This window comes from Jiella soli, from assembly GCF_020615385.1.
GTDB lineage: Bacteria > Pseudomonadota > Alphaproteobacteria > Rhizobiales > Rhizobiaceae > VKMB-3413.
Genome location: NZ_JAJAVB010000013.1, coordinates 1 through 53,908 on the forward strand (window position 1 = coordinate 1; position 53,908 = coordinate 53,908).

Genomic DNA, 53,908 nt, shown 5'->3' on the forward strand with positions numbered 1-53,908 from the left:
CGATCCATCCGCACATGGATTCAGCGATCGGCCCCGTTGGCAAGGGGGTGGGTAATTACACAAGCGACGTAACAAAACCGATCTTCTTGTTGATGGTCGCAACCTTGTATCGACCTTCGTCGAAGAGGCTGTCTCGAAATCGGACTACATGATGACGCTGAACGGAGTTGACGTCGGTCACGCCAGCGTGACGCGTAAACCGCTCCACTGTCTTCCGCATATCGGCCACGAGGTGCGGATCAACCTTCTTTTTTAGCCGCTCGCGTTCCTTTTCCCACTCGGCAATGCAGTCGTCCAGCGATCGTGATGAACGGGCCGCGGAGACTGGGGTTCGCCGCACGGGCGACACGACGCTCGCCAGATCGCTCAGAGCCTCGGGATCCTTAGGCTGAATCGCGCGACGTCTCCACGGCCCATCGATCGTGTCGGGATGAGGATGGTCGATACGCTCGCCCGCTTCCCGCTTAAAGATCGCTTCGAGACATTCGACTTCGGCCTTGAGAGCCGCACTCATGAATTCCTCTCGGTATGATTTCGAATTTGGAAGAGGCACACCGATCGCGAACAGCATCCGACGGATGATAAGTGCGCGATCGGCCTCGTACTCCGAGACAGTCATACCCTTCAGCTTTCGGTGAAGATCGATCGCAGTGCGGAGGCTCCTGTCATCAAGCCAGAGCCGGTGTCCGCGGCAATCTTCCGAAAAGTGCTCGCCGGTTGCTTTGCGCAGGCGCTCGTGCAGGTCGTCGCGAAGCCATCGCGCCACCAGATATTCGACGACCTTTTCCCATTCGACCCAAGTCCATTCAGCTGTCGGCAGGAGTGTGGCCTCCAGACCAGCGCGCCGACGCGCCGCATCAAACTCCTGTTCGATCTCACGGTCGATGGCGGCCGCGCGATGTCGGGCCTCGCCGGGAAGACGGGTTCGCAATGACCGCTGGATCCGCGGCGCGGAGAACTGGTCGGCAAGGTCTTCAGGGATCCGCCGGACGTACTGATAGACCCCATTCCTCATGGTTACGTAGGCAGGCAGAGACATCGAATCGTCGTCCATGTTATGCACGATGTTATGCACTCCGGCCTTTGTCCAGTCCGAAATGGCGACGACGCTTCAGTGTTTTCAAGAGTTTGCAAGGAAGGTGGTGGGCCCGGAGGGACTCGAACCCCCAACCAAGCGGTTATGAGCCGCCGGCTCTAACCAATTGAGCTACAGGCCCCACGACGACTCGCCTATAGCAAAGCCGGGCTCCCCTCAAGCGGGACTTTCCGAGGCGGGGCGGCAAGAGCGAGAGCGCTTCGCCGGGCCCGTCGGCAGAGCGGCCTCCGCGCCTCCATCGGCCTCTCGCCCTCGTGCCGGAACGGTCCCTGCCCGTGGAAAGACCGGGGGGCAGGCGGCAGCCCGCGATAGCCGGGATCGGCGTCGCGGCTTTCGCTTGGCGCGAAGCCCGTCACCACATTGCAGCCGCGGTCTTCTTCGACAAGACCGCAATCAGATCCAGCCCGTGAGTCTTGCCATGCCCCGTTCGATCCCCGTCCTCGTCGCCGCCATCGTCCTGTCCTTGAGCCTTCAGGCCGCGGCCGAGACCGGGGCCAGCCGCGAGGATCACGATCCGCGGGTCATCGTGGTCAGCGGCTCCGGCGAGGCGAGCGCCAAGCCCGACGTCGCGACGTTGAACTTCACGGTCCTGCGGTCCGGCGAGACGGCGAGAACCGCGCTCGATGCGGCCAATGCCGCCATGCAGCGCGTCATCAACGGCATGCGCAAGCTCGGCGCGGCGGACAAGGATCTCCAGACTTCCGGCTTTTCCATCAACCCGCAATATCGCGCGGACAACCGCAGCGACGGATCGCAGAACCCGCCGGAGATCGTCGGCTACGACGTCCGCAACAGCCTGACTGTCACGGTGCATGACATGGCCGGGGTGGGCGAGTATCTCGACCGGGCGGTGAGCCTCGGCGTCAACCAGGGTGGCGACATCAGCTTCGGCGTCGACGATCCGCAGGCGGTGAGGGACGAGGCACGCCGCGAGGCGATTGCGAAGGCCCGGTCCAGCGCTGCAGTGCTGGCCGAGGCCGCCGGGGTGAGGCTCGGCCGGATCCTGTCGATCAGCCAGCCTTCGGCCGGCAATCCGCCGATGCCCTATCAGCGGTCGATGAAGATGATGGCGGCGGAAGCGGCGAGCAGCGTTCCGGTCGAAGCGGGAGAGAACCGCTTCAGCGAAACCGTGCAGATGGTCTTCGAGATCCAGGATTGACCTTACGGCGGAGAGGGCGGGAGGCGAACTGTCTGCCCCTGCCAGATGCAACGAGGGCAGAGGTTGCGGGGCGGATGACACTCTGACCCGGATCCCGCTGCGAGGCGCGAGGCGCAACGCTCGGTGGAATGTCGAGAGAAAGTCCCGGTCTCGGGCCGGCTCTCGTCTCTGCGCCGCTTAATCGGCGGCGGCCGATCCGCCGCCCGGCGGCAGATCGGGTAGGGACCGACCGCCGGGGCTTTCCGGAAATCCGCCTTAGCGGCGGAAGCCGAGCACGGGGCAGCCGGGGACGCGGGCGAAGCGCACGACTGCATGGCCGCGATGGTGGAACCGGCCGGCGACGGCGATGACGCGGCGGTTGACCCGGCGGATATGCGTCCGGCGAAGGCCGAGGCGGTGCGCCTTGTGAACCGCCTGGCGCGGCGAGCAGGCCGGGCCGCGGACATGGTCGCGCCTATGATGGCGATGGCCGGCAAGATGGATATCGCCGGTGATCTCAATGGTCGGGCCGGCAGCGGCGGCGGGCGCGGCCGTGGCGGCAACGCCGCCGGTGGCGAGTGCTGCGACGATCAGCAGGGTCTTGGCGAAGCGATCGAACATGTCGGGTTCTCCTGTGACAGGCCGGCGCATCGGCCGGCGACGGAGAACACCATGGTCTCTTCGAGCTGAACCCATCCGGAAACGGGCATTCATTCGAGGTTCAGGCGGCCCCTGCCGCAGGGTAGGCAGTCTGGCGCGTGTCGCGCGGTGCAGGTCGGCGCCTTCGCGTCCGATCTTTGGTCGCTGGACGGGAGCCAGCTCGCGGCGCCGGCCGTCGGTGCTCAGTCGATCCGGCGCAGCCAGAACTGCATCAGCTTCTCGGTTTCGCTCTCCTCGCCAATGTCGCGCCAGCGCATCGGCGCACGCAGGCCTGCGACCGGCTCGTAGCCGCGCGCCTGCCAGAACGGATCGAGCGGCCGATAATCGTCCGGCCGCAAGGGGTGGTCGGCGGGCCGGACCACGGCACAGAAGGCGGCGGTGCTGAAACCCTGCATGCGGCCGGCGGACTCCCGCAGGTCGAAGAAGCGATGGCCGATCCCTCTGCCGCGATAGGCGGGATCGAGCACGGATTCGCCGAGATAGAAGATGTCCGCCGGGTCTTCCCCGTGACGTCCGAAGGCCTCGGCAAGCTGCGGCTGGTGGTCGCCGAGGGGCGCTGCCGTCGTCGCACCGACGATGGGGCCCTCGGGGGTCACCGCAATCCCGACGACCGCTCCGGGCGAGGCGGCATAGATCTCCAGATAGCGCGCCTCATAGGCGGGATCGCCCTCGTAGAGATAGGGAAACGACCGGAAGACCGAAATCCGCAGCGCGGCGAGATCGTCGAGCACGCCGGCGATCTCGCCGCCGGAGAGGGTTTCGAGCCGGACCGATTCTTGCGTCCCCGTCATCGTCCCGAGACCGCGGCGATCCAGGATTTGAGGTTGTAATAGGTGGTGATGCGGCTGATCCGGCCGTCATCGATCGCGAAGAACTGTCCGGCGGTGATGGAATAGCGTTGACCGTCTGCCTCCGGCAGACCCTCGGCGGTCGCGAGATATTCGCCGTGGACGGTGAATTCGGCGGCTGCGCGGGTGCCGTCCGCACTTGCCATGATCACCATGTCCGTCAGTGTCTCCCGGTAGTGCCGCGCCATCGTGGCCAGGAAGTCGCGGAACGCCTCGCGCCCGATCTCGCGGCCGCCCTCGTTGAGGTCGTGCGCGACGTCCTCGTCGAGACAGGCGAGCATCCCGCCCCAGTCGCTTGCGTTGAAGGCGGCCAGATACCGCCCGACCAGCGCCTCGGTCTCATCGCGCGAGGTCATGTCTCGTCCTCCATCTTCGCCGCAGGGCCGGGAAGCGGCCGCCGCGGCCGCTGCATCGTCTCTTCAAGAAAGACTTGCGCCGGCTCGAGGCCGGCACGGCGGCAGGCTCTGCGGGCCGTCTCAGTTCGTGACGCCGAACACCTCGGCGCAGCGCGACAGGCTGAAACCTTCGCCGTCGGTATCTCGGCTCGCCCGGATCGCGGTGATCACGCCAGCCGGATTGGTGGTGATCTGCGCCTCGCAGCCGAGCTGCTCCGTCCGCGCCTGCGAGACCAGGACCTGCCCCGGAGGCGCACGGTCCATGCTCATGTCGCCGCCGATATTGATGATCGTCCGCGGCCCCTTCTTCTCCAGCTCCAGTTCCTGCTTGGTCGTCGGGCGATACTGGGCGGGAATGTTGCGGTCGGTCTCGCCGCCGCGCCAGGTGTAGATCGTGCCGCCGCCATTCAGCGGGAACTGGCTCGCCGGCGGGCCATATTGCGAGAAGAAGGCATCGCTCGACTGGCCGATCCAGCGGCCCTGAATGGCCTGGTTGGCTTCTTCCGTGGTCGTGCATCCAGCCATGCCCGCGGCAAGACACGCCGCCAGGCCGGCAATCGACAGACGCAGCTTCATTCTGGATTGTCTCCCATACGAATCGGTATTCCTCGCCAGCTGGCGTGCGCATGGCAGAAGATCGCAACGTGCCGTTTCGTCAAGCCTTTGTCATGCCGGCCGGGTGCGCCCGCTCAGCCGCCGCGAAGCGGACGGCCGACCCGGGTGCGGATCTGCGAGAACACCTGGTCGGGCACGAAGAAATCGGCAACCGGCTCGCCGCCCTCTGGCCCATAGGCGGAGAAGTCTTCGACGCCTTCCTCCATCAGCACGAGCTCGTCGATGAAGAAATTGCCGGTCGCCTGGCGGGAAGGCCGGGTGAGGATGGCATGGGCCGCGTCGGCGACGATGTCGGGCTTCCGGCTCATCCGCGCGACCGCGTGGCCGCCGAGGAGATTGCGCACGGCGGCGGTGTCGATCGCCGTCGCCGGCCAGAGCGAATTGGCCGCGATCCCGTCTGCTCTGAGTTCCTCCGCGAGCCCGAGCGTGACCATCGACATGCCGAACTTCGCCATGGAATAGGCAAGGTGCGGCGCGAACCATTTTGCACTCATGTCGAGCGGCGGCGAAAGCGTCAGGATGTGCGGGTTCTGCGCCGATTTCAGATGCGGGATCGTGGCTCGGGAGACGAGGAACGTCCCGCGCGCATTGACCTGATGCATCAGGTCGAAGCGCTTCATCTCGGTGTCGAGCGTACCGGTCAGCTGGATCGCGGAGGCGTTGTTCACGGTGATGTCGATGCCGCCGAACCGATCGACCGCGGCGGCCACGGCCCGGTTCACCTGATCCTCGTCGCGGATGTCGCAGGTGACGGCGAGGCCCTTGCCGCCGGCGGCCTCGATCGCGTCGACGGCCGTGTGGATTGTTCCGGGGAGTTTCGGATGCGGCTCGTCGGTCTTCGCCGCGACGACGACATTGGCGCCATCGCGAGCGGCCCTCAGCGCGATCGCAAGGCCAATGCCGCGAGAGCCGCCCGAGACGAACAGGGTCTTGCCGCGCAGCGAGCGATTGTCGGTCATGGCCGCCCTCAACGGTTATATCCGAGAGGCAGATGGCGCGGGGGTGCGGCGCTTCAATCCCGGTTTTTTGCGCGCAGCCCATGCTGCGGTCGCTACCGCCTACGGCTTGCGCGCGGCCTCGGCCTCGCGGACGGCCTCCTGATGGTACCAGCAATCGTCGATGATCACGGGTGCTGGTGACGCTTGACGAGGGGCGTTGGATCCGTTGCGCGACCTTGCATCGGGCCTGGGCCGGAACTGCAGGATCTTGGCGCTGGGTCGGTTGGTCTGTTCGGACATGGTCTTGGTCTCACTTGGCGCCGGGCTGACATCTCGGTCTTTTTCCGGCCGTTTCTTCCCTAGGTGTGTATGCATATCACAGATGCAATCTGCTCAAAATAAAATCATCAAACGGCTAAATAATAGGCAGGTCGTAATCTGCCGTCTCGCGCCTCGCCGGGCAGGCGCGGGCTCGTCTTCGACTTTGGGCGAAGCGACTGCGGCAGTGTCGATTGCGGCGATCCGCTTCCACTCAACGCGCGGGGCGCGGAAAAGTGCCCGGTAACGCGGAAGCGAAGGGGCGTCGTCGTCGCAGGGAGCGAAATATCGCCGTAGGCGGCGCGGATTTGGCACGCGACATGCATCGTTTCATCCGGTCGCCGGCCGCGCCTGATCGCCTGCCGCGATCGGCCGGGGCGGTTCGTGTTTCGCACCACCCGCATCGCAACGACGAGAAAAGCAAATGACGAAGTACAAGCTCGAATATATCTGGCTGGACGGCTACACACCGGTCCCCAATCTGCGCGGGAAGACGCAGATCAAGGAATTTCCCGAGTTTCCGACGCTGGAGCAGCTGCCGCTCTGGGGCTTTGACGGCTCCTCCACGATGCAGGCCGAGGGCCACAGCTCCGATTGCGTCCTGAAGCCGGTCGCCTGCTATCCCGATCCCGACCGCACCAATGGCGTGCTCGTCATGTGCGAAGTGATGATGCCCGACGGCGAGACGCCGCATGCGTCGAACAGCCGCGCGACGATCCTCGACGATGACGACGCCTGGTTCGGCTTCGAGCAGGAATATTTCTTCTACAAGGACGGCCGCCCGCTCGGTTTCCCGACGCAAGGCTATCCCGAGCCGCAGGGCAAGTACTACACCGGCGTCGGCTATAGTGCCGTCGGTGCCGTCGCCCGCGAGATCGTCGAGAAGCATCTCGACCAGTGCCTGGCCGCAGGCATCAACCACGAGGGCATCAACGCCGAGGTCGCCAAGGGCCAGTGGGAGTTCCAGATCTTCGGCAAGGGCTCCAAGAAGGCCGCCGACCAGATGTGGATCGCCCGCTATTTGCTCCAGCGGCTGACCGAGAAATACGGCATCGACATCGAGTATCACTGCAAGCCGCTCGGCGACACCGACTGGAACGGCTCGGGCATGCATTGCAACTTCTCGACCAAGTACATGCGCGAAGTCGGCGGGAAGGACTATTTCGAACAGCTGATGGCGCAGTTCGAGACGAACCTCCATGACCATATCGCCGTCTACGGCCCGGACAATCACCTTCGCCTGACCGGCAAGCACGAGACCGCGCCGTGGAACAAGTTCTCCTACGGCATCGCCGATCGGGGTGCGTCGGTTCGCGTGCCGCATTCCTTCGTGAAGAACGGCTACAAGGGCTATCTCGAGGATCGCCGCCCGAACTCGCAGGGCGACCCCTATGCCATCGCCTCGCAGGTGCTGAAGACGATCTCGGAAGTCCCGCTCGGCGCCGAGAAGTCCGCGGCGGCCTGAGCCTGACGGCAGGACGATCTTCCATGAGGCGGCCGGCTCCTTCGGGGGGCGGCCGCTTTTCGTTTCCGGTCTTGCGCTTCGGGGCGTCTATGTCCCGGAAGAGGGGTGCGGCGCGCCGTAGCGCAGCCCGTCCATGATCAGCGACACCAGCCGGCGCGAGCGCTCGTGCCAGTCCGGGCCGTCGGAGGCGGAATAGATGCTCGACAAGGCATGCAGCACGTCGGCGCTGTCGGCATCGGGCCGGATCGTGCCGGCTGCCACCGCCTTCTCCATCAGGCCCCGGAAGGTTCGCGGCACGAGGCCGTGGGTTTCGGCGAAGAGCGGGGAGTTGGATTCGAGCAGCAGCTTGAGGCTGTCCCGCATGCCCCGCTTGGTGGCGATGTAGTCGACATAGCGCTGCATCCATTCGGCGAGCGCGGCATCGGCGCTTCGGCTCTGCGACAGCTCGTCCGCCGCGGCGACCAGCCCCTCAACCTCGTGCCGATAGACCGCCTCGATCAGCGCCTCGCGGGTCGGGAAGTGGCGGTAGAGCGTGCCGGTGCCGACGTCCGCCTCGCGCGCGATCGCCTCCAGCGACGCATCGACGCCTGACCGCGCGAAGGCCTTCGCCGCGATCGCGACGAGTTTTTCGCGGTTGCGCCTCGCGTCGGCGCGCATCGGCCGGCCTGCCGCCGGTCCGTCGTCTCTGTCTGTCATGCATGATCGCGACACGACCCGATCCCATCTCGGTGAACATTTTTTCGGGCCGGACTTGAACCTGTGCAAGCAGGCATTACCTCGGCGCTAACCGGAGGCTCCTCCGGTTAATGCGGAGCGCCCCGATCACCTTATCGCACCCGATTGCCGGCCTGTCACCGCCGGCTGGCGGCGCGAGGCGGTGGGTCGCCGCGCGCGTATCCGATTGAATCCCGTGCGGAGCGCGATCGCTTTGCCGTCCGATCCCACTGTTGTGACACAATCTTTCCCGATGGCCGGATCCCCATTCGCATCCGGATCGCGCGCTGACGGGACGCCTTTCGCCTCTCGAAGGAGACAGCTCATGGCGAGCCTGAGATCGATGGAACTCAACATCAACGGCGTGCTCCATGCCGTCACGCTGGAGCCGCGGGTGACGCTGCTCGACGCGCTGCGTGAGCATCTGGGCCTCACCGGGACCAAGAAGGGCTGCGATCAAGGCCAGTGCGGCGCCTGCACCGTGCATGTCGACGGCGAGCGCGTGCTCGCCTGCCTCACTCTGGCGGTCCAGGCGGAGGGCCGGGAGGTGACGACGATCGAAGGGTTGTCGGGCGAGGACGGCACGCTCGATGTCGTGCAGCAGGCCTTCCTGGAGGAGGACGCCTTCCAGTGCGGCTATTGCACGCCGGGCCAGGTCATGTCGGCCGTCGCCTGCATCCGCGAGGGCCACGCCGGCACGGACGCGGAAATCCGGGAGTTCATGGCCGGCAATCTGTGCCGCTGCGGTGCCTATAACGGCATCGTCGCGGCCGTGCGCAAGGCGGCGCAGAGCGTGGAAGGAGCCACGGCGTGATCGACTTCGACTATACCCGCGCGAAGAGCCTCGACGAGGCAGCGAGCTTGGCGGCCGATCCAGGCGCGGCGCTCCTCGCCGGCGGAACCACGCTGATCGACCTTGCCAAATGCGGCGTAGCCAAGCCGCGAACCGTGGTCGACATCACCCGGCTGCCGGATCTCCCGGCGATCGCGCACAACGAGGACGGCGCGACGATCGGCGCGCTCGCCACGATGAGCCGCGTCGCCGCCGATGCCGGAGTCCAGGCGCGCTTTCCGGCGGTCTCGCAGTCGCTGCTCCTCGCCGCTTCCGCGCAGCTGCGCAACATGGCGACGATCGGCGGCAATCTCCTGCAGCGCACGCGCTGTTCTTATTTTCGCGATCCCGCCGGCTATCCCGCCTGCAACAAGCGCCGGCCCGGCTCGGGCTGCTCGGCGCTGGAGAACGTGACCCGCGACCACGCGATCCTCGGGACCAGCGACCAGTGCATCGCGCTCTATCCGGGCGATCTCGCCGTCGCCCTCACGGCCTTCGACGCGACCATCCGCACGGACCGGCGCGAGATCCCGATCGCGGACTTCTTCCTCGAACCGGACGGTGCGCCGGAGCGCGAGACGGTACTGGACCCCGGCGAGATCGTCACCGCGGTGCATGTACCGGCGTCGGCGGCGGCCGCAAATTCCACCTATCTGAAGGTCCGCGACCGCGCCTCCTACGAGTTCGCGGCTGCGAGCGCCGCCGTCGGCCTCGAACTCGAGCCGGACGGGAAGACGATCCGCGACATCCGCGTCGCGCTCGGCGGCGTCGCGACAAGGCCCTGGCGGGCGGAGGCGGTCGAGGCCGCGCTGACGGGCAGGGTGCTCGACGAAGCGAGTGTCCGCGAGGCAAGCCGCTCGGCGGTCGAGGGCGCCAAGTCCTGGCCGGGCAATCGCTACAAGATCGAACTTCTCCCACGCGTCGTCGCACGCGCGATCCTCAAGGTCGGAGGAATCCGATGAGCCTCACGGACACTCAAACCAAATTCGGCCGTGCTGCCGACAGCGAAGCGAACGGTCCGCTCGGGCGGGTGAGCGTGCGGGGAGACGGCGCGCCGAAGGTCCGGGGCGCTGCGACCTATGCGCTGGAACAGCCGGTCGAAAACGTCCTCCATTGCGTCCTCGTCCAGGCGACAATCGGGGCGGGCCGCGTCGTGGCGATTGACAAGGGCGCGGCCGAGGCGGCGCCAGGCGTGCGGCTGGTGCTCGACACTGAGAATTCGCTGAAGCTCAAGCCGATGCCGGACTTCTTCGGCAACACCCCGCCGGGCGATACCTATGTGCCCTTCGCCCGCGAGGTGCGCTTCAACGGGGAGCTCGTCGCGGCGGTCGTCGCCGATACGCTGGAAGAGGCCCGTGCCGCCGCTGATCTCCTCGACATCGCCTACGAGGAAGCACCGAGCGTGCCGACCTTCGCCGACGCGCGGGCCGGCGAGGGGCGCTCTACGGATGCCCTTGCCAAGGAGTGGGGCGAGCCGGAGGTCGCCTATCGCGATGCGCCCGTCCGCTTCGAAGGAACTTACGAGACGCCGCGCGAATACAATGTGCCGATCGAGCCGCATGGGCTGATCGCGCATTGGGAGGAAGACGACCGGCTGACGATCTACGAGCCGACGCAATGGGTCGACGGCACCGCGCGGAATTATGCCGGCTGGTTCGGCCTTGCCTTCGAGAATGTCCGGATCGTCTCGCCCTATATCGGCGGCGGCTTCGGCTCGAAGGCGCAGGGCCTGCCGCATTCGGCGGCCGCGGCGATTGCCGCGAAGATGCTCGGCCGGCCGGTGAAGCTGGCGGTGACGCGGCCCCAGACCTTCACCGCCTATGGCGGCCGCCCGGCTACGCGCCAGACGCTGAAGCTTTCGGCGACGCCGGATGGCAAGCTCGTCTCACTCGACCACGACGCCGCCAGCGAAACCTCGGTCTACGGCAATTTCGCCGAGACGCTCGGCGTCGTCACCAAGATGATGTACGCCGTGCCGAATTTCCGCTCGCGCCAGCGGGTCGTGCCGGTCAATACGGTGCTGCCGGGCCCGTTCCGCGCGCCGGGCAAGAACCCCAGCGCCTTCGCCCTGGAATGCGCGATGGACGAGCTTGCGGTCGAGCTCGGTATCGATCCGGTGGAACTGCGTCGGCGGAACGAGCCGGACCACGACTACGAGAACGGTAAGCCCTGGTCATCGCGGCGGCTCTTGCAATGCTACGACGTTGCGGGCGAGGCCTTCGGCTGGGCAGGGCGGAACCCCGAGCCGCGATCGATGCGCGACGGCCGCGAGCTGATCGGCTGGGGCATGGCCGTCGGCACGCATCCGGTCTACGCCGCGCCGGGCGAGGCGACGGTGCGGGTGCTTTCCGACGGATCGGTCGAGGTGCTGTCGAGCGCCATCGACATGGGGACCGGGACCTACACCATCCTCGCCCAGACTGCGGCGGACGTCCTCGGCGTTCCCGTCGAATCCGTCTCGGTGAAGCTCGGCGATTCCCGGCTCGGCCGCGCGCCGGTCGCCGGCGGCTCGCAGCTCGCCAATCTGATGACGGCGGCGGTCCACAAGACGGCGCTTGCGGCGCGGGACGAACTGGTTACCCTCGGCCTCACCGATCCCCGTTCGCCGCTGCGCGACCAGGCGAACACGCTGACCGTCAAGGACGGACGAATCGGTGCCCCGCGCGGGGCGGCCATCCCGGTCGGAGAGCTCCTGTCGGCGACAGGGCGCGACCATCTCCAGGTCACGCGTGACACGCTGCCGCCGGGCGAGCGTTCGGTCGAGGAGCGCCAGCGTATGTTCTCGACGCTGGCGGGCCGCGGATCGCTGCCCGAAGCGCCCGTGTCGAAGCACTCCTTCTGCGCCCACTTCATCGAGGTTCGTGTCGACGAGGACTTCGGCACGGTCCGCGTCTCGCGCGTCGTCACGGCGCTCGATGCCGGCCGGCTCTACAATCCCAAGCTCGCCGAGAGCCAGTTCAAGGGCGGCATCGTGATGGGTATCGGCATGGCGCTGCTCGAAGAGGGCGTCACCGACCCGCGCAACGGCCGCATCCTCTCATCGAACCTTGCCGATTACCGCATCGCGACGAATGCCGATGTCCCGGACATCGAGACGATCTCCGTGGGCGAGCCAGACTATGACGCGACGCCGCTCGGCGGCAAGGCGGTTGGCGAGCTCGCCATCGTCGGCGTCGCCCCGGCAATCGCCAACGCGGTCTGCCACGCGACCGGCAAGCGTGTGCGCAGTTTGCCGATTACGCTGGAGAGTTTGCTGTAACGTCCGGCTGGCTGGCGTGGGCTGAACAAAGCGCGCCGGGGCGCAAGCCTCGCGGGGCTGCGCCGCGGCCGCTTTCGTTAGTCGGAGCTTGCAGGGCGGGCACCTGACCGGACGGCTCCCGAAAAGGGACCGATCCGGCGAAGGCAGACTTACCGCGCCAGCGCGCTCTGGCGCATGTCGCCGGTGCGCTTGAGGCTCATGCCGATCACCGGGACGAGCTGCGAGGCGACGCGCACCGAGACCGTGATCGCCAAGGCGTCGTCGCCGTCGAGACGGGCGATCATTGCGCCCTTCAGCTGCTTGCGGTCGAGGCCGACGACGATCCTGTCGCCGTCGACATTGCCGGAGACGATGTCGAGGCCGCGGCCCTTGGCGCCGTCCTGGAAGGCGCCGCGATAGCCGTTGCCAGCGCGCGTGACTTCGGCGCGCATCGGCTGCGAGAACAGGCCGACGCGGCAGGAGCCGTCGAGCGCGACGCCGACAGTCTTGGAGGGACGGGCGCCGTCGAAGGTGCAGACGAATTTCGTGCCCTTGTATTTGCCGGCGACGACTTCGCCCGGGCCGGACCAGCTACCCTGAACCCTCTGGAAAAAGGCTTCGTCGGAATCGGCGAATGCAGGTGTCGCCACGACCGAGCCGGCGATGGCGAGGGCGAGACCGGCAGCGGCGGGACGCAACATGGACAAACCTTCCTGACTTGAAAAACCAAGCGTTTACCCTGTCAGTATCGCTGCGAACGGTTAATCAAGCCTTGCGCCGGTCGGTCCCTTCACGCGCTCGTGTCCCGTCTGCGCATCGCCCGTTCGGCGAGCGAGTTGCTGCCGCCGATCACCGAGAGTTCGCCCAGCATGTCCGAGATCGTCGGCCGGCGCTCGCGAAGGAAGGGCAGGGGACGGCAGAGATCCATGGCGGCGAGGCCGACCCGGGCGGTCAGGAGGCCATTGACCACGCCCTCGCCGAGCCGCGAGGAAAGCCGTGCGGCGACGCCATGGCCGAGCAGCTGCTGGACGACGCCGTCGCCGATCGCGATGGAGCCGGTGACCGCGAGATGGGCGACGACGTTGCGCGTCAGGCGGATCAGGCCGAGCGTTCCCGGCCGTGCGCCATAGAGTTCGGACATGCGACGGATCAGCTTAACCGTCTCGAACAGGACGTAGGAAACGTCGACCAGCGCCTTGGGGCTGACCGCCGTCACCACGGAGACCCGCTTGGCCGAGGCGAGGACCAGGGCCCGCGCCTCGATGTCGAGCGGCACGAGGAGCTCGCGTTCGGCCAGCGCTACGAGGTCGGCGGGATCAATGACGTCGTCGGCCACGGCGGCGAGGCGCGCGCGTCCCTCGGCCGTCTGCGGCCGGCCGCTGATCAGCGTGGTCAAGGCTGCAACGGCGGACCGCGCCTCGGGTAGCGAATCCGATTGATAGGCGGCGAGGCCCTTCTGGCGCTCGCGGTCGATCGCGCCGAGCCGCATCAGGCCGATCGCCTCACGCGCCGCGACGCCGATGGCCCCGATCACGAAGAGGGCGGCGACGGCGAGTGCCGTCCAGCCGAGCCATTCGTTGCGCTCGAAGAGCTGGCGGACGATGTCGTCGACGGCAAGACCGACGGCAAAGGAGACGAGAATGCCGAAGGCGGTGACGAACAGCTTTCCGAAGGAAAAGCCCCGCCGGATCGGCGAAGCCGGCTCGACCTCCAGCCCCTCCAGCACATCCTGGTCGACCGCCTCGTCCGGATCGATCTCCAGCCGGGCGAGATCCTCGAAGGCGCGCGGCGGCCGTTGCGCGACTTCCGGCGCGGCCCGCTGTTCTTCCGCCTCGCGCTCGGCGCCAGGCAGCCGGTAGGCGCCCGGCCGGCGGCGCGGTCTGTTCGGGTCGTCGCTCATGTCAGGCGGTCTCCGATGAGGAATTCCAGAGCCCGGTCGAGCCGGATATGCGGCAGCGACAGGGTGACGCCCTCGGCCGAGCGTTCCAGCCGCGGCGGCCGGAAGCGGACGAACTGGATGGCACCGGCCGCAAGCTCGCCGTCCGCCTTGAACAGCGCTGCCGGATCGGCCGGAAGATCGCCGGGAAAGATGCCGGTCTCGCTCTTGCCGTCGAAGCTTTCGTCGCCGATCCGCTCGCCGGCGGCAGGCGTGCCGACGATGAGCGGCAGCGTCTCGCCATTCTCCTCGACGCTCGCCTCGCGCGTGGCGCGGACGGCGGCCATGGCGAGGACCTCGGTGCGGGCTCCGGAGAACCGCGCCCGCTTGGTCGCGTCGTCGACGAGGCGCCTGACGATCGCTTCCAGCCGGCGGTGGCTGTCGCGATGAAGGTGGTCGGCCTTGGTCGCGGCGACGAGGATCTTGTCGATCCGCCGGGTGAGGAAGGAGGCGAGCCAGGAACTGCGGCCGGGCCGGAAACAGGCGAGAATGTCGGTCAGCGCGGTCTCGAGATCGGCGACCGCTTCCGGCCCGGCATTGATCGCCTGAAGCGCGTCGACGAGCAGGATCTGCCGGTCGAGCCGTGCGAAATGTTCCCGGAAGAACGGCTTCACCACCACCGATTTGTAGGCCTCGTAGCGCCGCGCCATCAAAGCCGCGAGCGAGCCTTTCGGATAGTTCTTGCCCTTTTCGACCGGCAGCGGCGCGAAGGAGAGGGCGGGCGAGCCTTCGAGATCGCCCGGCATCAGGAAGCGCCCGGGCGGCAGGGTCGACAGCGCCGTACGATCCTGGCGGCAGGCCTGGAGATAGCCGGCGAAGGCCGCCTTCAGCGCCTGCACCGTCGGCTCGTCGGCCTTGGCCTCGAGATCCGTCCGGTCGATCAGCGCCAGATACTCTCGCGCCACCTCGCGGCGCGACGGCAGCCGCGCCCGTTCGATCGCCTCGGTCGAAAAGGCCCGGAAGTCCTTGTCGATCAGCGGCAGGTCGAGCAGCCATTCGCCGGGATAGTCGACGATGTCGATCGACAGGCGTCCGCCGGGCAGCATGCGCCGCCATGTGGAGGCGGATTCGAAGTCGATGGTCAGTCGCAGTTCGGAGATCGCGCGGGTCGACTGCGGCCAGGCGCGGTCTTCGAGGATCGTGCGGATATGGTCCTCGTACTGGAAGCGCGGGACCGCATCGTCCGGCTGCTCCTCCAGATAGGTGCCGAGGATGCGCCCGTCGGCCTTCGCCCGGAACATCGGCAGGCGTCCCTCATGGAGGAGGTTGTGGACGAGCGCGGTGATAAACACCGTCTTTCCGGCCCGCGACAGGCCGGTGACGCCCAGCCTCAGGGTCGGATGCAGGAGATGCGAGGTGCGATCGGTGAAATTGTCGAGGACGAGGCGGGCTTCGTCGGCGAGGGAAGTCATCGGGGCGAGGAGCCGTCCACGTCTGAGGAAAGTTGCCGTCGATATAGGTGGTGCGGCCGCCGATCAGTAGACCGGCCGGCGCCTCAGCGTTCCTCGCGGGGGATGATCACACCCGCCAGGAAGCCGGTTTTCGGCGCGATTTCGCCGAGCGGCCGGTCGAAGGCGATCGTCGCGAAGGCCGAGGTGGGAAATCCCTCAGCGATCGCCTTGAGCGCCTCCCGTTCGCCGTCTGCGACCAGCGAACGGGCGAAATCCTCCACCATCGGATTGTGGCCGACGAGAAGCACGGCGTTCCTGCCGGAGTGGCGCTTCGCTGCCGCGTAATAGGCCTCGGTGCCGAGCGCGTAGAGGTCGTTGGACAATTCTTCGAAGAGGCCGGCCGGCAAGGCCGGGCGGATCGCCTCCAGCGTCTCGATCGCCCGCACCGCGGTGGAGCAGATCACGGCGTCGATGCCGATCTCGGCATCCTGCAGCAGGCGGCAGAGCAGCTCCGCCTCACGACGTCCGCGCTCGTCCAGCGGCCGCTGATGATCGCGCTGGCCGGGGCTCGCCCAGGAGGAATGGGCGTGCCGGAGAATGAGGAGGCTGGTCTTGGACGATCCGGTCATTTACCCGGAGTAAGACGAAACGCGCGGCCGGGCAATCCGCCGCCTTTTGCCGGCCCTCGTTGTTTGGGCCGGCATGACCGGATGGTCACGAAACCAAGCCTTGCGACCGGGCGTTGCCCTCACGACCACACAGCATGAAAGGGACGATCATGACCAGCGACAATGCTGCAGCAGACCGCAATCCGCCGGCGACGCCGAGCGACGAGGCCGACCGCAAGCAGCTTCGCCTCGCCAAGGAGGAGGGCGCGAAATATCTCGCATCGCTGGAATACATGGCGAACGAGGTCGCCGACAATGGCGGCCAGCAGCATGCCGGCGACTTCATCGTCGCCTTCGCGCAGGAGCGCGCCGAGGGCATGTACGAGATGAAGGACGGCAAGCTCGAATGGGCGGAGGCCGCCAAGGACAAGAACTGCCACATGGAGATCGCCGTCCTCGACGCGACCGACCACCGCTTCGTGCCCTATCTTGACATCACCTGCACGCTGAAGAAGGAGGGCGAGCCGCCGGTCGAGTTCAAGCCGCAGTTCCTCTGGCATCCCGGGCTCTATCACTACGGCCAGGATCTGAAGGTTCCCGGAGACGGCACCTACGATCTTCATGTCGCGATCGCCGCCCCCACCTTTCCACGCCACGACGAGGTGAACGGCAAGCGCTACGGCGAGCCGGTCGAGGTGACGTTCGAAAAGATCGCCATCACCACCGGGCGGGAATAGCCCGGCCGTCTGCGGCCCGCGCCGGCCTGCATCTTGGCAAGTCCGGCGCGGCAGGCTTCGGAGGAAGTCAGGCCTCCGCCGGGAGCCGCGCCGATCGGGGATTTTCGCGCTGGCGGTCGGGCACCTTCAGCCGGCTGGCCAGGAAGGCGAGGATCAGGAAGATCGCGATCTGGTAGACCAGCGCCGCCTCGAAGGCGTCGCGATAACCGGCATGAGACGCCGTCTGACCGCCGAGCGTGCCGAAGAAGATTTCGCCCACGATCGCGACGCCGAGGGCTCCGCCGATCTGCTGGAACGATTGCAGCATGCCCGAGCCCGAGCCCGCGTCGCGCGTCTCCACCACCATCAGGATCGTCGCGAAGAGCGGCGCCACGGTAATTCCCATGCCTAGGCCGCACAGGAAGAGCGGCGGGAGCAGGCTCCAATGGCTGACGCTGTCGGTCACCCCGCCGACCACCGCGTAGAGGATGGCCATGCCGGCTGCCAGGATGAGCGGCCCGACAATCAGTCGGGCCTTGGCCATGCGCGAGCCGAAGCGGCCGGAAATCAGCGAGGCGATCAAGACGCCGACGGGGAAGGGAACGGTGGCAAGGCCCGACTGGAGCGGTGAGTAGTCGAAGCCGACCTGCAGGAAGATCGCCACGACGAAGAAGAAGCCGGGAATCCCCGCGAAGAGCGCCGATGTCATTGCGAGGCCGAGCAGGAAGTGCCGGTTCTCCATCAGTTTGACCGGGAGAAGCTGCGTCGTCCCGCGCCGTTCCCGTCGCCGCTCCCAGGCGATGAAGCCGGCGGCCAGCGGCAGCGAAGTCGCGAGGAGTGCGAAGCACCAGAGCGGCCAACCGAATTCGCGGCCCTCGACCAGCGGGATGACGACGGAGAATATGGCCGCCGCGGCGAGCAGTATCCCGACGAAGTCGAGCGGCTCGCGCCGGCCGCCCTCGGTGGTCGGGATGAGCGTCCAGCCGGCCGCTATCGCAAAGAGCCCCACCGGCAGGTTGACGAGGAAGATCGGCCGCCAGGCAAGGTCGTAGATGTCGGCGGAGATCAGCGCGCCGCCGGCGAGAGGCCCCGCCACCGATGCGAGCCCCGCGGTGACGCCGAAGAAGGAGAAGGCGAAGCCGCGCTCCTCAGGCGGGAAGGTCACCTGCACCAGCGCCAGCACCTGCGGCATCATCATTGCCCCGGTCAGCCCCTGCAGCGCCCGCGCGACGACCAGAATGCCGATCGTGGGGCTCATTCCGCACAGGAGCGAGCAGAGCGTGAAGCCGGAGACGCCCATCAGGAACATGCGCTTGCGGCCGACGATGTCGCCGAGCCGGCCGAAGGGCAGGAGGCCCAGCGCGAAGGCGATGATGTAGGCCGCCACCACCCATTCGATCTGCGAGCTCGTCGCCCCGAGATCGTCCCTGAGGCTCGGGATCGCGACGTTGACGATGGTCACGTCGATGAGATTCATGAAACCGGCCAGGAGCAGGACGGCGAGCGTCAGCCAGCGGCGCGGGTTCGGCTCGGCGCTCGCCGGGCGGTCGGAACGGGTCAATGCCGGATCCTTCGGATGAGGGCTTTTCGAGCGCCTTATTCAGGACAGGACCACGGCTCTGCAAGGGGCGGTGCGTCGCGGCCGCAGCAAGCTCGTGGGATTCGCCGGCGGCGTCGAGGCGCTCGCGGCGGTGCCCCTCTCGCCTCGCGCACCGGCCGGCGATGCGCGCCGGGCTGTCGCGGCCCGAGCCGTCTATGGCTTCTCGCGGCAGACCCTCGCTCCGGCCCCGGCTCCGGTCGGCACCAGCACCGGCTTCACCAGCCGGCGCCGCTCATGCGCGGTGCTGGCGACCGGAATACCGCGATAGAGCTGCTTCGTCGCCTCGATGATGACGACGCCCGCGAAGATCGGCCAGAGGTCCCGGCCGAGCTTTTCGAGGGCAGGCGCGACGGACAGGAGCGTGCGCTTGTGGGAGGGCGGAAACAGAAGTGCCTCGGACCAGGAGGACGGCGTGAACATCACACCGCGCATCAGCCGGGTGAGCTGGCCGCGCGACCAGGGCCGGCCGGAGCCGAAAGGGGTGTGCTCGAACCGCGCCCAGACGCCGCGCCGATGCGGCACGACGACGATGAGGCGACCGCCGGGGGCAAGCACCCGCCAGCATTCGGACAGTAGCGCCTCCGGGCTCTCGGCAAATTCCAGCGCATGCACCATCAGGATGCGGTCGATCGAAGCGTCGCCGAGCGGCAACTCCTCGACGCCGACGAGGGCCGTCCGCGAGGCGGCGCCAGCCGGCCAGCACTGGGCGCCCTGGCCGCCTGGCATGAAGGCCAGCGCCCGCTCCGCATCACCGGCGAAGCGATCGATATAGGGGATGGCGTAGCCCAGGCCTAGCAGCCGCTCTTCCGAGATCGGCCGCCATAGCGGCGTCAGCGCGAGCGAGACCGCGCGCGTCGCCGCCTTGCCGAGGGGAGACGCGTAGAAGCCCGAAAGGTCGATGATGTCGGCGTTGCTCGTCAGTGTGACCGGTTCCCAAAAATCGCAGCGGCAGGTCCGGGAGCGAAGGCCCCGCGACCAGACAAGATGCCAGCATAAGACGATAGCAAGCTAGCTCGAAACTCCCGTTGCGATTCTCGCCGTCGCGAAGGACGTCGGCACGAGAGCCGCGCGGTCGCCTGCGGACGCCTTCCTCTGCGTTCAGCCGCCATGTCGGGTGCAGAGCCGTGCGGGATCGTGGCTGACAATCGCCGAGGCTGCGCTAGCTCGGTGCGTGACCTCGGCGGGACACGAAGGATATTGAAGCGATGACGTCACTTGAAATCCGGCAGTTTTCCTGCCGAAGCGACAATTTCGGCGTTCTGGTCCATGCGCCGGACGCCGGCACGACCATCGCCATCGACACGCCGGAGGAGGGGCCGATCCTTGCCGCGCTTGAGGAGGCCGGCTGGCGCCTGACCCACATCCTGACGACCCATCACCACGCCGATCACGTTGCGGCGAACGAAGCGCTCAAAGCCCGCTTCGACGCCACCATCTACGGCCCGGCCAAGGAGCGGGCGAAGATCCCGGGCATCGACAAGGCGGTCGAGGGCGGGGACGTCGTCGACGTCGGCGGGGTGCGGGTCGAGGTGATCGACACGCCGGGCCACACGCTGGGCGAGGTCTCCTACTATCTGCCGGAGGGCAAGGCCGTGTTCGCCGGCGACGCGCTGTTCTCACTCGGCTGCGGGCGGCTGTTCGAAGGCGACGCCGCGATGCTCTGGGAATCGCTGAAGCGCCTGCGCGCGCTTCCCGACGAGACCATGCTGTATTGCGGCCATGAATATACCGCGACCAACGCCCGCTGCGCCCTTTCGATCGATTCGCAGAACCTCGCCCTGCAGGAACGCGTGAAGGAGGTCGAGACCCTGAGGGTCGAGCACAAGTCGACGCTTCCGGTCCAGCTCGGTCGCGAGAAGAAGACCAATCCATTCCTGCGAGCCGACGATCCGGAGTTGCAAGCGGCGATGGGAATGTCGGATGCAGATCCTGCGGCGGTCTTCGCCGCGCTCAGAGCCAAGAGGGACCAATACTGATATGAGTTCGGCCGCGTTGAAGATCGTCAAGACGCTGGGGCTGAAGCCCCACCCGGAGGGAGGCTGGTACCGCGAGACGTTCCGGGACGAGGCCGTGGACGAGACGGGTCGCTCCCGCTCCACGGCCATCTACTACATGCTGGAAGCGGGCGAGACCTCTGAATGGCATCGCGTCGTCGACGCCGCCGAGGTCTGGCACTGGTATGGCGGGGCGCCGCTGGTGATCACCATTTCCCAAAACGGCCACGATGCCTCCGCGCATCATCTCGGGCCGGATGTCGAGGCGGGGCAGACGCCGCAGTTCGTGGTCCCGGCCGGCTGCTGGCAGACCGCGACGACGCTCGGCGAATACACGCTGGTCGGCTGCACCGTGGCGCCGGCCTTCGCGTTCGAGAAGTTCGAGATGGCGCCGGAAAACTGGCGGCCCACGCCGCGCAAGGCGAGCGCGGACTGAGCCGGCCGAACGGTCGCACCGTGGCCGCTGCCGCCGCCTACGCGCAGCGGCGGGTGCGCGGGCCGTCGTTTGCCGCGTCGGCGTCATCTTCGTCTTCGTCGGCTTGGGCCTCGGTGTCGGCCGCAGCGGCGAGAACCACGCTCACCTGCCGGCGGATGTCGGCGATCGAAAACGGCTTGTCGAGAACACCGACGACGATCGCCGCGAGATCCTCCGCGGCTTCCTTCTGCTCGGCATAGCCGGTCATCAGGAGGATCGGCAGCGACGGCCATTTCTCGGCGGTGGCATGGGCGAGTTCGATACCGGTCATCGCCGGCATGCGGATGTCGGACAGGAGCAGGTCGAAGCCGCCCTCCGATTCTTCCAGAATCTCGAGCGCCATCTCGCCGTCTTCGGCCGTGACGATGTCATGGCCTTCAAGGCCGAGCGCCCGCGAAACAAGCCGGCGCACGCCCAGGTCGTCCTCGGCGATCAAGATCTTCGCCACGCCGGCCTCCTCCTCATCATGAGAATGCGTGTACCAACACCATTAGCCGCCGTAGCTGGTTTGAAGCTTGCCGCGCAACCCCGTTCGTCGATCTATGCTTACTCGACCACCCGCCCGATGAAGGGAAGCTCGCGAAAGGCATGGCCGACATCCATGCCGTAGCCGACCACGAAGTGATCCGGGCAATCGAACCCGACATAGTCGGCCTCGATCTCCGTCTTCCTGCGCATCCGCTTGTCGAGCAGGACTGCGATCTCCACGGCCTTGGCGCCCCGGGACAGGAGGAGGTCGCGGGCGAAGGCGATCGTGCGGCCCGATTCCAGGATGTCGTCGATCAGGAGGATCGTCCGATCCTTCACCTCGCTGTCGACATCGCGCAGCACGCGCACGGCGCCGCCCTCGGTGCCGGCGCCGTAGCTCGACAGCGAGATGAATTCCACCTCCGGCGCCAGCCCTGCCCGGTGCATGGCCCGGATCAGGTCGGCGGCGAAGACGAATGAGCCCTTGAGGATGGAGACGGCGAGGAGGTTCTCCGACGACCTCGCCGCGATCTCGTCCGCGATCCGGTCGATCTCCGCGGCGATCCGGCCCTCATCGAAGAGGACGTCGATGTGCTTGCCCCGAACGGTGATCACGAGCGGGCCGCGTCCATCGGCGCCGGACCGACGCTGACCTCTCCCTTGGTCCCTTCGGGAACCGCGATCAGCGACACGAAGCCGACCGACTGGTGCGGGTCGAGCCGGTCCACGTCCGGCCGGAAAGGCTTGGTCTCGATCTTCCCGTCGAAGTGGCGGAAGGCGATCCTGAGCGGGGGAACCAGCATCGGCACCGCGGTCTCGTTGACGATGGTGCCGGCGACCGACAGGACGGCGCCGTCGCCGCGCGTTGTGAGGCTTGCCTCGACGTTGCGGATCGCCACGGCAGAGCCCGGATCGGTGAGGGAGGTGGCCGCCACCGGCGACTGCGGAAGAGCGACGAGGAACGACGGGATAAGGGCGAGGCCGAGCGCGAAGGCCCCGGCGGCGAGGGCGGCCTGGCCAAGCGGCATGCGGGGCGATGGCTTTGTCTTTGCGGCGTTCCGCGGCGCTGCCGGATCGGGCGACGGGCCTACCCCCGCGGCTGCCGCCTGCGCCTGCCATAGAAGATCGCGGTTTTCCGGCCGCTGTCTCCGGCTGCTGCCCGCCCCGGCCTGCTGCGCGCTTCGCCGCCGGCCGAAAACGGGCGTCTCCTGCGGCTCGTGCTGCTGGAACGCGGCGAAGGCCGCCGCCTTCTCCTCGCGGCTTTTGACACGAGAGCTGCGGCTCGTGACTTCGGCGACGCCGTCGATCACGGTGATCGCGTCAAGCCCCTGCCGCGGGCGCCCAATGCGTTCGCCCGTCGTGCTCGAGGCGCTGCTGCCATGATCGCTCATTTGCATCGGCTCCGCTTTTCGGTTCAGCAAGCGGTAAGGAATTATGCTTAACAAACCCTGAAGCGCGGCGCGAGCGACCGGAAGCACACGGGGTGCGGGCGCGCTGGCGGGGGCGATCCCCGCTTCGGGCCGTCGCCGCACCGAGCCTTCGACCGGTCGCGGAGCGCGGCCGGCCCAGAATCAACAAAGTCCGGCGCTTGTTGGACGGCGCCGATGAAGACTTGGGAGATGTCGCGCAGTGATACGGTTCGAAAATGTCGGGCTTCGATACGACATGGGGCCGGAAGTGCTGCGCGATCTCTCCTTCGAGATCCGGCGTCAGTCCTTCCAGTTCCTGACCGGGCCGTCGGGCGCCGGCAAGACGAGCCTCCTGCGCATGCTGTTCCTCGCGCTGAAGCCGACGCGCGGACTGATCACCGTCCTCGGCCGCGACGTCGCGACGCTCTCGCGCAGGGACCTGCCGTCGATCCGCCGGCGGATCGGGGTCGTGTTTCAGGATTTCCGACTGCTCGACCACATGACGACTTATGAGAACGTCTCGCTGCCGCTTAGGGTGCGCGGCCGCGACGAGGCCTCCTACCGCCAGGACGTCGTGGACCTGATCAAATGGGTTGGCCTTGGCGAGCGGATGAATGCCCTGCCTGTCGTTTTGTCTGGCGGCGAAAAGCAGCGCGCCGCGATCGCCCGCGCGCTGATCGACCAGCCGGACATCCTGCTCGCGGACGAGCCGACCGGCAATGTCGACGCGCCGCTCGCCCGCCGGCTGCTTCGCCTGTTTCTGGAACTCAACCGAACCGGAACCGCGGTGGTGATCGCCACCCACGATCTCGGCCTGATGGATCAGGTCGACGCCCGGCGCCTGGTGCTCTCCGATGGCCGTCTCGATATCTATGACTGACGTCACCGCCCGCCTGTTGGATCTTCGCGTTGCGGCTCTGCGGTTCGTTAGCCGGCGCCGAGGCGAGCGGCTGACGCCGATCGTCCCGCCGCGGAACGTCGCGGGCCGCGCGATGACCACCGTCATCGCGATCATGACCTTCCTCGCCAGCCTCACCGTCGGCGCGGTCACCCTCGTCTCCGATTCCGCCGGTCGCTGGGAGAACGACATCTCCGGCGAGATCACCGTCCAGGTGAAGCCGACCGAAGGGCTGGACATGGACGCCGCGCTCGAACGGGTGAGGGCGATCGCGCTGCAGTCGGCCGGCGTCACCAATGCGAGCATCCTCGACGACGCGGCGACCGGCCGCCTGCTCGAGCCCTGGCTCGGCAGCGGCGTCGACCTCGACGAACTGCCGGTGCCGCGGCTCGTCGTCATCGGCATCGACACCAACCATCCGCCCAATTTCTCCGCTCTCTCGCAGACCATCGCGGCCGCGGTTCCGGAAGCCGAGCTCGACGATCACCGCGCCTGGGTCTCCCGGCTGGTGGTGATGGCGAGGGCCATGGTGATCGCCGGCGTCTCGATCCTGACGCTGGTGCTGGTCGCCACCATCCTGACCGTGATCTTCGCGACGCGGGGCGCCATGTCGGGCAACCGCCACATCATCGAGGTCCTGCATTTCGTGGGCGCGCGCTCGCAGTTCATCGCCGCGGAGTTCCAGCGCCACTTCTTCCGTCTCGGCCTGTTCGGCGCGATCGTCGGCGGCAGCTTGGCGATGATGCTGTTCTACGGCCTGGGACTGTGGACGGAGAGCAACCGCGCCACGCCGGAAGCCGACCAGTTCACCGCCCTTTTCGGGTCCTTCTCGATCGGCTGGCCGGGCTATGTCGGCGTGATCGCGCTTATAGCAACCGTCGCCGGGCTCACCGCGTTGACGTCGCGGCTGACTGTGACGAAGCAGCTCGAAGCGATTGACATGATTTCTCCCGTTGAAGGGTAATGAAGCGTTAACGCGTCGATCCCAGTCTCTAGATGAGGTGGAAGGCGGCCAGTTTTGCGCCTCTTTCGCTGTGCTAGAATGACCCGTCGGCTGATGGAGCAAGGAGCGGACATGAGACAGACGGAAGCGCATGTCCTGCGATCGTTCGGAAACGGGACGGACGGTTCGGCGCCCGTGCAAGCCGACTTCGCTTGCGCAGATCGGACGATCTTAACCGTCTTCCTTCCGTTTGCTCCCGTCCGCGGCTGGTCTTTTCCAGCTTGTGGCGGAAGGGTGGGGCGGGGAATGGCTCCCGCAGCCGAAACGAGACCTGCGATATGACGTTGAGCGCGACGGCCTTCGACGGGAACGAGTCCCCTTTGCCGGTCACCCGACAGAGGCGCCGGCTCACGGTCAAAGGGCGTCGTACGCTGATCGCGCTTGCGGTGGTGGTTATCGGCGTCGGCGGCTATCTGGCGGGCGGCTTCCTGCGGTTCACCGAAGAGGTGTCGGAGTTCGCCGTGCCGCCGCAGGTCGAGCGCGCCGACGGGATCGTCGTCCTGACGGGCGGCGCGCTGCGCATCGACCACGCCATCGACCTCCTGAAGGACGGCCGCGGTCGCCGCCTCCTGATCAGCGGCGTCAATCCCGGCACCAGCGTCGAAACGCTGGCGCGCATGACCGAGACCGACAAGTCCTGGTTCGAGTGCTGCGTCGACATCGACTATGCCGCGCTGAACACGGTCGGTAATGCCGAGATCGCCAATCGCTGGGCGAAGCGGCGCGGCTTCCACGACCTCATCCTTGTTACCAGCGACTATCACATGCCGCGCTCGCTCTTCGAGTTTGACCGAATGGGAGCGATTCGCTCCGTCACCCCCTATGCGGTGCGCCGCGACGATTTCTGGCAGCTGGAGACGATCCCCAGCCGGGCCGGGCTGAAGATCCTCCTCACCGAATATGCAAAGCTCCTGGCGACCCGGGCCCGTGCCGCGCTCGGCCTCCTGCCGCAGGAAGCGGCGGAGGAAGGCGTCCTGCAGATTGGGCCGATGGCGCGGCGGTAGGAGGCCCGGCCGACGAGGAGGAACGGACGTCGTGACGGGGCTCTCGCTTTCTGGAACCTCGTCCCGTAAACGGCAGGGGGAGCCGCGCCGGCTCGCTAGGCCACAGGCCGCCTGCAATCGGTCCCTTATGTGTCGATGACCCGTCTTCTCCGTTCGCTCGCCTTCAACCTCGCCTTCTATCTCAATCTGACGCTCCAGCTGATCGTCTTCGCCCCGGTCTTCTTCTTCGTCTCGGAGGAACGAGCCTGGCGGATCGTCAAGAACTGGGCGCGCTCGAGTCTCTGGCTGCTGCGGCATCTCGCCGGCGTAAGCTCGGAGGTCGTCGGCCGGCAGAACATTCCCGCGGGTCCGGTCATCGTCGCCTCCAAGCATCAGTCCTATTGGGACGTCTTCGCGCTTCTGCCGGAGCTCGAGAAGCCGACCTTCATCCTGAAGAAGGAGCTGATGCGGGTGCCGATTTTCGGCGCCTTCGCCTCGCGGATGAAGATGATTCCCATCGATCGCGCCAGGCGCGGCGGGGTCATCGCCTCGATGATCGAGGGGGCGCACGCGGCGGTCGCCGAAGGCCGCCAGATCGTGATCTTTCCCGAGGGTACGCGGACCCTGCCGGGAGACGAGGTGGAATACCGCCAGGGCGTCTATCGGCTCTACGAGGCGCTCGGCCTGCCCGTGGTGCCGGTGGCGCTGAACTCGGGCGTATTCTGGCCGCGCCGGTCCTTCCTGCGCCATCCCGGGACGATCCGGGCGGCGATCCTCGACCCGATCGCGCCGGGGCTTGCGCGCCAGGCCTTTCTCGGCAGGCTGCGCGGGGGCATCGAGACGTCTTCGACCGATTTGTTGCGTGAGGCTGTCGAGTATGATCCGACGCTGCCGATCGATGACGCCGTCCGCGACCGCCTGTCGGGCGGCAGGGACGCCCCTGCGGCGTGAGCCGCCCCGCACCTGCAGCGCACCCGCGCCCGCATCGGCCATGCCCGACGCAAGCAGCCCTCACAGCCGCGCGACGACGTCCTCGAGCCAGGAATCCTTGAGGCCCATCTCATGGATATGCTGCAGGGCGCTGACGACATAGTCGACATTCGGTCCCGAGTGGCCGTGCGCGCGCGACACGATCCTGGCGGCATCGGCCGGGCCGATCCGGCCGGCATATTGGGAATGGCCGCGGTCGACGACATAGGTGAGTGCCCGCACGAGACGGCCGTCCTTCAGCCGCACCGGCACTCGCATCTCGCGATAGACATGGGTGACGAGTTCGCGGGCTCTCAGATAGGCGATCGCCTCATCGGCGTTCCCAGCCTCGACGCGGAACGCCATGCCGACGCAGGAGCCGCCGCGGTCGAGCCCGAAGACCAGTCCCGGACGCTCCGGCGTGCCGCGATGGACATGCGAGTGGACGCAGAGCGAGCGGTGGTAGCCTGCGAGACGGGCCTGCGCCCGCTCGACATGGTCGAAGCCCGGGCGCCAGATCAGCGACCCGTATCCGAACACCCAAAGATCGCTCATCACTCTCGGAAAGCCCCGCGGCTCGGTTTCGCCATCATGAAAAGACACCTTGCGAACTCAGCCCCGGCGTCGTCTTGTCCGGGCCGTGATTCGTTCCGGCCGGACGACGCAAAAGAGGAAAATGCCATGGCCCCGTCAAGCGATAGCCGCAGGAGAACCCGCCGCGCCTATCTCGGCGTCGTCGCCACGGTCGTGCTCCTGGCGGCCGGGCTTTCCGGCGCCTGGTACTATCTCGCGGGGCAGCTCGATGCCCGGGTGACCCGCGCCATCGCCGTTGCGCGGGCGAACGGGACGGATATCGAATGTCCCAATCGCGAGGTGTTCGGATTTCCCTTCCGGCTCGGCATCCGCTGCGACGCGGTCTCGCTCGATGGCGACGGCAGCCGCATGCGCGCCACCGCCGGGGCGTTTCGCTCGGCCGCCCAGATCTACCAGCCGAACAAGGTCGTGGCCGAACTCGACGGTCCGCTGATCGTCGATACCGCCGATGCGCCGCCGCTCGATCTGCGCTGGGGGCTCGCCCAGGCGAGCGCGACCTTCTGGACGCAAGGGCTCGACCATTTCGCCTTCGTCGCGAACAGTCCCGTCGTCGCGCTGGCCGAACCGGCGGCGGCGCGCCAGCCGCTGGTCGAGGCGGCTTCGACCGAGACCCATGCCCGGCGCCGCGGAGACGATCTCGATCTCGCCCTGACGGTCCGAGGCGCCAAGATCGTCGCGCCCGGAGCCCCCAGTTTTCCGTCGATCGACACGGCGAGCGACCTGACCATCGGCGGTGCCGCCGACTGGCTGACGGGACGGGCCCGAGGCCAGTCGCCGCGCCAGATGATGAGCGGACGCGAGGTCACGCTGCGCTCGCTCCTCGTCAAGGCGGGATCGGCCAGCGCCGAACTCTCCGGTCAGTTCTCGTTCGGCGCCGATGGTCGGCTCTCCGGCGACTTCAAGCTCATGGTCGACCGGCCGGAGGAGATCGCCGCGCTGATCGGCCAGGCCGCGCCGCAATTTGCCTCCATCGCCAAGACGGTCGCCTCCGCTGTGCCGTTCATCGGCCGTCCGCGTGGCGGCAAGACGGTGATCGACATTGCCGCGCGCGACGGCATGCTGTCGGCGGGCATCGTTCCCATCGGACCGCTGCCGCCGCTTCGATAAGCGCCTTTTCGGCGCATCCCGTTCCCGCGGCCGGCGCGCCAGCCACGGCCGGAGGTACCGGTCCCGAGAGACTGTCCGCGCGGTCCCATCATGCCTGCGGCAGGGCCGGTCATGCTCCGGCAGGGGCATTGCACCGGCCGGCGCCCGGACCGCTCCGCGTTCCGCTCTCGCTCTTCCACTTCTTCCCTCGACGCATCTGTGGTGCGCGCTGTGACATAGATCACAGCATCCGGAATAATCCGGAGCTAGGGATGGTCCCATCGGCGGGGTGTTCGCGCCTCGCGACGATGCCGGGAATGGCCTCCGAAGGGGACCGGGGTCTGAGATGGTCCTGCCGCGAACGCGGCGACGGCATCTGGACACCGGGCCGGGTGACACCGGGCAGGGGGCTGAGGCTGGAGGGCGGGCGATGTTGATCTACTGCATTTGGCGAATCGGGCGGATCCGGCGCGAATTGCGGCTGTGGCGCTTCATGCGTCGGCAAGCCGGCTTCGGCAGGATGGAGGCTCTGACACTGGCGGATCAGCAAGCCGCATGCGCAGGTCAGGCGGACGACCTTCTCGCCGAGGGCATGAATTTCGGGCCGGCGTCCGGGCCGGGCCGCTCGGCGCTTGCGCGCCTCGAGGAGGCGCGCGGCGCATGGTCGGAGCTGGGTAGAACCGGCCGCCATGGCTTCATCGCCGCAATAGCAGCCTGATTTCTCTTGCGGGCGGCCGGCTTCGAGCCCGCCGCTAGGACTTGCCGGCCGGCGCCCGCGTATGGTCGCGGCCGAAATCGGGCTTCGCGGTATCCTGGCCGGCCTCGACGATCCCGCGCCGGATCGCGCGCGTGCGGGTGAAGAGGTCGAACAACGCGTCGCCGTCGCCCCAGCGGATTGCCCTCTGCAGCGAGGCGAGGTCCTCGGAAAAGCGCGCGAGCATTTCCAGAACCGCGTCACGATTGGTCAGGAACACGTCGCGCCACATCGTCGGGTCGGAGGCCGCGATGCGGGTGAAGTCGCGGAAGCCGGACGCCGAGAACTTGACGACTTCCTGCTGCGTTACCGTTTCGAGGTCGGCGGCGGTGCCGACGATGTTGTAGGCGATGAGATGCGGAACGTGGGAGACGATCGCCAGCACCAGATCGTGGTGCTCGGCCGTCATGGTCTCGACGGTCGAGCCGCAGGCCTCCCAGAAGCGCCTGAGGCGCTCCGTCGCCTCCGGGTCGGTGCCCTCGACGGGAGTCAGGATGCACCAGCGGTTCTCGAAGAGTTCGAGGAAGCCGGCGTCCGGACCAGACTGTTCGGTACCGGCGATCGGATGGGCGGGGACGAAATGCACGCTGTCCGGCAGATGCGGGCGCATCTGCTGGATCACCGAGCCCTTCACCGAGCCGACGTCGGAGACGATCGCGCCGGCCATCAGGGCGAGCGCGATCTCCTTGGTGACCGCGCCGCAGGATCCGACGGGCACGCAGAGGATGACGAGATCGGCATCCTTCACCGCCTCGGCAGCCTCGAGATGATAGCTGTCGCCGAGCCCGAGCTCCTCGGCGCGCGCCAGCGTCTCGGACCTTCGCGTGGAGATGGCGATGTGTCCGGCGAGCTTGTGCGCCCGGATGTTGTGCGCGAGCGAGGAGCCGATCAGGCCGATGCCGATCAGCGCGACCCGCTTGAAGAGGGGATCCGTCATGCTGCCCTGCCGCTCAGGAATTCGTCGAGCGCCGCGACGACGCCGCGATTGGCCGCCTCGCTGCCGATCGACATGCGCAGCGCGTTCGGGAAGCCGTAGCCGGCGACGCGCCTCAGGATGAAGCCGCGCTGGGTCAGGAAGGCGTCCGCCTCGGCCGCGCCCTTGCCCGGCTCGTTGGGGAAATGGATGAGGATGAAGTTTCCGACGCTGGGCGTGACGGCGAGGCCGCGCGCTTCCAGCTCCCTGGTCGTCCACTCCAGCCATTCGGCGTTGAAGGAGACCGCCCGCTCGACGAAGGCGCGGTCGCGGATTGCCGCGGCCCCGGCTGCGATCGCCATGGCGTTGAGGTTGAACGGCCCGCGCACCCGGTCGAGCGCGTCGACAATCGCTTCCGGGCCGTACATCCAGCCGATCCTGAGCGCGGCGAGGCCGTAGATCTTGGAGAAGGTCCGCGTCATCACGACATTTTCGGCCGCCGAGACGAGCTCGATGCCGGCGCCATAGTCGTTGCGGCGGACATATTCGGCATAGGCCGCGTCGAGGACCAGAATGACGTTGCCGGGAAGGCCGGCATGCAGCCGCCGCACCTCGTCGAAGGGCAGATAGGTCCCGGTCGGATTGTTGGGGTTGGCGAGGAAGACGAGCTTGGTCTTGTCCGTCACGCGCGATAGAATCGCGTCGACATCGGCCGTCGCGTTCGTCTCGGGCGCGACCACGGGCGTCGCGCCGCGGGCGCGGATCTGGATCGCATAGACGAGGAAGCCGTGCTCGGTGTGGATCGCCTCGTCGCCGGGCGCGAGATAGCACTGGCACAGAAGGCCGAGCAGCTCGTCCGAGCCGTTGCCGCAGAGAATGTTCTTCGGGTTCAGCGCGTGCGTCTCGGCGATCGCCTGCTTCAGCGCGCTCGCCTGGCCGTCGGGATAGAGTTCCAGCCTGGCGGCGGCGCCGAGCGCGGCTTCGCGCGCCGCCGGCGGCGGGCCGAGCGGCGTTTCGTTCGACGAGAGCTTGTGGAGCTCGATGCCTTCCGGTGCCCGGCTCTTGCCCGGCACATAGGCCTCGATGTCAAGCACTCCCTTGTTCGGAACGGGTTTCATCCGCTTTGCTCGCTCGCTTGGTGACCTGGCCCCTTGATCTGGCCCCTTGATACGGCAGAGGTCGAGGGGCTCACACGGTCGGTCGGAAGGGTGCCGCATAGCCCCCAATCGGCCGGATGTCGAGGCCGTCGCCGAGGCTCGTGAGATCGGCCTTCGGATCGGCGCTGGCGACGATCGCGCTGAAACGGTCGGTGCCGTAGCGGGCTTCGGCGAGGATCGTCACGCCGTCGGCCGGGGCCGGCATCGTCTTGAGCCCGTCGACGCAGAAGCAGGTGATTTCCGGCGGGACAGGATCGGAAAGGGGTGGTGCAACGACGAGGGAGGGCGTCGCGGCGGGACGGTCGGCCGCCTCGAAGAAGGGCAGGCGAGCGACGACGTGAGCGCTTCTCAATCCCTGCCACCAGGGATGATCGAGCGTTCCGATCGGCAGGATGCCGAGCCGGTCCCCGCCCTCCTCGATCGCCGTGACGACGTCTGCCGCCGTGTCCTGAAGCATCATCGGCACCGAGAAGCCGAAATAGAAGCGGGCGACCTCCACCATCGCCACGGGATCGGCGCCCGCCGCGACGAGGACGTCGAACGGCGCCTGCAGCGCCGTGAAGGTCGAGATAATCTCCCGCCACAGATGCTCGATCGCCGTCAGCGGCAGGTGGCCGCGGTGGCGGTCCGCCAGCCGGCGCATCATGTCGGCCTCGCGGCCGGGCCGGAAGGCGGCGCCGTTCCTTGCCGTCCCCTTCACCTTGATGAGTTCGTCGATCACCTCCGCCCGCTGCATCAGCAGCCGATGCACGGACTCGTCGATCGCGTCGATCTTGGCGCGCAGTTCCAGGAGCCGCGACGGATCGGCCTTCGTCGGCGCGTTCATGACAGGCGTTCCCCCTCCTTCGTTTCGGCCGGCTTCTAGCGGCTGCCGCCACGCTTGGCAAAGTCCTGTTGAAGGCGAAGCGGGCGTCAAACATTGCCGCGAGGACATCGGGCGCGTATCTGTGCGCCACGGATGCTGCCTGGGCGGCGTTCCCGCAAGCCGCCGCCTCGATGCCCGCCAAACGCGATGTTCCAGAGCCGATGACCGCTGACCCACTCCGCACAGACCTCGCGCATGCTGCCGGAAGCCGGGAGGCCTTCGAGCCGACGAGCCCGGTCGCCCTGTTCGCCGAGAACGAGCCGCTGCATCTCGATGCGGGTATCGACCTCTCGCCGTTCCAGATCGCCTACAACACCTACGGCACGCTCAACGCCGACAAATCCAACGCCATCCTCGTCTGCCATGCCCTCACCGGCGACCACTACGCCGCAAGCCAGTCGCCCGTCACCGGCAAGCCCGGCTGGTGGTCCTCGCTCATCGGCGAGGGCAAACCGATCGATACGGAGAAGTACTTCGTCATCTGCTCGAACGTCATCGGCGGATGCATGGGCTCGACTGGTCCGGCCTCGATCAGCCCGAAGACCGGCGAGCCCTACGGCCTCGACCTGCCGGTGATCACCATCCGCGACATGGTGCGGGCACAGAAGATGCTGGTCGAACGGCTCGGCATCGACACGCTGTTCGCCGTCATCGGCGGCTCGATGGGCGGCATGCAGGTCCTGCAATGGACGGTGAGCTATCCCGACAAAGTCTTCGCCGCCCTGCCGATCGCCACCGGCGCGCGCCACTCCTCGCAGAACATCGCCTTCCACGAGGTCGGCCGCCAGGCGGTGATGGCCGATCCCGACTGGTGCGGCGGCCGCTACATCGCGCTCGGCAAGCGCCCGTCGAAGGGGCTCGCGGTCGCAAGGATGACGGCGCATGTCACCTATCTCTCGGAGGCCGCGCTGCATCGCAAGTTCGGCCGCAATTTGCAGGACCGCGAGACGCTCGGCTTCGGCTTCGACGCCGACTTCCAGATCGAGAGCTATCTGCGCCACCAGGGCATGACCTTCGTCGACCGCTTCGACGCCAATTCCTATCTCTACATGACCCGGGCGATGGATTATTTCGACATCGCAGCCGACTACGACGGCAGTCTCGCCAAGGCCTTCCAGGGATCGAAGACGCGCTTCTGCCTTGTCTCCTTCTCCTCCGACTGGCTGTTCCCGACCGAGGAGAACCGCGCCGTGGTCCATGCGTTGAACGCGGCGGCGGCCTCGGTCTCCTTCGTCGAGATCGAGACCGATCGCGGCCACGACGCCTTCCTGCTCCGCGAGCCGGAGTTCTTCGCCGCGATCGACGGGTTCGTCTCCTCCGCGGCCAGGGCGCGGGGACTTGCGCGATGACGGTCGCGGACGCCCCGGTCCCCACCACCGAGACGGTGGCCGCGAGCGCTTCGGCGCGTGTCGACCTCGACCTCATCGCCGACCTCGTGACGCCCGGCAGCCGGGTGCTCGACATCGGCTGCGGCGACGGCGCGCTGCTCGATCTCCTCGAGCGCCGCCGCCAGGTCGACGGGCGCGGCGTCGAGCTCAGCCAGGTCGGCGTCAACGAATGCGTGGCGCGCGGCCTGTCGGTGATCCAGGGCGACGCCGACCGCGACCTCGTCCACTACCCGGACGATGCCTTCGACTTCGTGATCCTGTCGCAGACCATCCAGGCGACGCGCAATCCGAAGACGGTGCTGTCCGAACTCCTGCGGATCGGGCGCCACGCGATCATCTCCTTCCCGAACTTCGGCCATTGGTCGATCCGCTACTGGCTCGGCCTGCGCGGCCAGATGCCGGTGACGAGCAATCTCACGCACGCCTGGTACGACACGCCGAACATCCATTTCTGCACCATTCGCGACTTCATCGCGCTCGCAGAGGAACTCGGCGCGACGGTCGAGACGGCGATCGCGATCAACGCGACCGGCCAGAAGATGGGCATGAAGATGCCCTGGTGGTTCTGGAACCTGTTCGGCCAGCAGGCGGTGTTCGTGCTGCGGCGATAGGGGCGGGGCCCGTCGACCCTTCTACGCCGCAGTCAGGACCCGCTCGTTCCCGGCGTCGAACTTGGCGAGACCGCTCCTCATCCGGCCCTGCCACCGCTCCACGAACGCAATGGTGTCGTAGGCCGAAAGGTGGGCGTCGAGCGCTGCCTGATCCCGCCATCGCTCGGCCACGAGCATCCGCCCGGTGCTCGGATCGTCGGGCGCGACGGCGTAGAACAGACATCCGTCGCGGGCTCGCGTCGTGCGGGCGAACGTCGCCATGTCGGCGACGAACTGCCCCACATCCGATGGCGCGAGATGGATGTATCCGTTCACGATCAGCATGGCCGCGTCCTTCTCGACATGGCCGGTCATGCGGCGGTGAGGACGATCTTGCCCTGAATGCTGCCGCTCTCCGCGCGCTCATGGGCGCGCGCCGCCTCTGTGAGGGGGTAGGTGCTGTCGATCACCACGCGGACAGTCCCGTCATCGAGCAGGCGGGCGGCTTCGGCCAGTTGTGCGCCGCTGGAGCGGACCTGTGTCGTCGACACGGTGACGCCGAGACGGTCGGCCTCGTCCTGTGCATCGAATCCCAGGGGGAAGACGGGAAAGAGGGCTCCGCCACGCTTCAGCACGGAGAGGAAACGCGCCGTCTTCCTGCCGCCGACCGTATCGAGCACCAGATCCACGTCGCGCACGACCGCCTCTGCCGCCGTACTGGTGTAGTCGATGAATTGGTCGGCCCCGAGGTCGCGCATGAGGGCCTCGTGCTTGCCCGACGCCACCGCGATCACTCGGGCTCCCCGCCATTTGGCCAGCTGGACGGCCAAGTGCCCGACGCCTCCTCCGGCGCCATTGACGAGCACCGTCCGGCCGGCAAGCGGCACGGGCTCGTGCCGGAAGGGCTGGAACGGGTTCGGCTTGCCATGCCCGAGATCGATCAGGAACTGCCAAGCGGTCAGCAGCGACATCGGCGCGGCGCCGGCATGGACGTGGTCGATGCGCTCCGGCTTGCGCGCGAGATCGGCGACCGGCACCGACACATACTCGGCATAGGCCTTGCCGCCGTCCATCACGTCGGCGGGAAAGCGCGCCATCGCATAAACGGCGTCGCCGGCGGCAAATGCGGTCACGCCTTCGCCCACGCTCTCGACGACGCCCGAGATGTCCGAGCCGGGGATCAGCGGGAAGCGGGGGTGCGGTTGCCACTCCGGCGGCAGCGAGCGGAAGCCGTCGCGCAGATACCAGTCGGGCGGGTTGAGGCCGATCGCATGGACCCGCACCAGCACCTCACCGGGGTGAGGCTCCGGCATCGGGGCATCCTCGTAGCGAAGCACCTCCGGCCCGCCGAATGCGTGCAGGCGGACAGCTTTCATCGTGTCGATCATGGCGAGTTCCCTTCGTTCATCAGGCTCGCCGGAAGGTAAGGCTATGACGTCCGATTGATTATTGGGGCGAGCGGCGCTTCACTGATGCCATGAAGGAACAAATGGCATTGGAGCGGCTGACCGGCCTGATCGCCTTTGCGCGGGCCGGCTCGCTGGGCAGTTTCACCGCCGCCGCGCGGTCCCTGTCGATCTCGCCCTCGGCGGTCAGCAAAAGCGTCCAGCGGCTGGAGACGCAACTCGGCGTGCCGCTCTTCACCCGGACGACCCGCTCGCTGACCCTCACTGCGGAGGGGCGCGATCTCCACGAGCGTGCGGTGAGGCTGCTGCGCGACGCGGAGGAGATCGGACAGGTCGCCACGGCAGCGCGTGGAGAACCGTCCGGGCCCCTGCGGATCGCGACGTCGCTGCCGATCGGCGTCCATGTGATCGCGCCGGCGCTGCCGGCCTTTCGCGCGCTCCATCCGAACGTGACGGTCGATCTCAGGCTGAGCGACCGGATCGTCGACATCGTCGAGGAGGGGATCGACGTCGCGGTGCGGATCGGCGAACTCTCCGACTCGCGGCTCCTGTCGCGCCGACTTGCCCCGCACCGGCTCTCCTGCTTCGCGTCGCCGGCCTATCTCGCGAGGCGCGGCACGCCCCAACATCCGGACGACCTTGCCGGGCATGAGACCGTCGTCCTGCGCTATCAGAGCACCGGCCAGAGCTTGCGCTGGCCGTTCCAGATCGCGGGCCGCGTGCGGGAGATCACGCCGTCGTCAGGCGTGACGACCGATGCAAGCGATGCGCTCGTCGCGATCCTCGCAGCCGGTGGCGGCATCGGAATGGTCGCGCCGTTCCTCGCGGCGCCTTACGTCGCCCGGTGCGAGCTGGTCCCGGTGCTTACCGAATTCGCCGTCGAGCGGAACAACATCACCGCCCTCTGGCCCGAGAGCCGCCGCTCAAACCCTGCCGTTCGCGCGTTCCTGACGATGCTGCAGGGGCTCTTCGTGGAGCGGATGAAATCGACGGCGGGTGCATAGGGGCCCCGTCGTCCGCTTCCCTCAATGGCCGAATTCGGTAATCACGGTCGCGCCGACGGCCTGGAAGCGGTCCATCTCCATGAGGGCGGCCGGGGCCTGGTCGAGGCCGATCCGGGCGCCCACGAGGCGTTTCGGGTCGAGTTTTCCCGAGCGGACCATGTCCAGCATGGCGCCGTAGCGATGCGCCTGCATCCCGTGGCTTCCGTAGATCTCCAGCTCGTGGGCGATGACCTTGCCCATCGGAAGCTCCGGCCGGCTATGCTCGCCCAGCATCAGGCCGACCTGGACGTGCCGGCCGCGGCGGCGCAGGTTCAGAATCGAATTGGCGCAGGTCGCCGAATGGCCGAGCGCGTCGAGCGACACATGCGCGCCGCCGTCCGTGGCCTCCATCACCGCCCCGACGACGTCCGGCGCCGTGGTGGCGTTGATCGTGGCAACGGCGCCCAACTCCCTCGCCAGCGCGAGCTTCTCGTTCGAGATGTCGATGGCGACGACGTTCGCGCCGACGGCAGTCGCGATCATGATCGCCGACAGGCCGACGCCGCCGCAGCCATGGACCGCGACCCACTCGCCGGCCGACGCGCGGCCCTGGTCGACGACGGCGCGGAAGGAGGTGGCGAAGCGGCAGCCGAGGCTCGCGGCCGTCGCGAAGTCCATCTCGTCGGGCAGGGCGACGAGGTTGAGGTCCGCGCCTTCGATCGCGACATATTCGGCGAAGGAGCCCCAATGGGTGAAGCCCGGCTGGAACTGGTTGCGGCAGACCTGCTGGTCGCCGGCATGGCATTCGGGACAGGACCCGCAGCCGCCGACGAAGGGCACCGTGACGCGGTCGCCGACCTTCCAGCGGCGGACATGGCCGCCCACCGCGGCGATCACGCCGGCGAGTTCATGGCCGGGCACGTGCGGCAGGACGATGTCCGCGTCGTGGCCCATCCAGCCGTGCCAGTCGCTCCGGCAGACGCCGGTCGCCTCGACCTTGATCACGCATCCCCCGGGCGTCGGCGCGGGATCGTCGACCGAAACGAGCGTCGGCGGCGTCCGGAATTTCTCGATAAGCACGGCCCGCATCAGCTGGCTTCCTCTTTCGGTTCGGCGCGTGGCCGGATGCCGCGGACCGGCGGTCCCGACGAAACGGGATTTCCGATCCGTACGAACAACATCGGATTTCGCCGGACCGGAGCGCCGTTTGCCGCAATCCTCGCGACACCTGCGGGCAATTCAAGGCAGCCCGGCCGGACCGCAGGCCATATGGCCCGCGATCCCGCCGTCCTTTACCCGCTCAGCCCAGCCGCGCCTTATGCCACTTCAACTGCTCTTCCATGAAGCTGGAGATGAAATAGTAGCTGTGGTCGTAGCCCTCGCGCATGTTGAGGGTCAGGGCGATCCCGGCGCCCTGGCAGGCCTTTTCCAGCAGCTCCGGCTTCAGCTGGCCCTCGAGGAAATTGTCGGCCGTGCCCTGGTCGACGAGCAGCGCGTCGACCCTCGCGCCATCCTCGATCAGCGCGACCGCATCGTGGCGGCGCCAGGCCGCCTTGTCGTCGCCGAGATAGCCGGGCAGGGCCTTCTCGCCCCACGGCACCTGGCTCGGCGCGACGATCGGCGAAAAGGCGGAGACCGCCTTGTAGCGGTCCGGGAAGGTCAGGCCGATGGTCAGCGCGCCATGGCCGCCCATGGAATGGCCCATGATCGACTGGCGGCTCATGTCGGCGGGAAATTCTGCCGCAACGAGCGCCGGCAGTTCCTCGGTGACATAGGACCACATGCGGTAGTTCCTGGCGAAGGGCTCCTGCGTCGCATCGACATAGAAGCCGGCTCCCAGGCCGAAGTCGTAGGCACCCTCGGCATCGTCCGGCACGCCTTCGCCGCGCGGCGAGGTGTCGGGTGCCACGAAGATCAGGCCGAGCTCGGCGCAGAGGCGCCGGTATTCACCCTTTTCGGTGACGTTGGCATGGGTGCAGGTGAGGCCGGAGAGATACCAGACGACCGGCAGCTTCGCGCCCGGCTCGTGCGGCGGCACGAAGACCGAGAAGGTCATGTCGGTGCCGGTCTCCTTCGAGGGGTGCTTGTAGACGCCCTGGATGCCGCCATGGGACTTGTTAGTGGAAGCGGTTTCGAGAGACATTTTCGGTCCTCCATCAAATTGGTGCCGGCCGCGCCGCTCCGAGGAAAGGAGAAAGGGCGGGGCTTGCGGATGCGCCTATGCCGGAGTTTCTGGCGGACGGCGCATGTCGAGATGCGGAATGCCGTCTTCGAGATAGATGTCCGAGACCGGCAGGAAGCCGTGCCGGCCGTAGAAGCCGGCGAGATGAGCCTGCGCCGACAGGTCGATCGCGGCGCCCTGAAAGCGCTCGGCGCACAGCCGCAGCGCCTCCGCCATTAGCTCGTGGCCGAGCCCGCCGCCGCGATGCCTCGCGGCCGTGGCGATCCGTCCGATCCTGACCCGGAAGTCCGGGGCCGATGGGGCGAATACGCGCAGGCAGCCGGCGAGTTCGCCGCCAACGAGGCGGCGAAGATGGATCGCGCCCGGATCCTTGCCGTCGATCTCGGCGAAGGCGCAGGCCTGCTCGACGACGAAGACGTCCATGCGCAGGCGAAGGAGGTCGTGGACCTCCCGCCCGGAGAGGTCCTCGAAGGCGCTCCAGCGCCATGCGCCTTCGGCCTTGTCCGTCATGCCGTCAGTAGATCACGACGGAGCGGATCGACTTGCCCTCGTGCATGAGGTCGAAGCCCTTGTTGATCTCCTCGAGGCTGAGGGTGTGCGTGATCATCGGGTCGATCTGGATCTTGCCGTCCATATACCAGTCGACGATCTTCGGCGTATCGGTGCGTCCGCGCGCGCCGCCGAAGGCCGACCCCTTCCAGACGCGGCCGGTGACGAGCTGGAACGGCCGGGTCGAGATCTCCTTGCCGGCTTCCGCCACGCCGATGACCACCGAGACGCCCCAGCCGCGATGGCAGGCTTCCAGCGCCTGGCGCATCACGGTCGTGTTGCCCGTGCAGTCGAAGGTGTAGTCGGCGCCGCCATCGGTCAGCTGGACGAGGTGCTGGACGATGTCGCCGTCGATTTCCTTCGGGTTGACGAAATGCGTCATCCCGAACCGCTCGCCCCATTCCTTCTTGTCGTTGTTGAGATCGACGCCGACGATCTTGTTGGCGCCGACGAGCTTCGCACCCTGGATGACGTTGAGGCCGATGCCGCCGAGGCCGAAGACGACGACGTTGGAGCCGGGCTCGACCTTGGCGGTGTTCACCACGGCGCCGACGCCGGTGGTCACGCCGCAGCCGCAATAGCAGGTGGTCTTGAAGGGCGCGTCGGTGCGGATCTTGGCGACCGCGATCTCCGGCAGGACGGTGAAGTTCGAGAAGGTCGAGCAGCCCATGTAGTGGTAGATCGGCTGGCCCTTGTAGGAGAAGCGCGAGGTCCCGTCCGGCATCACGCCCCGCCCTTGCGTCGCGCGGATCGCGGTGCACAGATTGGTCTTGCCGGACAGGCACGACTTACACTGGCGGCATTCGGGCGTGTAGAGCGGGATGACATGGTCACCGGGCTTCACATAGGTGACGCCCGGGCCGACCTCGCGCACGATGCCGGCGCCCTCATGACCGAGGATCGAGGGAAAGATCCCCTCGGAGTCCAGCCCATCCAGCGTGTAGGCGTCGGTGTGGCAGATGCCCGTCGCCATGATCTCGACCAGGACTTCGCCCTGCTTGGGACCTTCGAGGTCGAGTTCGACGATTTCCAGCGGCTTCTTGGCTTCGAACGCGACGGCGGCGCGTGTCTTCATGATGCGATTCTCCTCGGGTGCCCCGCAGGCTTGCTAGCCAATTCCGGCTGCTCTGCAAATCCCGCATCGGCTCGCGGCGAAGATGCGTCGCCTCGCTCCGCGCTCCGGCGCCCCACCCTCAGAGATTGATCGCCTGCATTCCCGCTTCCGGATAGCGCGTGCCGGCGACGGCCTCGCTCGGGAAGGCCGAGGCGATCTCAGAGAGCTCCTCCCGCGTCAGCCTCAGGTCGAGCGCGCCGCTGTTTTCTTCCAGATAGGTGACGTGCTTGGTGCCGGGGATCGGCACGATGTCATGACCCTGGGCGAGCACCCAGGCGAGCGCGAGCTGCGATGGACGGACGCCTTTTCGCTCGGCGATCGCCTCGACGACGCCGACAAGGTCGAGATTCTTCTGGAAGTTCGCGCCGGAAAAGCGCGGCGAGCCCTTCCGGAAGTCGCCGTCCGGCAGGTCCGCCTCGGACTTGAACCGGCCGGTGAGGAAGCCGCGGCCGAGCGGCGAATAGGGCACGAAGCCGATGCCGAGTTCGCGCACGGTCGGCAGGATCTCCGCCTCCGGATCGCGGCTCCAGAGCGAATATTCGGTCTGCAGCGCGGTGATCGGATGGACCGCATGCGCCCGCCGGATCGTCGCGGGCGCCGCCTCCGACAGGCCGAGATGCTTCACCTTGCCCTCGCGCACGAGATCGGCCATCGCGCCGACCGTGTCCTCGATCGGCGTCTCCGGATCGACCCGGTGCTGGTAGTAGAGGTCGATGACATCGACCTTCAGCCGCTTCAGGCTCGCCTCGCACGCCTTCTTCACATAGTCCGGCTTGCCGCTGATGCCGAGGCGTTCGCCGTTCGGCCCCCGGACATTGCCGAACTTGGTGGCGATGACGACGCGGTTCCGCTTGCCGGCGAGCGCCTCTCCGAGAAGCGTCTCGTTGTGGCCGACGCCGTACATGTCGGCGGTGTCGAAGAAGGTGACACCGAGTTCGATCGCCCGGTGGATCACGGCGATCGATTCCGTCTCGTCGCCGGCACCGTAGAACTCGGACATGCCCATGCAGCCGAGGCCGATCGCGGAGACCGTCAGGTCACGGCCGAGTGTGCGCTGTTCCATCGCTCTTTCGCCTTTCCATCTGGAATGTCAGTGAGCTAACGCGGCCCGAGCCTTCGGCGAGAGGCGATTGCTTGGCCGGAACGCGACAGGCCTCCATCGGTGGCGCCGGCTCCGTCACACGTGCTGGCCGCCATTGATGTGCAGTTCCGACCCGTTCACATAGGACGCCTGGTTGGAGCAGAGGAAGAAGATCACGTCGGCGACTTCCGCCGTCTGTCCGAGCCGGCGCAGCGGGATGTCCTCGATCATGTCCTCGGTACCGGGCGACAGGATCGCCGTCTCGATTTCGCCGGGCGCGATGGCATTCACCCTGATGCCCGCCGGGCCGAAATCATGGGCCATCTCGCGGGTCAGCGAGTTGAGGGCCGCCTTGGATGTCGCATAGGCGGTTCCGGCGAAGGGATGCACGCGCCCGCCGGCGATCGAGGTGACGTTGACGATCGAGCCCTTCGCCTTCGACAGCTCCTTGAACAGGCCGCGGGCGAGGATGATCGGCGCGAAGAAGTTCACCTGGAAGACGTCACGCCACACGTGCATGGGCGTGCGGATCGAATCGAGCCGCGCTCCGGCCTCGCCCTTCGGCGAGATGCCGGCATTGTTGACGAGCGCGTGAAGCTCGGACCCGTTCGCCTCCAGCCGGCGGCGGATCTCGGAGACGGCGTAGCCGACGTCTTCCTGATCGGAGAGGTCGACGCGGATGTGGTCCTCCGGACCTGCCGGCCATGGGCAATTGTCCGAGAAATCCTGCCGCGAACAGGTGATGACGCGCCAGCCCTCGCGGGAAAACCGCTTGACCGTCGCATGGCCGATCCCCCGCGAGGCGCCGGTCAGCACCAGGGTCTTGCGTTCGTCGCGAATCGTGTCCGACATCGTCTTCGTCTTTCTTCCATCACACGGCATTGAGAGAACTGGCCGGAACGATCACGTTGCGGTCACCGGCGTTCCGTGCGGAGCCGCATCCTGTTGCTTTTAGCACGATCGCTGCCCCAACACTTACCTCCTTGTCAGATGGGGACGAAGAAAAGTGGGTTCCAAAACTCTACAATTTGCGCAAGCGGCGTTTCGTGCCGCGGCCCTGAGCTTGATGATCTGCGCTGCGGCACCTCTCGCAAGCGCTTCGGCTGCCGAGCCCGATCCCGGCGACTGGCCCGCCGTCCTCGCCGCGGCCAGGGGCGAGACGGTCTATTTCGACGCATGGGGCGGGTCGCAGAATATCAACGACTACATCCAGTGGGTTGCGGGTGAAGTGAAAGACCGGTTCGACGTCACGCTGGAGCACGTCAAGCTGGAGGACACCGCCACCGCCGTCGCCAAGGTGGTGGCAGAGAAGGCTGCCGGCAAGGACAGCGCAGGCTCGGTCGACCTGATCTGGATCAATGGCGAAAACTTCGTCTCCATGCAGAGCGAGGGCCTGCTCGCGCCGGGCTTTGCGACCGATCTGCCGAACTGGCGCTATGTCGACACGTCGAACCCGGGCGTCACCACCGACTTCACCGCGCCCACCAAGGGCCAGGAGAGCCCGTGGGGCAGCGCGAAGCTGGTTTTCTTCGCCGACACCGCCCGGTCCGGTGCGGTTTCGGACATGCCGAAATCGGCGGCAGAACTCCTAGAATGGGCGAAAGCGCATCCCGGCCGCTTCTCCTATCCGGCTCCGCCGGACTTCATGGGCTCGAGCTTCCTGAAGCAGGTGCTGATCGAGACCACCGCCGACCCGTCCGTCCTCCAGAAGCCGGCGACGGACGAGAATTTCGACGCGGTCACCGAGCCGCTCTGGGCCTGGCTCGACGCGGTCCGCCCGGTCCTCTGGCGGCAGGGGCGGGACTATCCACAGAACTATCCGGCGATGAAGCAGCTTCTCGCCGATGGCGAATTGGAGATCATCTTCGCCTTCAATCCGGCCGAGGCCTCCTCGGCGGTCGCGGCGGGGGAACTGCCGGACACGGTTCGCTCCTTCGTCTTTCCCGGCGGCACGCTCGGCAACACGCATTTCGTCGCGATTCCCTACAATTCCTCGGCCAAGGCCGGCGCGATGGTCGTCGCCAACTTCCTCCTTTCGCCGGAAGCGCAGCTGCGAAAGGAGGATCCGCGCCATTGGGGCGACCCTACGGTGCTGGCCATGGACAAGCTGCCGGAAGCCGACCGCGACGCCTTCGCCGAACTCGATCGCGGCGCAGCGACCCTGCCGCCGTCCGAGCTCGGCCCCGTCCTGCCGGAGCCCGACGCCTCCTGGATGACCCGCATCGAGACAGAGTGGAAGACGCGCTACGGGAGCTGAGCCGAGATGGCGCAGCGGCGGTGTTGGAGACGTTGACAACGCTGCGGGATCGGCGGTCCGCTCCTTGTGCGGATTGCCAGGCGAGGAGCGGGCATGGCTGATGAGAAGACCCTTGTGACGATCTCGGTCTCGACCGAAGACGATGTCACGCGACGCATGAAAGCCGCCTTCGCCGGGGTGCCGCAGGGCAACCACATCAGGTTTGCGACGCCGGAGCTCCTCTGGCGGACGCTGACGGCCAAGTGCTGGGAGATCCTCAAGGCGATGACGGGGCAGGGACCCCTATCGATCCGCGAGGTCGCGCGGCGGGTGGGGCGGGACGTCAAGGCCGTGCATGGCGACGTCACAGCACTTGTGACGGCCGGCGTGATCGATCGCAGCGAGGCCGGCGTCGAATTCCCCTATGACGCCATCCACGTCGACTTCACCGTCGAGGCGGCGTAATCGCCAGCCTTGCCGATCCGGTGGCGCTTCAGCGCGAGGGCCGTGATGCTCACGACCGCCAGCGGCGGCGAGGTAGCCTCGACTCGGCTGCAATCCCGCTCCTCCTTGCCCTGCCGGTCGCGGCCGGGCTCATGGGCGCGGCGCTTCCGGCGTTCGGCTACATGCCGGCCCTCGGCGGCGATCGCATTTCGCTCGAACACTGGCGGGCGCTCCTCGCGGAACCGGGGCTGCCGGCGTCCGTGGCACTCTCCTTCGCAAGCGGTCTTATCACGACGCTCGCCGCGCTCTGCGGCGTCGCGCTGTTCCTTGCCGTGTCCTTCGGAACGCGGAGCTTTCGCCTCGCGCGCCGCATCCTTGCGCCGCTCCTGGCCGTCCCGCATGCGGCGAGCGCCTTCGGCCTCGCCTTCCTGATCGCGCCGACCGGCCTTCTCTTCCGCCTCGCCGCACCCCTGTTCGGCTTCGACCGGCCGCCGGACCTCCTGATCGTCGGCGATCCGCTCGGCCTTGCGATGATGACCGGGCTGATCGTCAAGGAGATGCCGTTCCTCCTCCTCGTCGCTCTGGCCGCCCTGCCGCAGACGGTCCCGGAGCGGCGGCTGCGGCTGGCGCGTTCGCTCGGCTACGGCCGCATGGCCGGTTTCCTCTTCGCCGTCTGGCCGGACGTCTACCGCCAGATCCGCCTGCCGGTGATCGCCGTCGCGGCATTTTCCTCCTCGGTCGTCGACGTCGCGCTGATCCTCGGGCCCTCGACACCGGCGCCGCTCGCCGTGCGGCTCGTCGCCTGGATGAACGATCCCGACCTGTCGCTGCGCTTCGAGGCCTCGGCCGGGGCGCTCCTGCAATGTCTGACCACGCTTGCGGTGATCCTCGTCTGGCTCGGGCTTGAGCGATGTGCCGAAGTCGCGCGCCGCCGTGCGGCCTCCGGCGGCCGGCGCTTTCGGGACGACCGCGCGGTTCGGCCTGTGGCCGTCCTGCCGGTGGCGCTGGCGGGCTTTGCCGTCCTTGGCGGCCTTGGCATGCTTGCGCTGTGGTCGGTGGCCGGGTTCTGGGGCTTTCCCGATGTCGTACCGCCGAGCCTCGGCCTCTCGACCTGGAGCCGCGTGCTGCCGAATGCCACTGGACCGCTGTGGACGACATTTACTGTCGCGCTCGCGGCGGCCCTCGCCGCGCTCCTCCTCGTCGTCACGATGCTGGAAGGCCAAAGAGGCGGGGTGGGACCGCGGGCAGGGAGGCGGGTGCGCGTCTCACCTTCGGCCGCCGGCCTTCTCTACCTGCCGCTGATCGTGCCGCAGGTTGCCTTCGTGTTCGGCCTCCAGGTGCTGATCCTCGCCGCCGGGCTGACGCCCTCCCTATCGCTCCTGGTGGCGACGCATCTCGTCTTCGTCGCGCCCTATGTGGCGCTGGCGCTCGCAGATCCCTGGTTCGCCCTCGATCCGCGCTACGAGCAGGTGGCGGTCAGCCTCGGCCGCTCGCGCCTTTCGGCGTTCTGGCGGGTGCGGCTTCCCCTGTTGATCGCCCCCGTCCTCACCGCCGCCGCGATCGGCTTTGCCGTCTCCGTCGGCCAGTACCTGCCGACGGTCCTTATCGGCGCCGGCCGCCTGCCGACGATCACCACCGAGGCGGTGGCGCTCGCCTCGGGCGGCAATCGCCGGGTGATCGGCGCCTATGCGCTTCTCCAGACATTGCTGCCCTTCGTCGCTTTCGCTCTGGCGGGCCTCGTGCCGCGCTTGCTCTGGCGAAACCGACGCGGCATCAGGGCCGAATGAACGCCAAGACGGGACTGGAACTGGAGGAGGTGGAGATCCGGCTGAATGGCCGGATCCTGCTGGTGCTCGACCGGCGGGTGGCCCCTGGCGAGACGCTGAGCGTCATGGGACCCTCCGGCTCCGGCAAGTCCACGCTCTTCGCCTTCATCGCCGGTTTTCTCGATCCGGCCTTTGCCGCGAGGGGGAGGGTCCGGCTGAACGGGCGCGACATCACCGGCCTTGCTCCCGAGCGACGGAATATCGGCCTCCTGTTCCAGGACGCGCTGCTCTTTCCGCACATGTCGGTCGGCGGCAATCTGCTCTTTGCCCTGGGGCGGCATGTGCGCGGCCGCCGGAATCGGCGCGAGGCCTGCGAGGCGATGCTCGCCGAGGTCGGCCTGTCCGGCCATTTCGACCGCGATCCGGCGACGCTGTCCGGCGGCCAGGCGGCCCGCGTGGCGCTCGCCCGCACGCTTCTCGCCGAGCCGCAGGCCCTGCTTCTCGACGAGCCGTTCTCCGGCCTCGACGCGGCGCTGCGCTCGGTCATCCGCGATCTCGTCTTCGCGCGAATTGCCGAGCGGGCGATCCCGGCCGTGCTCGTCACCCATGATCCGGCCGATGCGGAGGCGGCGCGGGGGCCGGTCGTGACGATCGAAGGGACAGAGGCGGCCGACGGTGATGCCAGAGGAGAGGGGGCATGAGCGATTTGAAGCTTCCGGATCTGCCCGTCACCGAGGTTCTCGCCGAGCTTGCCGCGGCACTGGACGAAAAAGGCCGCGCCGTTCTCGTCGCGCCGCCGGGCGCCGGCAAGACCACGCTGGTCCCGCTGCGTCTTCTCGCCGCGCCGTTCATGGCGAAGGGCAAGATCGTGCTGATCGAGCCGCGGCGCCTTGCCGCCCGCGCCGCCGCACGCCGCATGGCCGAGATCCTCGGCGAGGAGGTGGGGGCGACCGTCGGCTGGCGCATGCGCCTCGACACCAAGGTCTCGGCGAAGACCCGGATCGAGGTCGTGACCGAGGGCGTCTTCACCCGGATGGTGCTGTCCGACCCGGAGCTCTCCGGTATCTCGGCGGTGCTCTTCGACGAATTCCACGAGCGCTCGCTGGACGGCGATTTCGGCCTGGCGCTGGCGCTCGATGTCGCCTCGGCGCTGCGCGAGGACCTGCGGCTGCTCGTCATGTCGGCGACGCTGGACGGCGCGAGGGTCGCGAGACTCCTCGGCGATGCGCCTGTGATCGAGAGCCAGGGGCGCGCGTTTCCGGTCGCCATCCGCTACCGCGAGCGCCCGGGAACCGAGCGGGTCGAGGATGCGGTCTCTGCGGCGGTGCGGGAGGCTCTGGTGGAGGATACTGGCAGCCTCCTCGTCTTCCTGCCGGGCCAGCGCGAAATCGAGCGGGTCGCCGAGCGTCTGGTGCCGGTGGTCCCGGCGAACGTGACGGTCGCACCGCTCTACGGCGCCATGGACGGCAAGGCGCAGGATCTCGCCGTCAGGCCCCCGCCGGCCGGCACGCGCAAGATCGTGCTGGCGACGTCGATCGCCGAGACGTCGCTCACGATTGACGGCGTTTCGGTCGTCGTCGACAGCGGGCTGAAGCGCCAGCCGGTCTTCGAGCCGTCGACCGGCCTGTCGCGGCTGGAGACGGTGCGCGTGTCGCGCGCATCGGCCGATCAACGGGCTGGCCGAGCCGGCCGCACGGCCCCGGGCACGGCGATCCGCCTCTGGCGTGCCGAGCAGACGGCGGCGCTCGAACCTTTCGACCAGCCGGAGATCCTGGCGACCGACCTTTCGGGCCTGGTGCTGGACTGCGCCGCCTGGGGCGTCGGCGAACCTGCCGACCTCGCCTTCCTCGATCCGCCGCCGAGTGCTGCCGTCGCCGAGGCGCGCGCCCTGCTCGTGGAGATGGAAGCGCTCGACGCGGATGGGCGGCTGACGGCGACCGGATCCGCCATGCGGGCGCTGCCCCTGCCGCCGCGCCTGGCTCGCATGGTCGTCGGGGCCGCGCCCGAGGATCGGCGGAGCGCGGCGATGCTGGCGGTGCTCTTGACCGAACGCGGTCTCGGCGGCCTGGACGGCGACCTCGCCGAGCGGCTGCGCCGGTTCCGCGGCGAGAAAAGCCCGCGCGCCGAGGTGGCGAGGGGGCTTGTCCGGCGAATCGCCGAGACGGCGACGAACGCCGCCCGGGAGGCCGGCATCGCAGCGGCCGAGACTGCGGGCGATCCCGGTGCCATGCTGGCGCTCGCCTATCCCGATCGGGTCGCGGTGGCGCGCGGCGCGCGCGGCAGCTTCGTTCTCGCCAACGGCCGGGGCGGCGTCCTCGACGAGACCGCATCGCTCGCGCGGGAAAAGGCGATCGTGGTGGCGGAACTCCAGGGGCAGGCGCGCGCCGGGCGCATCCTGTCGGCAGCCGCGCTGTCGGCGGAGGCGTTGGAGCGCATTCTGGACGCCCGCGGCGTGAGCGAGGACATCCTCGCCTTCGATCGTGCGAGCCGCGCGGTCCGGGCCCGAAGACTGACCCGGCTCGGCCGCGCCGTCCTTTCCGAAACGCCGCTGCCCACCCCCTCCGGTCCGGGGGCCGAGCGCGCGCTGATCGAGGGCATCCGCGACCTCGGGCTGCGGGCGCTTCCCCTCGGCAAGGAGGGCGAGCGGCTCCTGCGCAGGCTGCGCTTTCTTGCCAAGGCCTATGGGCCGCCCTGGCCGGACCTGTCGGACGAAGCGCTGCTCGCCGGGCTGGAGGACTGGCTGATGCCCTATATCCCAGGCGTCACCAGCCTGTCCTCCATCGAGCCCGGGCAGATGGCACAAGCGCTGCAGGGACTCGTTCCGGGCGGGCTGAGCGGCCGGATCGAACAGCTTGCACCCTCGCATTTCGACGCGCCGTCCGGCTCGCGCGTGCCGATCCGCTACGAGGAGGACCAGCCGGTACTCTCGATCCGGGTGCAGGAACTGTTCGGCCTTACCGAACACCCGGCGATCGCGGAGGGCCGGCTCAAGCTGACGGTGGAGCTCCTGTCCCCGGCCCACCGGCCGATCCAAATCACACGCGACCTCCCGGGCTTCTGGGCCGGCTCCTGGTCGGATGTGAGGGCGGATCTCAGAGGTCGCTATCCCAAGCATGTCTGGCCGGAGGACCCGGCAAGTGCGGCCGCGACGGCGCGGGCGAAGCCGCGAAAATAGCGCTCGGGCGGGATCGGGGATCACGATTTGCCGACCGCCATGTCCGCAGCCGGTCCGATCTTCGGAAGAGGGCGGGGCCGAGCTATTGCCGATCCTCGATCGTCACGCCTGGAATGCGAATGAATGCGGCCGCCGGGAGTGCCCGGCGGCCGCAATATCTTCGCTGTTGACGGATTTTGGATCAGGCCGCGGCGCGGTTGATCCCGCCGGTGGCGATCTGCGTCATCGTGTCGTCGCCGTGATAGGTGGCGTCGAGGCACTTCTGCAGCTTCGTCGCATCATCGTCGAGGCCGAGGCGCTTGGCGAAGGCGACGAGGCAGCCATAGCCGGCGATACCGTAATGGGCCATGCGCTGATACTGGGTGATGATCATCGCGTCGCGCGCGTCCGGATCGGAAATGTCGGCCTCGATGCCGTGCGCGCGGGCTTCCTTCACCAGACCCTCCATGCCGCGGCAGAATTCATCCGTCGCGCTCGCGCCATGGCCGGTGATGATCTCCGACAGGGTCTTCATGCCCTGTTCGATGCCCTTCACGCCGGCTTCCAGCGCCTCCTTCAGGTCGTTGTCATGGGCCGCGCCGGCAAGTTCCCGCGTCGCCTTGGCGGCCTGGCCATCTGCGCTGTAGATGTCCTGAAGCTGGTCGATGTAGATGTCCTTGAGATTGGCAAGCGCCATGGTCTCACTCCTTTGTTCGTTTCCTCGCGGCAACAGTGCAAGCCGGCGATGCCGGCTCTGTCCGCGCTGATCGAAAGGTGAACGCGGGGGGAAGGCTTTCGCTCCCGAGACCGTCCGCGCCGGCTGCGGTTGCCTGCGCTGCCTTGCCCTCTTTCCCGGATGCCGCGCCAGGGGTAGGTGTCGCGCATGGATCAGGCGACAGACAGCGGCTTCGGGCTGAAGCTTCCGGCCTTCGTGACGGTGATGCGCGAGAGCCAGCGCCTTCGCCTGGCGACGCTCGTGCGGCTGCGCTGGCTGTCTGTGGCGGGCCAGACGGCGGCCTGCGTGTTCGTCGCCTGGGGTCTGTGGTGGCCGTTTCCGATCGGGGCCTGCCTTGCGCTGATCGCCGTGTCGGTGGCGCTCAACCTCTATCTTTCGACCCAGTACGCCGCGAGCCAGCGGCTGAGTTCCACGGCCGCCGCCGCCGTCCTCACATTCGACATCCTGCAGCCTTCGGGGCTGATGTACCTCACCGGCGGCATTCACAATCCGTTCATGGTGTTCCTGGTGGTTCCCGCGATCATCGCCTCGGCGACACAGCCGCCGCTGACCGTCGTCGCGCTCAGCGTGCTCGCCGTGTTGACCACCACCATCCTCGCCTTCTTCCACATGCCGCTGCCCTGGCCGACCGGCGACTTCTTCTGGCTGCCGCCGAGCTATGTCGGCGGGCTGTGGTTCGCGATCGTGACGACGCTCGTCTTCTCGGCCATCTACATCTACCGGGTCGCGGCGGAGGCGCGGGCTCTGGCCGACGCCCTCAGCGCCACCGAACTCGTCCTGCAGCGCGAGCAGCACATCTCTGCGCTCGACGGGCTTGCCGCGGCGGCCGCGCATGAACTCGGCACGCCCCTCGCCACCATCGCCCTCGTCGCCAAGGACATGGATCGCTCCGTCGGCAAAAGCAGCGCGATGCGCGAGGACGTCGATCTCCTGGTCGAGCAGTCGGAACGATGCCGGGCCATTCTGAGGCGGCTGAGTTCGCTCTCCTCCTCCAGCGAATCGCATCTGGCGCGCCTGCCGCTTCTGTCGCTGATCGACGAAGTCGCCGAGCCGCACCGCAATTTCGGCATCGCGCTCGAGGTGGAGGCCGTCGAGCGCGACGGGCCGGAGCCCGTCGCCCGGCGCAATGCCGGGATCGTCTACGGGCTCGGAAACATCGTCGAGAACGCCGTCGACTTCGCGGGGTCGACGGTGATCATACGGACCGGATGGGACGAGGAGGTCGTCAGAATCAGCATCCTCGACGACGGGCCGGGATTTTCTCCCGAAGTGCTGGCGCGCATCGGCGATCCCTACATGTCGGATCGCGAGCCGACGGACAGGCGCGGCGGCGGTCTCGGTCTCGGCCTCTTCATCGCCAAGACGCTTCTCGAACGCTCCGGTGCGACCATCGCCTTCTCGAATCGCGGGGGAAATGTCGGGGGCGCATCCGTGACCATCACCTGGCCGCTCGACGTCTATCTCTCCAGCCGTTCGCCGAGCCGCGACTGACCGGCTTCGGTGTCCCGGCGTGCGCACCCACCGGCAAACGCTATGGCACGATGATCACGCCACGTTCACCTTTCGCGTGAGCGGGCTTGTACCAGGTAGAAGTGACAACCCCATGGCGCCATCTTTCTCGTAAAGGAAGGATGACAGATATGCTGATGGAACACCCGGCCGAGATGAGCGTCGCGAAGCTGCCCGTCGAGGACGCGACGCTGCTTCTGGTCGACGATGATCGCCCATTCCTTCAACGCATGAGCCGGGCGCTGGAACAGCGCGGCTTTGCGGTGAGGACGGCCGAGAGTGTGGCCGAGGGACTGGAGGCGCTTCAAAGCCTTGCTCCCGCGCATGCGGTCGTCGACATGAGGCTCCTGGACGGCAACGGTCTCGACGTGATCGAAGCCTTGCAGCGGGCCCGTCCCGATGCGCGGGTGGTGGTGCTGACCGGCTACGGCAATATCGCGACGGCGGTCACCGCCGTGAAGCTCGGGGCGATCGACTATCTCGCCAAGCCGGCCGATGCCGACGAAGTGGTCGGCGCGCTGCTGCGGAACGCCGACGAGCGGCCGGAACCGCCGGAAAACCCGATGTCGGCAGACCGCGTGCGGTGGGAGCACATCCAGCGCATCTACGAGCTGTGCGACCGGAACGTCTCGGAGACCGCGCGCAGGCTGTCCATGCACCGGCGCACCCTGCAGCGCATCCTCGCCAAGCGGGCCCCGCGCTGATTTCGGCTCCTCGCCGTCTTCGAGAGAGTGGGGGACACCGCAGCCCGTGGGCGCGCCCGATGGACCCGAACTGCCGAACGAAGATCGAAATGTCGCAGGCACGCCGCCGGACAGACGACGCCGGGCACCGGGTATCTGTCAGAGTTCCGACGGCCCCGGATTGGCCGCCCATTCGGCCTGAAGCAGGCGGTCGGCCGAAAGACGCGCGAAGCGCAGGGTGAGGGCCTTGCGCGTTGCCGGCGCCATCTTCTCCTCCGGCGCCTCGCGCAGGATCTCCGCCTCGTAGCCGTCGGACACGATCAGCCCGCAGCTTTCGGGGAAGATTTCGGCCGGCACGCCCGGATGCGTGCCGAAATACAGCTGGTCGCAATGCAACTGGTAGATCGGCCATTTCCGGTCGGCGCGGAAATCCTCGATCGAGGTCTTGATCTCGACGATCGTGAAGGCGCCCTTTTCCGAGAGGCACAGAAGGTCGGCCCGGCGGCCGGAATCAAGCGACACCTCGGGCAGTACCGAGACCCGCCGCGCCAGCATCAGGCGCTGCACGCCGCGGCGGACCATCATGGCCCGCTCCGACTGGCGTCCGTCGATCAGCGGCTCGTTGCGAAAAGGCGAGACAAGAGGCATGGCCGACCGGTAGCCGAATTCGCCACGCCGGGGCAAGAACATTGCGAAACGAAACGGAAACGAATCGGCGACACGCGGCCAGCTGCCGCAGGAACCCCTAAAACTTTACGGGTCATTACCGGGCCGGCAGCGGCGCATCATCCTGCTCAAGCTTCGCCGGAGGCGCCGGCGATCTCCTCAAGAATGGGGCAGTCCGGTCCCTTGCCGCCCTGGCACTGTTCGGTGAGGTCGGCGAGCGCGCGCTTCAGCGACTGCAGTTCCGCGATCTTCCGGTCGATCTCGGCCATGCGCCGGCTCGCCAGCCGCCTGACGTCCTCGCTGCGGCGCCCGGGGTCGACATAGAGCGCGAGCAGCCGCCGCGCCTCCTCGATCGAAAAGCCCAGCGAGCGCGAGCGCTGCAGGAAGCGCAGCATGTGGACGTCCCGATCACCATAGCTGCGATAGCCATTGTTCGCCCGCCCGGGCTTCACGAGCCCGATCTCTTCGTAGTAGCGGATGGTTTTCGGTGGCAGCCCCGATAGCCGAGATGCCTCTCCGATGTTCATGTACGACCTCTCGGACCAGTCGCAATCTCAAGCCTCGGAGATGTCGCAGTCAGGCCCTGCGTCAACTGTGATGTTGCGGCAACAAAGCCTTTCTTAACCATATTGGTCCGTAATGTAGGCGTTGCCTGCCCGGCCTTCGCAGCCTAACGATGGGGTGCGTCCGATGGCCAGCGACAGGCTGCGCCGGGTCCGTACGGCAAGCCCTTCAACCATCGCACTGAGTGGCATCAAAGATGAAGATCAAAACCATTCTATCCGTCGGTGCTGCCGTCGTATCCATGCTTGCCTTCGCGGGTTGCGCAAGTTCGTCCAACCGGGCCTCGCTCAAGCCGGCGGCCGATGCACAGATGGCGGCGGCCTATACGGCTCCCACGACCCTGCCGAACGAGGGCAGCGTGGCGGCCACCAGCGTGCTCGGTTACGGCGCGATCACCGACGACGGCTTCGCGCTTCCGGCGATCCCGACCAAGAAGATCGATCCGCAGTTCCTGCGCCAGGAGGTCTCGTACCCAGAAGGTGCCGGATACACGCCGGGTACCGTGGTCGTCGATACGCCGAATCGCTTCCTCTACGTCATCGAGCCGAACGGCATGGCGATGCGCTATGGCATCGGCGTCGGCCGCTCCGGCTTCTCCTGGTCGGGATCGGCGACGATCAACGACAAGCAGCACTGGCCGAAGTGGTTCCCGCCCGCGGAGATGATCGACCGCAAGCCGGAGCTCGAGCCGTATCGCGACGGCATGCAGCCGGGCCTCACCAATCCGCTGGGCGCCCGCGCGCTCTACCTCTGGCAGAACGGCAAGGACACCCTGTTCCGC

57 protein-coding genes and 1 tRNA gene (1 of these 58 cut by a window edge) are annotated in these 53,908 nt (G+C 67.6%); 25 read left to right on the plus strand and 33 right to left on the minus strand.

Annotated features, from left to right (window positions below; all coding sequences use genetic code 11):
* Positions 1-55 precede the first annotated feature (55 nt).
* A complete protein-coding gene (locus tag LH400_RS07190; protein WP_229151994.1) occupies positions 56-1,054 on the minus strand; it encodes a DUF6538 domain-containing protein in 999 nt (332 codons plus the stop codon).
* Between the two features lie 86 nt (positions 1,055-1,140).
* Positions 1,141-1,217: transfer RNA gene (locus LH400_RS07195), tRNA-Ile, on the minus strand.
* 297 nt (positions 1,218-1,514) lie between these two features.
* On the opposite strand from LH400_RS07195, the gene LH400_RS07200 reads away from it, so the two are divergent.
* Positions 1,515-2,255 (plus strand): SIMPL domain-containing protein, encoded by a 741-nt coding sequence (locus LH400_RS07200; RefSeq protein ID WP_229151995.1) that lies wholly within the window; start codon positions 1,515-1,517, stop codon positions 2,253-2,255.
* Positions 2,256-2,510: 255 nt separating this feature from the next.
* Here the strand turns inward: LH400_RS07200 and LH400_RS07205 are convergent, their stop codons facing one another.
* The 6 genes from LH400_RS07205 to LH400_RS07230 form a co-directional block, all read right to left on the minus strand.
* Positions 2,511-2,855 (minus strand): hypothetical protein, encoded by a 345-nt coding sequence (locus tag LH400_RS07205; RefSeq protein WP_229151996.1) that lies wholly within the window; start codon positions 2,853-2,855, stop codon positions 2,511-2,513.
* A gap of 221 nt (positions 2,856-3,076) precedes the next feature.
* Entirely contained in the window at positions 3,077-3,685 is a 609-nt protein-coding gene (locus tag LH400_RS07210; protein WP_229151997.1) for a GNAT family N-acetyltransferase, read from the minus strand.
* On the minus strand, positions 3,682-4,098 hold the full coding sequence (locus LH400_RS07215) for a ketosteroid isomerase-related protein (RefSeq protein WP_229151998.1): 417 nt from the start codon (positions 4,096-4,098) through the stop codon (positions 3,682-3,684). Before LH400_RS07215 ends, LH400_RS07210 begins: the two co-directional genes overlap by 4 nt.
* Positions 4,099-4,218: 120 nt before the next feature.
* The gene (locus LH400_RS07220; protein WP_229151999.1) at positions 4,219-4,713 is read right to left on the minus strand and encodes a hypothetical protein; all 495 of its coding nucleotides are present in this window, start codon (positions 4,711-4,713) and stop codon (positions 4,219-4,221) included.
* Positions 4,714-4,826: 113 nt separating this feature from the next.
* The gene (locus LH400_RS07225) at positions 4,827-5,711 is read right to left on the minus strand and encodes an SDR family oxidoreductase (RefSeq protein ID WP_229152000.1); all 885 of its coding nucleotides are present in this window, start codon (positions 5,709-5,711) and stop codon (positions 4,827-4,829) included.
* A 99-nt stretch (positions 5,712-5,810) separates the two neighbouring features.
* Positions 5,811-6,065: a DUF2735 domain-containing protein gene (locus tag LH400_RS07230; protein ID WP_370638348.1), complete on the minus strand. Its 255-nt coding sequence runs from the start codon at positions 6,063-6,065 to the stop codon at positions 5,811-5,813.
* Positions 6,066-6,432: 367 nt separating this feature from the next.
* Between LH400_RS07230 and LH400_RS07235 the strand changes: the two genes are divergently transcribed.
* Complete coding sequence (locus LH400_RS07235; RefSeq protein ID WP_229152002.1) at positions 6,433-7,473, plus strand: glutamine synthetase beta-grasp domain-containing protein; 1,041 nt, start codon at positions 6,433-6,435, stop codon at positions 7,471-7,473.
* A gap of 87 nt (positions 7,474-7,560) precedes the next feature.
* Here the strand turns inward: LH400_RS07235 and LH400_RS07240 are convergent, their stop codons facing one another.
* Positions 7,561-8,169, minus strand: coding sequence for a TetR/AcrR family transcriptional regulator (locus LH400_RS07240; RefSeq protein ID WP_229152003.1), 609 nt, complete (start codon positions 8,167-8,169; stop codon positions 7,561-7,563).
* A gap of 343 nt (positions 8,170-8,512) precedes the next feature.
* Between LH400_RS07240 and LH400_RS07245 the strand changes: the two genes are divergently transcribed.
* Genes LH400_RS07245 through LH400_RS07255 form a run of 3 tightly spaced genes read left to right on the plus strand, consistent with a single transcriptional unit; the run spans position 8,513 to position 12,278 of the window.
* Entirely contained in the window at positions 8,513-9,001 is a 489-nt protein-coding gene (locus LH400_RS07245) for a (2Fe-2S)-binding protein (protein ID WP_229152004.1), read from the plus strand.
* Positions 8,998-9,981, plus strand: a complete 984-nt coding sequence (locus LH400_RS07250) for an FAD binding domain-containing protein (protein WP_229152005.1) — start codon at positions 8,998-9,000, stop codon at positions 9,979-9,981. Before LH400_RS07245 ends, LH400_RS07250 begins: the two co-directional genes overlap by 4 nt.
* Positions 9,978-12,278 carry a xanthine dehydrogenase family protein molybdopterin-binding subunit gene (locus LH400_RS07255; RefSeq protein WP_229152006.1) on the plus strand — a complete coding sequence of 767 codons (2,301 nt, stop codon included), beginning with the start codon at positions 9,978-9,980 and terminating at the stop codon, positions 12,276-12,278. The genes LH400_RS07250 and LH400_RS07255 overlap by 4 nt, the downstream gene beginning before the upstream one ends.
* Before the next feature lie 149 nt (positions 12,279-12,427).
* Here LH400_RS07255 and LH400_RS07260 read toward each other — a convergent pair whose 3' ends face one another.
* From LH400_RS07260 to LH400_RS07275, 4 genes are all read right to left on the minus strand, one after another.
* Positions 12,428-12,958 (minus strand): hypothetical protein, encoded by a 531-nt coding sequence (locus tag LH400_RS07260; RefSeq protein WP_229152007.1) that lies wholly within the window; start codon positions 12,956-12,958, stop codon positions 12,428-12,430.
* 89 nt (positions 12,959-13,047) lie between these two features.
* Positions 13,048-14,157 (minus strand): YcjF family protein, encoded by a 1,110-nt coding sequence (locus tag LH400_RS07265; RefSeq protein ID WP_229152008.1) that lies wholly within the window; start codon positions 14,155-14,157, stop codon positions 13,048-13,050.
* Positions 14,154-15,605 (minus strand): YcjX family GTP-binding protein, encoded by a 1,452-nt coding sequence (locus LH400_RS07270; protein WP_229152009.1) that lies wholly within the window; start codon positions 15,603-15,605, stop codon positions 14,154-14,156. Before LH400_RS07270 ends, LH400_RS07265 begins: the two co-directional genes overlap by 4 nt.
* An 83-nt stretch (positions 15,606-15,688) precedes the next feature.
* Positions 15,689-16,213: a SixA phosphatase family protein gene (locus tag LH400_RS07275; RefSeq protein WP_229152010.1), complete on the minus strand. Its 525-nt coding sequence runs from the start codon at positions 16,211-16,213 to the stop codon at positions 15,689-15,691.
* A gap of 149 nt (positions 16,214-16,362) precedes the next feature.
* On the opposite strand from LH400_RS07275, the gene LH400_RS07280 reads away from it, so the two are divergent.
* The gene (locus LH400_RS07280; RefSeq protein ID WP_229152011.1) at positions 16,363-16,929 is read left to right on the plus strand and encodes an iron transporter; all 567 of its coding nucleotides are present in this window, start codon (positions 16,363-16,365) and stop codon (positions 16,927-16,929) included.
* A gap of 67 nt (positions 16,930-16,996) precedes the next feature.
* On the opposite strand, the gene LH400_RS07285 is transcribed toward LH400_RS07280, so the two are convergent.
* Both LH400_RS07285 and LH400_RS07290 read right to left on the minus strand, forming a co-directional pair.
* Positions 16,997-18,469 carry an MFS transporter gene (locus tag LH400_RS07285; protein WP_229152012.1) on the minus strand — a complete coding sequence of 491 codons (1,473 nt, stop codon included), beginning with the start codon at positions 18,467-18,469 and terminating at the stop codon, positions 16,997-16,999.
* 192 nt (positions 18,470-18,661) lie between these two features.
* Complete coding sequence (locus tag LH400_RS07290) at positions 18,662-19,429, minus strand: class I SAM-dependent methyltransferase (RefSeq protein WP_229152064.1); 768 nt, start codon at positions 19,427-19,429, stop codon at positions 18,662-18,664.
* Positions 19,430-19,713: 284 nt separating this feature from the next.
* Between LH400_RS07290 and gloB the strand changes: the two genes are divergently transcribed.
* A complete protein-coding gene (gene gloB / locus LH400_RS07295) occupies positions 19,714-20,484 on the plus strand; it encodes a hydroxyacylglutathione hydrolase (protein WP_229152013.1) in 771 nt (256 codons plus the stop codon).
* A gap of 1 nt (position 20,485) precedes the next feature.
* Positions 20,486-20,938: a cupin domain-containing protein gene (locus LH400_RS07300; RefSeq protein ID WP_229152014.1), complete on the plus strand. Its 453-nt coding sequence runs from the start codon at positions 20,486-20,488 to the stop codon at positions 20,936-20,938.
* Between the two features lie 37 nt (positions 20,939-20,975).
* Here LH400_RS07300 and LH400_RS07305 read toward each other — a convergent pair whose 3' ends face one another.
* From LH400_RS07305 to LH400_RS07315, 3 genes are all read right to left on the minus strand, one after another.
* The gene (locus LH400_RS07305; RefSeq protein ID WP_229152015.1) at positions 20,976-21,425 is read right to left on the minus strand and encodes a response regulator; all 450 of its coding nucleotides are present in this window, start codon (positions 21,423-21,425) and stop codon (positions 20,976-20,978) included.
* 98 nt (positions 21,426-21,523) lie between these two features.
* Positions 21,524-22,060, minus strand: coding sequence for a hypoxanthine phosphoribosyltransferase (hpt, locus tag LH400_RS07310; protein ID WP_229152016.1), 537 nt, complete (start codon positions 22,058-22,060; stop codon positions 21,524-21,526).
* A complete protein-coding gene (locus tag LH400_RS07315; protein ID WP_229152017.1) occupies positions 22,057-22,836 on the minus strand; it encodes a hypothetical protein in 780 nt (259 codons plus the stop codon). The genes hpt and LH400_RS07315 overlap by 4 nt, the downstream gene beginning before the upstream one ends.
* 238 nt (positions 22,837-23,074) lie before the next feature.
* Here LH400_RS07315 and ftsE point away from each other — a divergent pair, with 238 nt between their 5' ends.
* The 4 genes from ftsE (at position 23,075) to LH400_RS07335 (ending at position 26,689) form a co-directional block, all read left to right on the plus strand.
* Entirely contained in the window at positions 23,075-23,734 is a 660-nt protein-coding gene (gene ftsE, locus LH400_RS07320; protein WP_229152018.1) for a cell division ATP-binding protein FtsE, read from the plus strand.
* On the plus strand, positions 23,727-24,716 hold the full coding sequence (locus LH400_RS07325) for a cell division protein FtsX (RefSeq protein ID WP_229152019.1): 990 nt from the start codon (positions 23,727-23,729) through the stop codon (positions 24,714-24,716). The genes ftsE and LH400_RS07325 overlap by 8 nt, the downstream gene beginning before the upstream one ends.
* Positions 24,717-25,033: 317 nt before the next feature.
* Positions 25,034-25,759 (plus strand): YdcF family protein, encoded by a 726-nt coding sequence (locus LH400_RS07330; protein ID WP_229152020.1) that lies wholly within the window; start codon positions 25,034-25,036, stop codon positions 25,757-25,759.
* A 135-nt stretch (positions 25,760-25,894) separates the two neighbouring features.
* The gene (locus LH400_RS07335) at positions 25,895-26,689 is read left to right on the plus strand and encodes a lysophospholipid acyltransferase family protein (RefSeq protein WP_229152021.1); all 795 of its coding nucleotides are present in this window, start codon (positions 25,895-25,897) and stop codon (positions 26,687-26,689) included.
* Between the two features lie 60 nt (positions 26,690-26,749).
* Here LH400_RS07335 and LH400_RS07340 read toward each other — a convergent pair whose 3' ends face one another.
* On the minus strand, positions 26,750-27,262 hold the full coding sequence (locus LH400_RS07340; RefSeq protein ID WP_229152022.1) for a gamma-glutamylcyclotransferase: 513 nt from the start codon (positions 27,260-27,262) through the stop codon (positions 26,750-26,752).
* A 126-nt stretch (positions 27,263-27,388) separates the two neighbouring features.
* On the opposite strand from LH400_RS07340, the gene LH400_RS07345 reads away from it, so the two are divergent.
* Both LH400_RS07345 and LH400_RS07350 read left to right on the plus strand, forming a co-directional pair.
* On the plus strand, positions 27,389-28,408 hold the full coding sequence (locus tag LH400_RS07345) for a DUF2125 domain-containing protein (protein ID WP_229152023.1): 1,020 nt from the start codon (positions 27,389-27,391) through the stop codon (positions 28,406-28,408).
* Positions 28,409-28,733: 325 nt separating this feature from the next.
* Positions 28,734-29,105, plus strand: coding sequence for a hypothetical protein (locus LH400_RS07350; RefSeq protein WP_229152024.1), 372 nt, complete (start codon positions 28,734-28,736; stop codon positions 29,103-29,105).
* A 34-nt stretch (positions 29,106-29,139) separates the two neighbouring features.
* Here the strand turns inward: LH400_RS07350 and LH400_RS07355 are convergent, their stop codons facing one another.
* The 3 genes from LH400_RS07355 to pheA all read right to left on the minus strand — a co-directional run bounded on the left by LH400_RS07355 (position 29,140) and on the right by pheA (position 32,037).
* Positions 29,140-30,078: a prephenate/arogenate dehydrogenase family protein gene (locus LH400_RS07355; RefSeq protein ID WP_229152025.1), complete on the minus strand. Its 939-nt coding sequence runs from the start codon at positions 30,076-30,078 to the stop codon at positions 29,140-29,142.
* The gene (gene hisC, locus LH400_RS07360) at positions 30,075-31,172 is read right to left on the minus strand and encodes a histidinol-phosphate transaminase (RefSeq protein ID WP_229152026.1); all 1,098 of its coding nucleotides are present in this window, start codon (positions 31,170-31,172) and stop codon (positions 30,075-30,077) included. The genes LH400_RS07355 and hisC overlap by 4 nt, the downstream gene beginning before the upstream one ends.
* Positions 31,173-31,242: 70 nt before the next feature.
* Positions 31,243-32,037, minus strand: a complete 795-nt coding sequence (gene pheA / locus LH400_RS07365) for a chorismate mutase (protein WP_229152027.1) — start codon at positions 32,035-32,037, stop codon at positions 31,243-31,245.
* 200 nt (positions 32,038-32,237) lie between these two features.
* Here pheA and metX point away from each other — a divergent pair, with 200 nt between their 5' ends.
* Together metX and metW are read left to right on the plus strand one after the other, a co-directional pair.
* On the plus strand, positions 32,238-33,425 hold the full coding sequence (gene metX, locus LH400_RS07370) for a homoserine O-acetyltransferase MetX (protein WP_229152028.1): 1,188 nt from the start codon (positions 32,238-32,240) through the stop codon (positions 33,423-33,425).
* Positions 33,422-34,075: a methionine biosynthesis protein MetW gene (metW, locus tag LH400_RS07375; protein ID WP_229152029.1), complete on the plus strand. Its 654-nt coding sequence runs from the start codon at positions 33,422-33,424 to the stop codon at positions 34,073-34,075. The genes metX and metW overlap by 4 nt, the downstream gene beginning before the upstream one ends.
* A 21-nt stretch (positions 34,076-34,096) precedes the next feature.
* Here metW and LH400_RS07380 read toward each other — a convergent pair whose 3' ends face one another.
* Both LH400_RS07380 and LH400_RS07385 read right to left on the minus strand, forming a co-directional pair.
* Positions 34,097-34,399 (minus strand): putative quinol monooxygenase, encoded by a 303-nt coding sequence (locus LH400_RS07380; RefSeq protein WP_229152030.1) that lies wholly within the window; start codon positions 34,397-34,399, stop codon positions 34,097-34,099.
* A gap of 26 nt (positions 34,400-34,425) precedes the next feature.
* Positions 34,426-35,442 (minus strand): NADP-dependent oxidoreductase, encoded by a 1,017-nt coding sequence (locus LH400_RS07385; RefSeq protein WP_229152031.1) that lies wholly within the window; start codon positions 35,440-35,442, stop codon positions 34,426-34,428.
* 101 nt (positions 35,443-35,543) lie between these two features.
* Between LH400_RS07385 and LH400_RS07390 the strand changes: the two genes are divergently transcribed.
* Positions 35,544-36,464: a LysR family transcriptional regulator gene (locus tag LH400_RS07390; RefSeq protein ID WP_229152032.1), complete on the plus strand. Its 921-nt coding sequence runs from the start codon at positions 35,544-35,546 to the stop codon at positions 36,462-36,464.
* Positions 36,465-36,485: 21 nt separating this feature from the next.
* Here the strand turns inward: LH400_RS07390 and LH400_RS07395 are convergent, their stop codons facing one another.
* From LH400_RS07395 to LH400_RS07420, 6 genes are all read right to left on the minus strand, one after another.
* A complete protein-coding gene (locus LH400_RS07395; protein ID WP_229152033.1) occupies positions 36,486-37,532 on the minus strand; it encodes a zinc-dependent alcohol dehydrogenase family protein in 1,047 nt (348 codons plus the stop codon).
* Between the two features lie 211 nt (positions 37,533-37,743).
* Positions 37,744-38,586: an S-formylglutathione hydrolase gene (fghA, locus tag LH400_RS07400; protein ID WP_229152034.1), complete on the minus strand. Its 843-nt coding sequence runs from the start codon at positions 38,584-38,586 to the stop codon at positions 37,744-37,746.
* Positions 38,587-38,661: 75 nt separating this feature from the next.
* Positions 38,662-39,135 (minus strand): GNAT family N-acetyltransferase, encoded by a 474-nt coding sequence (locus tag LH400_RS07405; protein ID WP_229152035.1) that lies wholly within the window; start codon positions 39,133-39,135, stop codon positions 38,662-38,664.
* Between the two features lie 4 nt (positions 39,136-39,139).
* A complete protein-coding gene (locus tag LH400_RS07410) occupies positions 39,140-40,249 on the minus strand; it encodes an S-(hydroxymethyl)glutathione dehydrogenase/class III alcohol dehydrogenase (RefSeq protein ID WP_229152036.1) in 1,110 nt (369 codons plus the stop codon).
* A gap of 118 nt (positions 40,250-40,367) precedes the next feature.
* Positions 40,368-41,351, minus strand: coding sequence for an aldo/keto reductase (locus LH400_RS07415; protein WP_229152037.1), 984 nt, complete (start codon positions 41,349-41,351; stop codon positions 40,368-40,370).
* Positions 41,352-41,465: 114 nt separating this feature from the next.
* Positions 41,466-42,221 (minus strand): SDR family NAD(P)-dependent oxidoreductase, encoded by a 756-nt coding sequence (locus LH400_RS07420; protein WP_229152038.1) that lies wholly within the window; start codon positions 42,219-42,221, stop codon positions 41,466-41,468.
* 214 nt (positions 42,222-42,435) lie between these two features.
* On the opposite strand from LH400_RS07420, the gene LH400_RS07425 reads away from it, so the two are divergent.
* The 5 genes from LH400_RS07425 to hrpB all read left to right on the plus strand — a co-directional run bounded on the left by LH400_RS07425 (position 42,436) and on the right by hrpB (position 48,990).
* Positions 42,436-43,626, plus strand: coding sequence for an ABC transporter substrate-binding protein (locus tag LH400_RS07425; protein ID WP_229152065.1), 1,191 nt, complete (start codon positions 42,436-42,438; stop codon positions 43,624-43,626).
* Between the two features lie 93 nt (positions 43,627-43,719).
* Entirely contained in the window at positions 43,720-44,070 is a 351-nt protein-coding gene (locus tag LH400_RS07430) for an HVO_A0114 family putative DNA-binding protein (protein WP_229152039.1), read from the plus strand.
* 20 nt (positions 44,071-44,090) lie between these two features.
* Positions 44,091-45,836, plus strand: coding sequence for an ABC transporter permease (locus LH400_RS07435; protein ID WP_370638349.1), 1,746 nt, complete (start codon positions 44,091-44,093; stop codon positions 45,834-45,836).
* Positions 45,833-46,516, plus strand: coding sequence for an ATP-binding cassette domain-containing protein (locus LH400_RS07440; RefSeq protein WP_229152040.1), 684 nt, complete (start codon positions 45,833-45,835; stop codon positions 46,514-46,516). Before LH400_RS07435 ends, LH400_RS07440 begins: the two co-directional genes overlap by 4 nt.
* Positions 46,513-48,990, plus strand: a complete 2,478-nt coding sequence (gene hrpB / locus LH400_RS07445) for an ATP-dependent helicase HrpB (RefSeq protein ID WP_229152041.1) — start codon at positions 46,513-46,515, stop codon at positions 48,988-48,990. Before LH400_RS07440 ends, hrpB begins: the two co-directional genes overlap by 4 nt.
* 181 nt (positions 48,991-49,171) lie before the next feature.
* Here hrpB and LH400_RS07450 read toward each other — a convergent pair whose 3' ends face one another.
* A complete protein-coding gene (locus tag LH400_RS07450; RefSeq protein WP_229152042.1) occupies positions 49,172-49,666 on the minus strand; it encodes a DUF892 family protein in 495 nt (164 codons plus the stop codon).
* Positions 49,667-49,852: 186 nt separating this feature from the next.
* On the opposite strand from LH400_RS07450, the gene LH400_RS07455 reads away from it, so the two are divergent.
* Both LH400_RS07455 and LH400_RS07460 read left to right on the plus strand, forming a co-directional pair.
* Complete coding sequence (locus LH400_RS07455; RefSeq protein WP_229152043.1) at positions 49,853-51,196, plus strand: ActS/PrrB/RegB family redox-sensitive histidine kinase; 1,344 nt, start codon at positions 49,853-49,855, stop codon at positions 51,194-51,196.
* A gap of 173 nt (positions 51,197-51,369) precedes the next feature.
* Positions 51,370-51,918, plus strand: a complete 549-nt coding sequence (locus LH400_RS07460) for an ActR/PrrA/RegA family redox response regulator transcription factor (RefSeq protein WP_229152067.1) — start codon at positions 51,370-51,372, stop codon at positions 51,916-51,918.
* 138 nt (positions 51,919-52,056) lie between these two features.
* Here LH400_RS07460 and LH400_RS07465 read toward each other — a convergent pair whose 3' ends face one another.
* Both LH400_RS07465 and cueR read right to left on the minus strand, forming a co-directional pair.
* Positions 52,057-52,545, minus strand: a complete 489-nt coding sequence (locus LH400_RS07465) for an MmcB family DNA repair protein (protein ID WP_229152044.1) — start codon at positions 52,543-52,545, stop codon at positions 52,057-52,059.
* 146 nt (positions 52,546-52,691) lie between these two features.
* Positions 52,692-53,090: a Cu(I)-responsive transcriptional regulator gene (cueR, locus tag LH400_RS07470; protein WP_229152045.1), complete on the minus strand. Its 399-nt coding sequence runs from the start codon at positions 53,088-53,090 to the stop codon at positions 52,692-52,694.
* 233 nt (positions 53,091-53,323) lie between these two features.
* On the opposite strand from cueR, the gene LH400_RS07475 reads away from it, so the two are divergent.
* Positions 53,324-53,908, plus strand: the 5' portion of a protein-coding gene (locus tag LH400_RS07475; RefSeq protein ID WP_229152046.1) for a L,D-transpeptidase. 156 nt of this gene lie beyond the right edge of the window; only the first 585 of its 741 coding nucleotides appear in the window; the start codon lies at positions 53,324-53,326; its stop codon lies off the right edge, out of view.

Coding starts and splice junctions, on each gene's coding strand:
- LH400_RS07190 (WP_229151994.1), bottom strand. CDS start 1,054: ATGGACGACGATTCGATGTCTCTGCCTGCCTACGTAACCATGAGGAAT.
- LH400_RS07200 (WP_229151995.1), top strand. CDS start 1,515: ATGCCCCGTTCGATCCCCGTCCTCGTCGCCGCCATCGTCCTGTCCTTG.
- LH400_RS07205 (WP_229151996.1), bottom strand. CDS start 2,855: ATGTTCGATCGCTTCGCCAAGACCCTGCTGATCGTCGCAGCACTCGCC.
- LH400_RS07210 (WP_229151997.1), bottom strand. CDS start 3,685: ATGACGGGGACGCAAGAATCGGTCCGGCTCGAAACCCTCTCCGGCGGC.
- LH400_RS07215 (WP_229151998.1), bottom strand. CDS start 4,098: ATGACCTCGCGCGATGAGACCGAGGCGCTGGTCGGGCGGTATCTGGCC.
- LH400_RS07220 (WP_229151999.1), bottom strand. CDS start 4,713: ATGAAGCTGCGTCTGTCGATTGCCGGCCTGGCGGCGTGTCTTGCCGCG.
- LH400_RS07225 (WP_229152000.1), bottom strand. CDS start 5,711: ATGACCGACAATCGCTCGCTGCGCGGCAAGACCCTGTTCGTCTCGGGC.
- LH400_RS07230 (WP_370638348.1), bottom strand. CDS start 6,065: ATGCATACACACCTAGGGAAGAAACGGCCGGAAAAAGACCGAGATGTC.
- LH400_RS07235 (WP_229152002.1), top strand. CDS start 6,433: ATGACGAAGTACAAGCTCGAATATATCTGGCTGGACGGCTACACACCG.
- LH400_RS07240 (WP_229152003.1), bottom strand. CDS start 8,169: ATGACAGACAGAGACGACGGACCGGCGGCAGGCCGGCCGATGCGCGCC.
- LH400_RS07245 (WP_229152004.1), top strand. CDS start 8,513: ATGGCGAGCCTGAGATCGATGGAACTCAACATCAACGGCGTGCTCCAT.
- LH400_RS07255 (WP_229152006.1), top strand. CDS start 9,978: ATGAGCCTCACGGACACTCAAACCAAATTCGGCCGTGCTGCCGACAGC.
- LH400_RS07260 (WP_229152007.1), bottom strand. CDS start 12,958: ATGTTGCGTCCCGCCGCTGCCGGTCTCGCCCTCGCCATCGCCGGCTCG.
- LH400_RS07265 (WP_229152008.1), bottom strand. CDS start 14,157: ATGAGCGACGACCCGAACAGACCGCGCCGCCGGCCGGGCGCCTACCGG.
- LH400_RS07270 (WP_229152009.1), bottom strand. CDS start 15,605: ATGACTTCCCTCGCCGACGAAGCCCGCCTCGTCCTCGACAATTTCACC.
- LH400_RS07275 (WP_229152010.1), bottom strand. CDS start 16,213: ATGACCGGATCGTCCAAGACCAGCCTCCTCATTCTCCGGCACGCCCAT.
- LH400_RS07280 (WP_229152011.1), top strand. CDS start 16,363: ATGACCAGCGACAATGCTGCAGCAGACCGCAATCCGCCGGCGACGCCG.
- gloB (WP_229152013.1), top strand. CDS start 19,714: ATGACGTCACTTGAAATCCGGCAGTTTTCCTGCCGAAGCGACAATTTC.
- LH400_RS07300 (WP_229152014.1), top strand. CDS start 20,486: ATGAGTTCGGCCGCGTTGAAGATCGTCAAGACGCTGGGGCTGAAGCCC.
- LH400_RS07315 (WP_229152017.1), bottom strand. CDS start 22,836: ATGAGCGATCATGGCAGCAGCGCCTCGAGCACGACGGGCGAACGCATT.
- LH400_RS07325 (WP_229152019.1), top strand. CDS start 23,727: ATGACTGACGTCACCGCCCGCCTGTTGGATCTTCGCGTTGCGGCTCTG.
- LH400_RS07330 (WP_229152020.1), top strand. CDS start 25,034: ATGACGTTGAGCGCGACGGCCTTCGACGGGAACGAGTCCCCTTTGCCG.
- LH400_RS07335 (WP_229152021.1), top strand. CDS start 25,895: ATGACCCGTCTTCTCCGTTCGCTCGCCTTCAACCTCGCCTTCTATCTC.
- LH400_RS07340 (WP_229152022.1), bottom strand. CDS start 27,262: ATGAGCGATCTTTGGGTGTTCGGATACGGGTCGCTGATCTGGCGCCCG.
- LH400_RS07345 (WP_229152023.1), top strand. CDS start 27,389: ATGGCCCCGTCAAGCGATAGCCGCAGGAGAACCCGCCGCGCCTATCTC.
- LH400_RS07350 (WP_229152024.1), top strand. CDS start 28,734: ATGGTCCTGCCGCGAACGCGGCGACGGCATCTGGACACCGGGCCGGGT.
- LH400_RS07355 (WP_229152025.1), bottom strand. CDS start 30,078: ATGACGGATCCCCTCTTCAAGCGGGTCGCGCTGATCGGCATCGGCCTG.
- hisC (WP_229152026.1), bottom strand. CDS start 31,172: ATGAAACCCGTTCCGAACAAGGGAGTGCTTGACATCGAGGCCTATGTG.
- pheA (WP_229152027.1), bottom strand. CDS start 32,037: ATGAACGCGCCGACGAAGGCCGATCCGTCGCGGCTCCTGGAACTGCGC.
- metX (WP_229152028.1), top strand. CDS start 32,238: ATGACCGCTGACCCACTCCGCACAGACCTCGCGCATGCTGCCGGAAGC.
- metW (WP_229152029.1), top strand. CDS start 33,422: ATGACGGTCGCGGACGCCCCGGTCCCCACCACCGAGACGGTGGCCGCG.
- LH400_RS07380 (WP_229152030.1), bottom strand. CDS start 34,399: ATGCTGATCGTGAACGGATACATCCATCTCGCGCCATCGGATGTGGGG.
- LH400_RS07385 (WP_229152031.1), bottom strand. CDS start 35,442: ATGATCGACACGATGAAAGCTGTCCGCCTGCACGCATTCGGCGGGCCG.
- LH400_RS07390 (WP_229152032.1), top strand. CDS start 35,544: ATGGCATTGGAGCGGCTGACCGGCCTGATCGCCTTTGCGCGGGCCGGC.
- LH400_RS07395 (WP_229152033.1), bottom strand. CDS start 37,532: ATGCGGGCCGTGCTTATCGAGAAATTCCGGACGCCGCCGACGCTCGTT.
- fghA (WP_229152034.1), bottom strand. CDS start 38,586: ATGTCTCTCGAAACCGCTTCCACTAACAAGTCCCATGGCGGCATCCAG.
- LH400_RS07405 (WP_229152035.1), bottom strand. CDS start 39,135: ATGACGGACAAGGCCGAAGGCGCATGGCGCTGGAGCGCCTTCGAGGAC.
- LH400_RS07410 (WP_229152036.1), bottom strand. CDS start 40,249: ATGAAGACACGCGCCGCCGTCGCGTTCGAAGCCAAGAAGCCGCTGGAA.
- LH400_RS07415 (WP_229152037.1), bottom strand. CDS start 41,351: ATGGAACAGCGCACACTCGGCCGTGACCTGACGGTCTCCGCGATCGGC.
- LH400_RS07420 (WP_229152038.1), bottom strand. CDS start 42,221: ATGTCGGACACGATTCGCGACGAACGCAAGACCCTGGTGCTGACCGGC.
- LH400_RS07425 (WP_229152065.1), top strand. CDS start 42,436: ATGATCTGCGCTGCGGCACCTCTCGCAAGCGCTTCGGCTGCCGAGCCC.
- LH400_RS07430 (WP_229152039.1), top strand. CDS start 43,720: ATGGCTGATGAGAAGACCCTTGTGACGATCTCGGTCTCGACCGAAGAC.
- LH400_RS07440 (WP_229152040.1), top strand. CDS start 45,833: ATGAACGCCAAGACGGGACTGGAACTGGAGGAGGTGGAGATCCGGCTG.
- hrpB (WP_229152041.1), top strand. CDS start 46,513: ATGAGCGATTTGAAGCTTCCGGATCTGCCCGTCACCGAGGTTCTCGCC.
- LH400_RS07450 (WP_229152042.1), bottom strand. CDS start 49,666: ATGGCGCTTGCCAATCTCAAGGACATCTACATCGACCAGCTTCAGGAC.
- LH400_RS07455 (WP_229152043.1), top strand. CDS start 49,853: ATGGATCAGGCGACAGACAGCGGCTTCGGGCTGAAGCTTCCGGCCTTC.
- LH400_RS07460 (WP_229152067.1), top strand. CDS start 51,370: ATGAGCGTCGCGAAGCTGCCCGTCGAGGACGCGACGCTGCTTCTGGTC.
- LH400_RS07465 (WP_229152044.1), bottom strand. CDS start 52,545: ATGCCTCTTGTCTCGCCTTTTCGCAACGAGCCGCTGATCGACGGACGC.
- cueR (WP_229152045.1), bottom strand. CDS start 53,090: ATGAACATCGGAGAGGCATCTCGGCTATCGGGGCTGCCACCGAAAACC.